The organism is Rhodoferax sp. GW822-FHT04A08 (genome assembly GCF_058801025.1).
The window spans coordinates 1-57671 of the sequence record NZ_JBXAMW010000021.1; the positions used below are offsets into that span (position 1 = coordinate 1).

Annotated in this window: 48 protein-coding genes (1 of these 48 running past the window's edge); 15 read left to right on the forward strand and 33 right to left on the reverse strand. The window is 55.6% G+C overall.

Translation table 11 applies throughout. The features are described 5' to 3' along the window. Positions 1-276: 276 nt before the first annotated feature. Together AC1RMF_RS24010 and AC1RMF_RS24015 are read right to left on the reverse strand one after the other, a co-directional pair. Positions 277-1161 (reverse strand): SDR family oxidoreductase, encoded by an 885-nt coding sequence (locus AC1RMF_RS24010; RefSeq protein ID WP_493144848.1) that lies wholly within the window; start codon positions 1159-1161, stop codon positions 277-279. Between the two features lie 96 nt (positions 1162-1257). After that, the gene (locus tag AC1RMF_RS24015; RefSeq protein WP_493144849.1) at positions 1258-1629 is read right to left on the reverse strand and encodes a VOC family protein; all 372 of its coding nucleotides are present in this window, start codon (positions 1627-1629) and stop codon (positions 1258-1260) included. A gap of 67 nt (positions 1630-1696) precedes the next feature. On the opposite strand from AC1RMF_RS24015, the gene AC1RMF_RS24020 reads away from it, so the two are divergent. Next, positions 1697-2146, forward strand: a complete 450-nt coding sequence (locus AC1RMF_RS24020) for a MarR family winged helix-turn-helix transcriptional regulator (RefSeq protein WP_493144850.1) — start codon at positions 1697-1699, stop codon at positions 2144-2146. A gap of 134 nt (positions 2147-2280) precedes the next feature. On the opposite strand, the gene AC1RMF_RS24025 is transcribed toward AC1RMF_RS24020, so the two are convergent. Next, a complete protein-coding gene (locus tag AC1RMF_RS24025; protein WP_493144852.1) occupies positions 2281-3606 on the reverse strand; it encodes a GDSL-type esterase/lipase family protein in 1326 nt (441 codons plus the stop codon). Between the two features lie 582 nt (positions 3607-4188). On the opposite strand from AC1RMF_RS24025, the gene AC1RMF_RS24030 reads away from it, so the two are divergent. The 3 genes from AC1RMF_RS24030 to AC1RMF_RS24040 are packed head-to-tail and all read left to right on the forward strand — an operon-like array spanning position 4189 to position 9982. Next, complete coding sequence (locus tag AC1RMF_RS24030) at positions 4189-4602, forward strand: response regulator (RefSeq protein WP_493144854.1); 414 nt, start codon at positions 4189-4191, stop codon at positions 4600-4602. Beyond that, on the forward strand, positions 4599-6146 hold the full coding sequence (locus AC1RMF_RS24035) for a methyl-accepting chemotaxis protein (protein ID WP_493144856.1): 1548 nt from the start codon (positions 4599-4601) through the stop codon (positions 6144-6146). The genes AC1RMF_RS24030 and AC1RMF_RS24035 overlap by 4 nt, the downstream gene beginning before the upstream one ends. A gap of 8 nt (positions 6147-6154) precedes the next feature. Then, on the forward strand, positions 6155-9982 hold the full coding sequence (locus tag AC1RMF_RS24040; protein WP_493144858.1) for a PAS domain S-box protein: 3828 nt from the start codon (positions 6155-6157) through the stop codon (positions 9980-9982). A 34-nt stretch (positions 9983-10016) separates the two neighbouring features. Here the strand turns inward: AC1RMF_RS24040 and AC1RMF_RS24045 are convergent, their stop codons facing one another. The 26 genes from AC1RMF_RS24045 to iolD form a co-directional block, all read right to left on the reverse strand. After that, positions 10017-10649 (reverse strand): response regulator, encoded by a 633-nt coding sequence (locus tag AC1RMF_RS24045; protein ID WP_493144859.1) that lies wholly within the window; start codon positions 10647-10649, stop codon positions 10017-10019. Further along, positions 10646-13645, reverse strand: a complete 3000-nt coding sequence (locus tag AC1RMF_RS24050) for a PAS domain-containing sensor histidine kinase (RefSeq protein ID WP_493144861.1) — start codon at positions 13643-13645, stop codon at positions 10646-10648. The genes AC1RMF_RS24045 and AC1RMF_RS24050 overlap by 4 nt, the downstream gene beginning before the upstream one ends. Before the next feature lie 933 nt (positions 13646-14578). Next, entirely contained in the window at positions 14579-15175 is a 597-nt protein-coding gene (locus tag AC1RMF_RS24055) for a hemerythrin domain-containing protein (RefSeq protein ID WP_493144862.1), read from the reverse strand. 12 nt (positions 15176-15187) lie between these two features. Further along, on the reverse strand, positions 15188-15559 hold the full coding sequence (locus AC1RMF_RS24060) for a Rieske (2Fe-2S) protein (RefSeq protein WP_493144863.1): 372 nt from the start codon (positions 15557-15559) through the stop codon (positions 15188-15190). 81 nt (positions 15560-15640) lie between these two features. Beyond that, a complete protein-coding gene (locus tag AC1RMF_RS24065; RefSeq protein WP_493144864.1) occupies positions 15641-16630 on the reverse strand; it encodes a hydroxyquinol 1,2-dioxygenase in 990 nt (329 codons plus the stop codon). A gap of 39 nt (positions 16631-16669) precedes the next feature. Then, positions 16670-17170 carry a cupin domain-containing protein gene (locus AC1RMF_RS24070; protein WP_493144866.1) on the reverse strand — a complete coding sequence of 167 codons (501 nt, stop codon included), beginning with the start codon at positions 17168-17170 and terminating at the stop codon, positions 16670-16672. 162 nt (positions 17171-17332) lie between these two features. Then, positions 17333-18535, reverse strand: coding sequence for a 3-oxoadipyl-CoA thiolase (gene pcaF, locus AC1RMF_RS24075; protein ID WP_493144925.1), 1203 nt, complete (start codon positions 18533-18535; stop codon positions 17333-17335). A 14-nt stretch (positions 18536-18549) separates the two neighbouring features. After that, entirely contained in the window at positions 18550-19212 is a 663-nt protein-coding gene (locus AC1RMF_RS24080; RefSeq protein ID WP_493144868.1) for a 3-oxoacid CoA-transferase subunit B, read from the reverse strand. 15 nt (positions 19213-19227) lie between these two features. Next, on the reverse strand, positions 19228-19944 hold the full coding sequence (locus AC1RMF_RS24085) for a 3-oxoacid CoA-transferase subunit A (protein WP_493144869.1): 717 nt from the start codon (positions 19942-19944) through the stop codon (positions 19228-19230). Next, positions 19941-20255 carry a YciI family protein gene (locus tag AC1RMF_RS24090; RefSeq protein ID WP_493144871.1) on the reverse strand — a complete coding sequence of 105 codons (315 nt, stop codon included), beginning with the start codon at positions 20253-20255 and terminating at the stop codon, positions 19941-19943. The genes AC1RMF_RS24085 and AC1RMF_RS24090 overlap by 4 nt, the downstream gene beginning before the upstream one ends. A gap of 30 nt (positions 20256-20285) precedes the next feature. After that, a complete protein-coding gene (locus AC1RMF_RS24095) occupies positions 20286-21146 on the reverse strand; it encodes an intradiol ring-cleavage dioxygenase (protein WP_493144872.1) in 861 nt (286 codons plus the stop codon). A gap of 53 nt (positions 21147-21199) precedes the next feature. Beyond that, a complete protein-coding gene (locus AC1RMF_RS24100) occupies positions 21200-22447 on the reverse strand; it encodes a methyl-accepting chemotaxis protein (protein ID WP_493144874.1) in 1248 nt (415 codons plus the stop codon). 3 nt (positions 22448-22450) lie between these two features. After that, positions 22451-23452 carry a branched-chain amino acid ABC transporter permease gene (locus AC1RMF_RS24105; protein ID WP_493144875.1) on the reverse strand — a complete coding sequence of 334 codons (1002 nt, stop codon included), beginning with the start codon at positions 23450-23452 and terminating at the stop codon, positions 22451-22453. A 7-nt stretch (positions 23453-23459) separates the two neighbouring features. Next, positions 23460-24320, reverse strand: coding sequence for a branched-chain amino acid ABC transporter permease (locus AC1RMF_RS24110; protein WP_493144876.1), 861 nt, complete (start codon positions 24318-24320; stop codon positions 23460-23462). A gap of 8 nt (positions 24321-24328) precedes the next feature. Next, positions 24329-25030 (reverse strand): ABC transporter ATP-binding protein, encoded by a 702-nt coding sequence (locus AC1RMF_RS24115; protein WP_493144878.1) that lies wholly within the window; start codon positions 25028-25030, stop codon positions 24329-24331. Beyond that, entirely contained in the window at positions 25027-25746 is a 720-nt protein-coding gene (locus AC1RMF_RS24120; RefSeq protein WP_493144880.1) for an ABC transporter ATP-binding protein, read from the reverse strand. The genes AC1RMF_RS24115 and AC1RMF_RS24120 overlap by 4 nt, the downstream gene beginning before the upstream one ends. A gap of 20 nt (positions 25747-25766) precedes the next feature. Beyond that, positions 25767-26657 (reverse strand): SphA family protein, encoded by an 891-nt coding sequence (locus AC1RMF_RS24125; RefSeq protein ID WP_493144882.1) that lies wholly within the window; start codon positions 26655-26657, stop codon positions 25767-25769. A 74-nt stretch (positions 26658-26731) separates the two neighbouring features. Next, entirely contained in the window at positions 26732-27985 is a 1254-nt protein-coding gene (locus AC1RMF_RS24130) for an ABC transporter substrate-binding protein (protein ID WP_493144884.1), read from the reverse strand. A gap of 27 nt (positions 27986-28012) precedes the next feature. Continuing rightward, positions 28013-29080, reverse strand: coding sequence for a maleylacetate reductase (locus tag AC1RMF_RS24135; protein WP_493144885.1), 1068 nt, complete (start codon positions 29078-29080; stop codon positions 28013-28015). Positions 29081-29090: 10 nt separating this feature from the next. Beyond that, positions 29091-30554, reverse strand: a complete 1464-nt coding sequence (locus tag AC1RMF_RS24140; protein WP_493144927.1) for an aldehyde dehydrogenase family protein — start codon at positions 30552-30554, stop codon at positions 29091-29093. A gap of 208 nt (positions 30555-30762) precedes the next feature. Beyond that, positions 30763-31713: a LysR family transcriptional regulator gene (locus AC1RMF_RS24145; protein ID WP_493144887.1), complete on the reverse strand. Its 951-nt coding sequence runs from the start codon at positions 31711-31713 to the stop codon at positions 30763-30765. Positions 31714-32124: 411 nt separating this feature from the next. Next, the gene (locus AC1RMF_RS24150; RefSeq protein ID WP_493144889.1) at positions 32125-35577 is read right to left on the reverse strand and encodes a pyruvate carboxylase; all 3453 of its coding nucleotides are present in this window, start codon (positions 35575-35577) and stop codon (positions 32125-32127) included. Between the two features lie 219 nt (positions 35578-35796). After that, positions 35797-36972, reverse strand: coding sequence for a Gfo/Idh/MocA family protein (locus AC1RMF_RS24155; RefSeq protein WP_493144891.1), 1176 nt, complete (start codon positions 36970-36972; stop codon positions 35797-35799). Between the two features lie 9 nt (positions 36973-36981). Next, on the reverse strand, positions 36982-38034 hold the full coding sequence (locus AC1RMF_RS24160; protein WP_493144893.1) for a sugar phosphate isomerase/epimerase family protein: 1053 nt from the start codon (positions 38032-38034) through the stop codon (positions 36982-36984). A gap of 18 nt (positions 38035-38052) precedes the next feature. After that, the gene (locus AC1RMF_RS24165; protein WP_493144895.1) at positions 38053-38871 is read right to left on the reverse strand and encodes an SDR family oxidoreductase; all 819 of its coding nucleotides are present in this window, start codon (positions 38869-38871) and stop codon (positions 38053-38055) included. A 22-nt stretch (positions 38872-38893) separates the two neighbouring features. After that, complete coding sequence (iolD, locus tag AC1RMF_RS24170; protein ID WP_493144897.1) at positions 38894-40744, reverse strand: 3D-(3,5/4)-trihydroxycyclohexane-1,2-dione acylhydrolase (decyclizing); 1851 nt, start codon at positions 40742-40744, stop codon at positions 38894-38896. A 475-nt stretch (positions 40745-41219) separates the two neighbouring features. Here iolD and AC1RMF_RS24175 point away from each other — a divergent pair, with 475 nt between their 5' ends. The 11 genes from AC1RMF_RS24175 to AC1RMF_RS24225 all read left to right on the forward strand — a co-directional run bounded on the left by AC1RMF_RS24175 (position 41220) and on the right by AC1RMF_RS24225 (position 52483). Beyond that, a complete protein-coding gene (locus AC1RMF_RS24175; protein WP_342616713.1) occupies positions 41220-42245 on the forward strand; it encodes a sugar ABC transporter substrate-binding protein in 1026 nt (341 codons plus the stop codon). Positions 42246-42351: 106 nt separating this feature from the next. Then, positions 42352-43323, forward strand: coding sequence for an ABC transporter permease (locus tag AC1RMF_RS24180; RefSeq protein WP_493144899.1), 972 nt, complete (start codon positions 42352-42354; stop codon positions 43321-43323). A gap of 14 nt (positions 43324-43337) precedes the next feature. Continuing rightward, positions 43338-44108 (forward strand): ATP-binding cassette domain-containing protein, encoded by a 771-nt coding sequence (locus AC1RMF_RS24185; RefSeq protein ID WP_342616711.1) that lies wholly within the window; start codon positions 43338-43340, stop codon positions 44106-44108. After that, positions 44108-45082: an ABC transporter permease gene (locus AC1RMF_RS24190; protein WP_493144902.1), complete on the forward strand. Its 975-nt coding sequence runs from the start codon at positions 44108-44110 to the stop codon at positions 45080-45082. Before AC1RMF_RS24185 ends, AC1RMF_RS24190 begins: the two co-directional genes overlap by 1 nt. Before the next feature lie 54 nt (positions 45083-45136). Next, the gene (iolG, locus tag AC1RMF_RS24195) at positions 45137-46147 is read left to right on the forward strand and encodes an inositol 2-dehydrogenase (RefSeq protein ID WP_493144903.1); all 1011 of its coding nucleotides are present in this window, start codon (positions 45137-45139) and stop codon (positions 46145-46147) included. Positions 46148-46165: 18 nt separating this feature from the next. Next, positions 46166-47116 carry a sugar phosphate isomerase/epimerase family protein gene (locus AC1RMF_RS24200; protein ID WP_493144905.1) on the forward strand — a complete coding sequence of 317 codons (951 nt, stop codon included), beginning with the start codon at positions 46166-46168 and terminating at the stop codon, positions 47114-47116. A 10-nt stretch (positions 47117-47126) separates the two neighbouring features. Next, positions 47127-48167, forward strand: a complete 1041-nt coding sequence (locus tag AC1RMF_RS24205) for a Gfo/Idh/MocA family protein (RefSeq protein ID WP_493144907.1) — start codon at positions 47127-47129, stop codon at positions 48165-48167. A gap of 75 nt (positions 48168-48242) precedes the next feature. Then, the gene (iolG, locus tag AC1RMF_RS24210) at positions 48243-49250 is read left to right on the forward strand and encodes an inositol 2-dehydrogenase (protein ID WP_493144909.1); all 1008 of its coding nucleotides are present in this window, start codon (positions 48243-48245) and stop codon (positions 49248-49250) included. 3 nt (positions 49251-49253) lie between these two features. Then, on the forward strand, positions 49254-50690 hold the full coding sequence (locus AC1RMF_RS24215; protein WP_493144911.1) for an NAD-dependent succinate-semialdehyde dehydrogenase: 1437 nt from the start codon (positions 49254-49256) through the stop codon (positions 50688-50690). Between the two features lie 9 nt (positions 50691-50699). Continuing rightward, complete coding sequence (locus tag AC1RMF_RS24220) at positions 50700-51515, forward strand: HpcH/HpaI aldolase family protein (protein ID WP_493144913.1); 816 nt, start codon at positions 50700-50702, stop codon at positions 51513-51515. After that, positions 51515-52483: a hydroxyacid dehydrogenase gene (locus tag AC1RMF_RS24225; protein ID WP_493144914.1), complete on the forward strand. Its 969-nt coding sequence runs from the start codon at positions 51515-51517 to the stop codon at positions 52481-52483. Before AC1RMF_RS24220 ends, AC1RMF_RS24225 begins: the two co-directional genes overlap by 1 nt. Before the next feature lie 326 nt (positions 52484-52809). Here AC1RMF_RS24225 and iolB read toward each other — a convergent pair whose 3' ends face one another. The 4 genes from iolB to mmsA all read right to left on the reverse strand — a co-directional run. Beyond that, a complete protein-coding gene (gene iolB, locus AC1RMF_RS24230; protein ID WP_493144916.1) occupies positions 52810-53628 on the reverse strand; it encodes a 5-deoxy-glucuronate isomerase in 819 nt (272 codons plus the stop codon). After that, positions 53622-55589 carry a bifunctional 5-dehydro-2-deoxygluconokinase/5-dehydro-2-deoxyphosphogluconate aldolase gene (locus AC1RMF_RS24235; protein ID WP_493144919.1) on the reverse strand — a complete coding sequence of 656 codons (1968 nt, stop codon included), beginning with the start codon at positions 55587-55589 and terminating at the stop codon, positions 53622-53624. Before AC1RMF_RS24235 ends, iolB begins: the two co-directional genes overlap by 7 nt. A 69-nt stretch (positions 55590-55658) precedes the next feature. Then, positions 55659-56558 (reverse strand): myo-inosose-2 dehydratase, encoded by a 900-nt coding sequence (gene iolE / locus AC1RMF_RS24240; protein ID WP_493144922.1) that lies wholly within the window; start codon positions 56556-56558, stop codon positions 55659-55661. 316 nt (positions 56559-56874) lie between these two features. Continuing rightward, on the reverse strand, positions 56875-57671 hold part of the coding region annotated (gene mmsA / locus AC1RMF_RS24245; protein ID WP_493144923.1) for a CoA-acylating methylmalonate-semialdehyde dehydrogenase (this coding region is incomplete at its 5' end). 287 nt of the annotated region lie beyond the right edge of the window; 797 of 1084 annotated nt are visible.

Sequence of the window (57671 nt, forward strand, 5' to 3'; positions counted from 1 at the left end):
CAAAAAGTACATTAAAGAATGGGTGGCGATGGCGGGTCGGGAATTCGGCATGACATCAAAGACCTGAATGCACATTGCGATCTCGCTGCAATTGGCGACCAGGACGCTTTTGCTTTTTTCCAGGTTTCAAATAATTGAATTTCGAGTAGGCCTCTTTCGGCTTCCTATTTGTAGAAGATTGCGATCCGTTGGCAGGTTATGCTCACAAAACCGTATGTCGTATCGTGAATCCTCAGTCGGGGAGCGCACGGCACGCTCCCCTATATCACGCCATCTTCATGCGGCGGGAACCCCCAGTTCGATGGTCTGGCGCCAAGGGGTCGTTGGGCGGCCGATCAACGCGCTCAGTTGGCGGCCATTGTCTTCCAGTCCCCCCTTCGCGGCACCGATGTCCGAGTCCGCGATGAGTTCTGCCAGGACTTCGGGAAGCCCCATCCCGATGAGTGCCCCCTTGAAGACAGCTTTGGGCATGTCCTTGTAAACAACGGGCTTGCCGGCGGCGGCGGCGATTGCGGCGGCCAAATCTGCAAGGGTGTAGCTCTCGTCGCCAGCCAGTTCATAGACACGTCCCGCATGTCCAGTGGTCGTCATTACGACGGCTGCCGCTTCTGCGAAGTCTTCACGTGTCGCAGTCGAGAAACGGCCGTCGCCTGCGCTACCGAGAACCACTCCGTGCTGGAGGGCGGGCGCAATAGACTGTGCATGGTTCTCCGTGTACCACCCGTGCCGAAGAAGCGCGAAAGGGAGGCCGGAAGCCTTCAAAAGCGCTTCGGTCTGCCGGTGCTCTTCTCCCATGGCGAGGGGTGACGTGTCAGCATGAAGCATGCTCGTATAGGCGATTAGGCCGACACCCGCAGCCTTCGCCGCGTCAATGACATTATTGTGCTGGACACGGCGTGCGCCCAGCGCGCTCGACGAGATCAACAGAAGTTGATCAATACCTTCGAAGGCTTCAAGCAGGGTGTCGATCTTTGTGTAATCAGCAACGCGGACCTCGACGCCTTGCAAGGCGAATTGTTTGGCAACTTCGTGATCGGTCGATCTGACACCTGCCACGAGATTGCTCGCCGGAACCCGTTTCAAGAGTTCATGGATCACTAGGCGTCCGAGCTGGCCGGTCGCGCCGGTTACGAATAGCCGGAGTGGGCTGGAACTCTCCATCTGTATATCCTTTCAGTTTTTTAGAAGGCCACTACGAGAGACGGCAGCGGCCTTGGGGTAAGCGTTTGCACACCCACTTCCGCCGATCTCCCTCACTCAGGGATGCGCGATCGTATGCGGCGTAATCGTGTAGCCAAACGGGTCGCGAAACGCGAAGTAACGGCCAAACGGCCCGTCTTTCGGCGCGAAGACAATTTCTGTTCCGTGCTTGACAAGATGATCATGTAGCGCATCGGCGTCATCGCAGCCAAACCAGATAGCTATGCCCTCTCCTAGCCGATCCGTCCCCTTTAGTTCGACCACGGGAGTGCGAACGGCGAACGGAACCGGCTTGGTATCGAACACTACGGCGCCGGGAGGACTTTTAGCGGCGACCTTCAGCCCGAGAACTTCGGTGTAGAAGGTCCGTGCAGCATTGATATCTTCAGTTTGAATGCCGATGAAATCGGGGCCGATCAGATGTGGCATGACTTGGTTTCCTTTCATTGAATGAGATATAGTATCAATGCCCTGATATTAATATAAGGACCCTTACATGTCAAGCCCCAAGGCCAACCTGGTGATGAATGATCCATACGCGACGATCGGCTTTTCATTGAAGCTGGCTCAGCAGGCTCTGCGCGCACACTTGGACTCTGCACTGCGGGAGATTGGTTTAACCACACCCCAATATGCAGCCCTCACCTTTCTAAAGAAGGAGGCAGGTGCTTCAAATGCCGAACTCGCGCGCAGTTCTTTTGTGACGCCACAAACGATGCAGGCAATCCTGGTCGCCCTTGAGCGTGCGGGCTTCATCTTGCGGACCGCCCATCCCGAACATGGGCGTATCCAAAAAACCGAGCTGACGGCAAAAGGGCATGATGTACTTGAGGCCGCCTCAGTGATCGTGGCCGATGCCGAAGCGCGCCTACGGGCCGCTTCAGCCCCTATCGATTCGCAAGTAGTCACTGCGATGCTTCTGCGACTCGCAGAGGCGCTGCGTTGAGCGACAGACGATTGCCCGCAGCATCGTGTTTAACAAGCTAACGCTCTAGCGCCGTGGACGGCTGAGGCACTCGCGGACAACGCAACTGTGCTGCCCGCTTACGATACGGGCAGGCCTGCGTCAATCCAATGTGCTCAATTCTTGAACAGATCCATGTTGATCGCATTGCCCATTGCGGCATAGCCCGCCGCATTGGGGTGGGTGTTGTCGCAGTTGAACTCGGGTTTTATGATCTCAGCGCCCGTTGCAGACTTGCCACCTCCGACCATAAGCGCGTCAAAATCAATAACGCCGTCGAAGCGCCCGGACGTGCGAATCCAGGTATTCACCTCTTGCCGCACCTGCTCCTGCGACGCCGTAAATCCGCCAGTCGCAGCACCGCGCGGGATGATTGTGCCCGCAATCACCTTCAGACCACGTGCGTGAAGCCGATCTAACACTTGTTGCGAACCAGCAATCAGCGATGCCGTCGAGGCCCCACCCGCAATGTCGTTGGTTCCCTCGAAAAAGATTACATGGCTTACGCCTGAAAGCGCCAAGACATCGCGGTCCAGGCGGTCCATCGCCGACGGCCCGAAGCCGCCAGCCAATACAACACGATTGCCAATGATGCCCGCGTCGGCTACGGCCATTCGCTGGTCCGCAGGAAGCGCCGCGAGGCGGTTGGCCAGGATGTCAGTCCAGCGTTGATACTGGTCCATCACCACGACGCCGCCAGCTAACGTTCCACCATTGGTCGTGGTGCTGCAATAGCCGTCGGTGATGGAGTCGCCTAGTGCGACGATCGTGCCGCGTGTGCTGGTCATCACGTCCACCGCGCCGACCCAGTACACCGGGTACGCCGAGACGGAGGCGCCCGCCAATATGGGATTTACGGGGCTGAAGCCAGTACCCCCCACTGCTCCGGCCAGGTTGCCTTGTGCAATGTAATTAGTGGTCAGGCCCAGCGTGTGTGCGCTCGCGTCGGTTGCCGAACTCGCATGCAGGCTGACGGCCAAGCGCTGGAAAGCCTGCACGGACATATTCACGGTATCGCTCCATGCCTGCGCCCCAGGTGCCAACGTGAGTGTGTTGTTGCCGCTGAAGGTCATTCGCACGTTCGGCCCGTCAACCGTTGCGCCGGCACCAGCCACTCCGATATAGGCGTCCGAGAACGTGACCGGCGCGGTGCCCACAGTGTTCTCAATGCGCACGCGCACAGCACTGCCCACTGCCGTCGGTCGCACAATCATTCGAACTGTGCTGTCGGACAGGTTGGCTGGTGCTTCAGGACGGTTGTGAGACGCGGCCCAGGAGGTGAGCCAACTTCTGTCGCTACCTCCACCACCGCAGGCAGAGAGCAGCGTAGTGCCTACCAACGCCAAGGTGGCTATCCACCATACAGGGCGGTAGATTGCAGTTCGCCGGTCGCGCCGCACCACATCTCTTGTCGTTTCAGAATTGCTTTCAGTTCGGGTCATACATGTCTCCTATGCTTATAGAGTTGGGTAAGGTTAGCGTGTCAGCCCGCTGATATTAATATAAGCCCACTGATACATGTACCCCGAGGTAACCCGTAGATGAACGTTCCGCACGCGACTGCTACACAGCGCCACCACAAGAGTGGCATTGGTGAGCGCATTAAGGCTGACCGCCGCGCACTCATGCGATACCGTCACCTCAACGCAGTACACGTACATGAAGGCGTTGTGGGTGGTGGAAAGGCCTTGTTCAAACCGGGTGCATGAGGGCATATGCACATTCAGATACAGCGGCTGGGTGATTTCGCGACTGCCCGCTGGACTTCGCAAAGCCTAGGGCGGTCAGTTTGCTGGCAGCATCTGGACTTGGCGATGAGCGGTTTGGCGCCAGTACCCCTCAATAGCCCCGCCAACCTTTGAAGGTTCGTTCAAACGCCTTTGCAAGGCAAAGAAAGCTGCACGCTGAGGTATCGACCGTAGAGGGGTAGGAAAATCCCTACCCCGTCGGACTCATCCTACAAAGAAATGAGATTTTTCTGACTGGCGTCAAAGTAGGTAGACGTGCACCATCAATCTATGGCAATGAACCTTCTGATAGTGGAGCCCTCAGACGTAGTCTGCATGAGTCTATATCGGCTGCTGCATGGTGTCGGGGCAACAGTGAAGGTTCGAACTTGCAGCACGCTGAGTCAGGCGTATGAGAGTCTACACAGCGGATGGCCTCACTTCCTCGTCGTTGAGCTGGCGCTACTCTGCGGAAATGCGAGCAATAGCGTTCAGGCGATGAAACAACATGCGACCGGGGTCAAGATTGCAATTCTTACAAACGAGTCAGTGGAATTTCTCCGCAGTAAGTGTGTAGCACTTGGTGCAGATTGGATCCTAGACAAGTCTCTGGAGTACGAGAACCTCTTCGAAATCGTACGTAGGTTATCCATACATGCCGGGCGCGCACGCCAATCCTCAAGGCTAAAAATTAGCGGGACCTCCTCATGAGAAACAATCTTCCAGTGACGCAGCGGGAGTACGTCTTCCCCAATGGGGAAACCTTACTCTCGACTACAGATCTCTCTAGCCGAATCTCCTATGCCAACGCGGCCTTCATAAGGGCCTGCGGATACAACGAGGAGGAGCTCATCGGAAGCCCTCACAACATGGTGCGCCACCCAGACATGCCCCAAGAAGCGTTCGCAGATATGTGGAGCAGTCTAAAACAGGGGCAGTCTTGGACAGCACTCGTCAAGAACAGGCGCAAGAATGGCGACCACTATTGGGTGCGCGCCAATGCGGCTCCAATGCGAAGGAACGCAGAGGTGACCGGTTATCTATCGGTGCGAACAAAGCCGACGCGTCCGGAGATCGAGGCGGCAGAAGTTCTGTACCGCCGCTTCAAGGAAGGGCGTGCTTCGGGCTTGGAATTTCACCGCGGACTTGTCGTGCGGAAGGGGTTCATGCGATGGAGAAGCGCCTTCCAGTTATTGCCTACTGCCTGGCGGGTGCGATTGCCCCTTCTGCTCGTTGGCGTGGGAGCGCTTGCATTCCAATTCTTAGGCTCAAAGGACCTGAGTGTGGCACTGACGCAATGCATGCCTCTAGCTTTGGCATTTCTGCTCGCCGATTTCTTTATAGAGTCACAGGTAACTGTACCTTTGAAGAAGATTCTGGGTGTAGCTCAACAAGTCGCCAGTGGAGAGGCTGCTAAAGACCTTGACCTCAATCGCTGCGATGACGTAGGACTTCTCGCTCGGGCCATCAATCAAGCCGGACTGAATCTGCATTCACTGGTTGCTGACGTGTATGAACAGGCATCAGGCGTTCAAGAGTCCAGCTCGGAAATATCGACGGCAACACACGATCTCTCCAGTCGTACAGAACAGACCGCTTCAAATCTAGAACAAACTGCTGCTGCCATGGAGCAGCAAACAACCACAGTACAGCAAAACTCGGACACCTCCCATCAAGCCAGCCAACTGGCAAACACGGCAACAGTGATTGCAAGGAAGGGTGGGGATTCAGTTTCTGATGTGGTATCCACTATGGCGGCCATTTCGGCATCAAGTAGCAAGATTTCAGACATCATAGGAGTGATTGAAGGAATTGCCTTTCAAACCAATATTCTGGCCCTTAACGCCGCGGTGGAAGCGGCCCGCGCAGGTGATCAGGGTCGGGGTTTTGCTGTAGTTGCAAGTGAGGTACGCAGCTTGGCTGGCCGATCTGCGGGAGCAGCGAAGGAAATCAAGAACCTCATTGAAGAGTCTGCCGCGCAGGTCGCAAATGGCAGTCGATTGGTTGCACTGGCCGGTGCGACGATGACGGATATTGTCAGCCAGGTCAAGGAGGTCGGTGACCTCATGATCGAGATCAATGCAGCTTCGAAGGAGCAGGCCCTGGGCATTGGGCAAGTGGGGCAGGCAATCGCCCAACTCGATGAAATGACGCAGCAGAATGCAGCCATGGTGGAGCAAAGTAGTGCTGCGGCCGCCAGCATGGGCGACAAATCTCAACGCCTAGTGCAAGCGGTGAAGGTCTTTTCAGTTTGAGAAGGCCCATGTATCACTCGGGCATTGGTGCGAGCAATAGAAAGCTAATTGCCAGACGGCGCAGGCGCGTCTTTGAGTGGTTCTTTCTGATTCTTACGCTGCTTGCAATGGGAAGTCTCATTGCGTATTCACTGCAACACGACTATGTCGATACGGAAAGGCAAGAATTTCAGCGGCTTTCCAACCAAACTAACGTTATCGAACGCAACTTGAATGCTCAAGTTGCTACTACAAAGCGTGTTCTCGACAAAATCCTTGAGAGCGTACCTGCCTGGACTCGTACAAAGGATGGATTCAAGCAAGCCAATCGTGAACTACAGTTCGTTGCCGCAACCACCGTTGGCATCCGCAGATTGCTTGTGATCGACGCGCAGGGGCGCGTACTGGCATCAGACAAGGATGACTTCCTCAGAAAGGATGTAGCGGATAAGGCGTACTTCGCCAACCGGGAGGTGGATGCATCACCAAAGACCCTACATGTTATGGCGCCCTTTGAGACTTCCGCACACACTCTTGCGATGGGGATGTACTTAGTCATTCCAGGGCAACGAGGTGAGTTTGCGGGAATGGTTGTCGCAATACTAAACCCAGAGTACTTCGCTACGCTACTCGAATCTGTCCGCTACGCTTCGGACGCCAGATCCTTCGTATTGCACGGTGACGGATTGATGTTTGCGTCAGCGCCTCCGTTTGCAGCAATAATGGCTCGGGCTCTTTCGACTACCAGCGAACCTTTCCGCCTCCATCGTAGCAGTGGTCGAAAGGAAAGCCTTTCATATGGATCTGATCCGCTAACTGGTGAGGCTCGCATGCTCTCCTTTCGCACAGTACAGACAGCGGAAGTACAAATGGACAAGCCATTGGTCGTGAGTGTGTCACGCGACACCCAACTGGTATTTTCTCCGTGGTGGAGGGACTTGTACGAACGGCTGACTTTCCTCTTCGTATTAGTCCTATCTTTCTGTTTGGGACTCTATCTCTACCAAAAGCGGCAGCAAATGTTCGAGCATTTGGCACATATTCAGGACCAGGCATTGCGCGCTAGTGAAGCTCGCCTGCACTCATTCTTCGACTCTACGCCTGATGCCTTGCTGATAAGTACCGCCGAGGGTGAAATAACCATGGCCAACCAGCAGGTCGAAAAGTTGCTTGGATATACAGCCGAAGAGCTGACTGGCATGTCCATAGAGAGCCTCGTTCCAATGCAGGCCCGTGATCATCATCCCACACAGCGCATGGCATTCACTTCTAATCCAAGTGCACGGAGAATGGGACAAGGTCTGCCGGTCCAGGCAAGACGAAAGGATGGAACAATTTGCGATGTTGAAATCAGTCTGAGCCGCATTCATACCGATGAAGGACTCTTCTTTGCCAGTGCCTTGCGTGACATCACACAGCGAAAGCAAGCGGAGGAGCAGCTTCGTATTGCAGCCGTCTCATTTGAATCGCATCACGGGGTAGTTGTAACAGATGCAAGAGATGTAATTCTTCGCGTGAACACTGCTTTCACCAAGATAACAGGTTACGCAGCGGACGAGTCGGTAGGACGCAAGATGAGCTTTCTGAATTCCGGAAAGCACGACAGGGAATTTTGGGATTCCACTTGGGCCACCATTCAAGAGAGAGGAACCTGGGAAGGTGAGGTCTGGAACTTGCACAAAAGCGGAGAAATTCGTCCCCATTGGTTGACGATTGCCACGGTCAGAGATGCAAAGGGCAGCGTGTCACACTATATCGGGACCTACACCGATATCACTGAACGCAAGCAGATTGAAGCAGATCTGGTGAGAAGTGAGGCCAGGCTGCGCACTATTATTGAGAGCGAGCCACAGTGCATCAAGATCGTCGATAGAAATGGAGATCTGAGGCATATCAATCCGGCTGGGCTTGCCATGATTGAAGCCGACTCGCTGCAGCAGGTCCTAGGCATGCGCGTGGCGGACATTGTTGCGCCTGAATTCAGGAAGTCCTACCTTGAAATGCACGCGCACGTGATGGAGGGTGCGTCAGATCAATTGAGATTTGAAATCATCGGACTCAAGGGGACGCGGCGCTACCTGCAGACACACGTGGTTCCCATGCAGGACCAGGGATCAACGGTTTGCCTGGCTGTTACCCGTGACATCACCGCCGAGCAGGTTGCAGAAGAGGAGTTGCGCATTGCGGCAGCAGCGTTTGAGTCACAGGAGGGTATGGTCGTAACGGATGCGCACAACGTGATACTGCGTGTAAATCGTGAATTTACCAGACTTACCGGCTACACGTCGAACGAAGTGGTTGGACAGACACCCAGGCTCTTTAAGTCTGGCCGACATGATGAGGGCTTCTATAGGGATATGTGGCGCAGCATCGTCGATACAGGAAGCTGGCAAGGGGAGATATGGGATCGCCGAAAGAACGGAGAGATCTACCCAAAGTGGCTCACCATTTCTGCGGTCAAAGGTAGCGACGGCGTGGTATCACACTATATTGGAACCTCTCATGACATTACCGAACGCAAGCGTTCTGAGGAGAAAATCAACGAGCTTGCCTTCTTCGACCAGCTTACTGGACTGCCCAATCGAACTTTGCTTCTGGACAGGCTTAGGCAGGTTGTAGCGGACAATAGCCGCGCAAAGAGTACAAGTGCTTTGCTCTTCATAGATCTGGACAATTTCAAGACTCTCAACGACACCCTGGGTCACGACATGGGCGATCAGCTGTTAAAGCAAGTGGCTCAGCGGCTTAAACTATGTGTACGCGAAGGGGATACAGTGGCCCGTTTGGGGGGGGACGAATTCGTGGTTGTTCTGAAGGGTGTAGGGAGCGATTACATAGAAGCGGCTAATAGAACTGAAGTGGTAGCGGAGAAGATTCTTACTTCTCTCAATCAGACCTACCAACTCAATGATCTATCCCACCGCAGTACCTCGAGCATTGGTGCCACAGTTTTCAATGGAAATATTCCATCTATTGACGAATTGATGAAGCAAGCTGATCTGGCAATGTATAAGTCCAAGAGTGCTGGACGCAATGCTTTTCGTTTCTTTGATCCATCCATGGAGGCTGCCGTCAAGGAGCGCGCCGAGTTGGAGGAGGACTTGTTGGCAGCGATGGCTTCGCAACAGTTCACCTTGCACTATCAGGCCCAAATCGAGGGCGATGGACAGATTACCGGTGCCGAAGTCTTGTTGCGCTGGGCCCATCCCGATCGCGGAATGGTTTCACCTGGCGAGTTCATACCACTCGCTGAAGAAACGGGCTTGATTCTGAAGCTCGGGTCATGGGTATTGAACACAGCCTGCAGCCAGTTGGCCGAGTGGGCAACTCAACCGAACATGGCGCACTTGACGATTGCAGTCAATGTCAGCGCTCACCAGTTCCGCGAGGCAGACTTCGTAGAAAAGACGTTAGCAGTGCTTCGTGTGACCGGCGCCAATCCGAACAAACTCAAACTGGAGTTGACGGAAAGTCTTCTAATTGACAATGTGGAAGACATCATAGTCAAGATGCGCGCGTTGAAAGCATCTGGAGTTGGATTCGCGCTGGATGACTTCGGCACAGGATACTCTTCGCTTTCCTATCTCAAGCGTTTGCCGCTGGATCAGTTGAAAATTGATCAATCGTTTGTTCACGATGTCCTTACGGACCCTAATGACGCGGCCATTGCGAAAACAATCGTCGCTCTGGCCGGCAGCCTGGGATTGAATGTGATTGCAGAAGGAGTTGAGTCGCCTGCGCAAAGAGACTTCCTGGCCCGTGTTGGATGCCATGCCTATCAAGGCTATCTGTACAGCCGTCCGTTGCCAGTCACCGAATTCGAGAGCTATGTGCAGACACTGGAAATGGTGTTGTAGAGGGCTGGATGAGTGTCTCAACGAAATTACATAATCATCCCAGCAAGTCGTATTGCATTGCGTAGCGCATCAGATCAGCCACATTGGCGCAGTTCATCTTCTCCATGAGCCGAGTTTTGTGCGTGCTCACGGTCTTATTGCTGATGCTGAGCTTTGCCGCAATCTCATTGACACCTTGCCCCTCTATCAGCAAGTGCAGGATTTCAAGTTCACGATCAGAGAGCCGGTGGTGCGCAGGACCCATTGTGGTCGTTGCCTTGTCAAACAGGATCTTCTCCGCAATTTCTGGCATGATGAATCTGCCATCCAGCATAACTTTGCGAATAGCTGCTAGTAGATCATCCGACTCACAGTCCTTCGTTATGTAGCCTGAGGCACCCGCCTTGAGCATGCGCGATGCAACACTTGCATCGTTGTGCATACTGAGAACAAGAATTGGCAAGTTTGCCCTGTGCAGCTTGACCCGTGAAATGAGGTCACCGCCACTGATTCCTGGCATGTTGATGTCCAAAAGCAGCAAGTCAAAGCTGTACTTATTCAATGCCGCGAGCACCTCAGCGCCATTGACGGCTTCAGCAACCAACTGAATGTCTGACTCCAGCGCAAAGATCTGGCGCAGTCCGTCGCGCATGATGGCATGGTCGTCAGCAATCACTATTCTGATCATGAATTCACCATTAGATTCTTGTCGTCGTCCAAGGGTATGGACACACCAATTACGGTTCCCTGTCCGGGCACGCTTATGAAGTCTATCTTTCCGCCCAGTGCCAGTGCTCGCTCACGCATTCCGATCAGACCATACGACTTACTATTGGAGATGGAGACATTGAAGCCGCAACCGTCGTCTCGGATTTCAACGCCCAGCCATTGACCATTGAGTCCTATGTCGATATCGACGCGATTAGCCTTTGCGTACCGGGAAATATTAGTCAATGCCTCTTGCACAATCCTGAAAATGGCAACCGACTTGGTGTCATCCAGTTCAATGCTTTCCTCGGAAACCATCAATTCACAGGGAATTGAATTACTCTCCGAGAACTCCCGACACAACCATTGAATGGCGGGAATCAGCCCCATATCCAAAGCTGCAGGTCGCAGGTTTGATGCAACATTTCTAACACCTTGGATGGCGCGGTCTACCAATGCCTTCATGCTCTGAATGTCTTCAAGAATTTCTGGTGAATCCTTGCAATAGCGCTTCCCGAGTAACGTCATATTGATGCGTAGTGCGGTCAAGGCTTGCCCCAATTCATCGTGCACCTCACGGGCTATATGCTTTCGCTTTTCCTCAAGCTTGACTTCATTCTGTGCTGCAAGCAATCGGAGTTCTCGCTTGGATTGCTGCAGCTCGTAGTTGCTTTGCATCAAGGCTTCCTCAGTCTGCTTTCTTTGGGAGAGCTCGTTGTGGCATCCAATGTAATGGGTGACTTTGCCTTCGCTATTCTTGACAACGGAAATTCGGAGCCACTTTGGATAGATCTCGCCGTTCTTGCGCTTGTCCCAAATCTCACCTTGCCAAGCACCAGTGGAGCCTATTTCACGCCACATGGCTCTATAGAAAGCCCAGTCATGGCGCCCGGACTTTAGCAACCGCGGAGTCCGACCTACCACTTCCTCTTGCGTGTAGCCAGTCATTTTTGTGAATGCTGAGTTCACACGCAGTATTTCGTTGTTGGCGTTTGTAATCATCATCCCCTCCTGCGATTCAAACGCAACTGCAGCAATAAGTAGCGCGGTTTCCGCCCGCTTTCGCTCTGTGATGTCATGGGTCACAGCCAGTTGCACCACCTCCCCTTTGAAGCAAAGCGGAACGGCATGCGTCTCCAAGCAAAGTCGGCGACCTTTAAGACCAACTATTTCAAATTCCATACGCGCGTTCTCGCCCGCAAGGACCCGACTATGTAGATCAAGAAACCTGTCTTTGTGCTCCGGAACGACCAGTGAGGCCACGAAAGTGTTGACGACCTGATCCAGTGACTCCGCTTGAATCATTCGCAACCCTGCTGTATTCATCTGCACTAGACGTCCGTGCGCATTGACAATCTTGATGCATGCGGGTTCCGCTTCAATGATGGCCCGTAGCTGGCCTTCACTTTCTGCAATTCGCAATTCATCGAGTTTTCGTAGAGTGATGTCTCTGGATAGAGCAATGAAGCGGGCGTCTTCTCCGTCTACCTTTCCTTTTCTGGAGATTGAAATCTCAAACCATTTGATGCCACTGAAGAGTTCAAGCTTGTATTGCCGTCCGAAAGAGCTTCCCTCCTGAAAAGCCTCATCCATCGCAGCATGTATTACTGAAGATGCTTCCGGGGGCAGTATTTCTGAGCACGTGCGACCTATGTGATCCTCACAGGATATGACCAGAAGTTCCGCATTTCCTGAATGAAAGGAGTGGTATGTTCCTCGTAGATCCATTTCAAACATTAAGTCCGGAACGGCATCTATTGTGGCGCTCAGTGTGGCTTCACTTGCCTCGAGCTTCTTTTGCGCGGTCTTCCTATCGTCGATATTTCGCAGGAAAGCAAAGAATCGAGGACGTACCACCGTTCTATAGGTCGCACTGATTTCGACATTCCATATCGTTCCATCCTTGCGTCGATGTTGTGTTTCAAATTGATCGTGGCCATTGCTGAATAGCCGATGTTTTCGCGTTGCTATGTCATCGGGAGTTTCGAAGCAATCTATTTCAGAAACATGCATTCCGACGAGTTCCTCTTTTGTATAGCCCGACAATCGACAATACGCAGGATTGACATCGACTAGAAAGCCGTTGGCATTCACTTTCCAATACCCATCGGATGTCGTCTCTAGTATGCTTGCGACATCGTCATAGCTCTCTCTAAGTGCTATCTCGGCAAGCTTTTGTACCGATATATCCGTGTGGGTCCCGATCATGCGCATTGGTTCGCCATTGGGGGCACGCTCGACCACTATTCCTCGACTTAATACCCACTTGTAACTTTGATCTGCGCACAGAAATCGAAACTCCTTGGTGAATGTCCTTCTTGTACCCTTCAGATACTCGCTATTCGCTTGAATTACTGACGGCCGATCTTCCGGATGAATAAAGTTGATCCATTGGTCGCCTTGAGATGGCAATCTGGTGTCGTCATAGCCAAAGATGGACTTCCAATCCTCAGAGTGACGTGTGATGCCTGTTTGCATATCCCAATCCCACACTCCTGCACCTGAACCGGCCACGGCAAACTTCCACAGCCTTTCTTGGTCCCGGAGCGACTCCTGTGACTCCTTCGTCTTCGTGATGTCTTCATGGATCACCACAACTCCGTCGTCGGGAGATTTCAAGGCGATCACGTTCATGCTGTACCATCGCTGGACGGCCTGCATGTCAACTTGGTACTCGACTTTGTACGCGCTAAGTTGTTTTAAAATTACGTTCCTAATTCCCTCTACACGTGAGGCCACACACTCAGGATCCTCGGAGCTATCTCCTGCCGCTGCCGTTAAGAGGTCTTCTTCCTTGCTGCCATTTTTGTGTTGGTGTTGGAATGAAAATTTTTTCCAAGCATCATTGGTTGCGGTGATTGTGCAGCTTGCGCTCAGAGCAACTATCCTTGACGGAATGGAATCGAGAATTGCCTGTTGCAATGATTCACCTCGCGGTGACGTCTGCATTTCTACTTCTGTTTTGCTCTCTTGCATGGCGAATTCAAATGTCTTTGTTAATCATGGCTAACGCATCAGACTCAATCCTTGAACTGATACCAACGGAAATGCTTGTCTCTGTCCAATCACGTTTTAAAATTGACCAATGTCAATTTGCTTTGGCGTTGAATTCTGCAAGTCGTTAGTATGTAATATTTAGGACGATGATTCACTGTGGATGCTCTTTAGTTTGACGGGTGCAGCGATCTGATCTTCACAACTAATCGTCACTCCCGGCGTTGCCCAATGAAGGGGTGTTGATAGGCAAGGCTAGGCGATCCCCGTATTCTGTGCTCCCTGTTTGCTCGAGATTTCGCATTTGCCAATTGTGGCAATGGCCGCCTTGCTCAGATCAATAGGTCGCTGTTGGTGTTGCAGCTCTAACTAAGCGTCTGAACTCTAATTTAAGACATGAAGCTGTTGCCGTCGGGGTCTGGGTGACAGGTTTTCAGCACTTGTGCCGAGCCACCAGTAATACCCCGTTGCGTTAAGCAAGTCGCATAAAACCTGATTACCCCAGGAATATTACCCTGTCATTAAAGTATCGGCAAACACTGTCATGAGGCAATTGGCGCCAACAACCTTGGACACTCGGCGGTCACGAACTTCAACAACGTCTCTCATTGGGATGGAGCAAAGGCATGGAGTCCTTGTTGCCTTGACCCAGCCATAGGTAGGCACCCGGCCACTGCGGCAACACGTAAGCAAAGTCTTCCGAAGCAAACGCAGGGTGGGCATCCGTCTGCCTTTCCTCACAGCACTTGTCGCATCGAATCGATGCCACTGGCAACCGGGAACTGTCGTCTATGAACTTCATGAGGTCAGCGTACCCAGCGCAGATGCAAAGGCTTATTGAATGCAGTTTCCACTTGCGTTATTACGAGCTGGGGCCCCTGCACCAGAAATCCAATGGAACATCGGTCCAGTGCATTAGCTTCCACCTAATCCAATGGGTGCAGGCGTCAAATGCACGATGCGCTTAAACAGCGCATCAAATTCGTTTGCTGTATCCGGCCCATACATGGGGTCGTGGTTCGTGGCGAATCCATCAGCAGCAGCAGCCCAATCGGCCTCTTCAAGAATGCGTTCAGCGAGTGGCAGAACAATCGTTTCCTCGGTCATCATGTGCGCCCAGTAAAAACGAGCGTATTCATCAACTGCCTGAGAAAACCGTTCCACGGCTCCAGATGTATGCGCCGCAAGTTGGTTCAGAGCATCCGACATTGCCGCTGCGCGAATATCACCAGCCGCGTGCTCAGCCTCCAATGCATCCAAGACGTCTTTAGATTCTGATGTCTTCACGCGCAAAGGGGCAAAGATGAATCTGTCTTCTGCCGGGTGATGCAGCTTTTCAGGAAATTGCAAAATGTAGTGTGCAATCGCACCCAATAGCACTTGATTGGGCTCTTTACCCTGGATCGATTGCTTCGTCAGGTACTGCAATGCATGAACCACAGCCGCCAACGATCGATGCTCATCTTTGATCAGGGCTAAAGCCCGGTGTTTTGCGCTTTCTTTCGTGCCCATTTTGTCTAGCTTTCAGATTTTGGACTGGCCGAAGTAGATTTCACCGCTCGAAAACGTAGTGGGTAACGGAGTCAAGCCCGTTCCAGCACAGGGTCCGTCTACGCAGGCGCCGTCGTCAAAATTAAAAAACGCGGTGTGGTGGGCGCAAATAACCATTGCATCCATCACCACAAAGGTTTGGGGGTGATAGTTCAATGGCAAGGAAAAGTGAGGACAGTTGTTCAGGTAAGTCCAATACTGATCGCCTTGCCGCAATAAAAGAATTCGGAAGTTTTCGTCTCCCTCACCGAATGCGACCTCAAAACCGCCTTGGTCAGGTATATCGCCCAAAGCGCATAGTCTTGTTCCAGGCTTGGGACAGTCGCGGTGTTCAATCCAACTCATAGTTCGCTTCCCAAAAAAAGTTCGAGTGATTTCGGCATGCACCGGAATCACCCGACATTTTCTCTACCTTCTTACAAGGATTTAGAACTCCACGGGATAGGGAGGAAGTTCGCCAGATTCATGCATCTTCACGATGTTGGGATTGCTGTTCTCCCACACCAGCAGCATGGAACGCTTCTTGGAAAATCCCTGATGGCCGCAGTCTGCAGGCATAGCGGCAATGTCACCTGCCTTCATTAGAACGCGTGCGCGGGGACGACCCGTTGCGTTGTCAGTGATATTCCACATGATTTCATCCGACATCTGGAAGAACCACTCCACTCGGTCATTGCCATGAATGATAGGCAGAATGTATTCCTCTGTGGTTGGGCAAAACAGGCTGTTCTTACAAACTGAAGTAACAGACGGGTTCCATGTGACATCCGACCGCGAGAGATAGGCAAACAGATTGAAGGCATGCATCTCATCTTCAAAGCCTGGCTCTGCCTTGATTTCAGGCTGGTCCTGAGCCACGTCTGCAAATGCACGGTTGATTTTGTAGCCATTGCTCTGCTCGCGCAGAGGGGAGTCACCCTTCATGCCAGGCATACGTTTAGTAGCCACGCGGAAGCGGTCGATGGCGCTGAGGTTGTCGCCGTTCTTCTCGCCAAATGCGGCGTCACCGGTTTCCATGGGAGCTGCAAATGGGTCGAATCCTGCATTAACCCAATTGGCCAGCATTTCTTTGATCAACTTCATCGCAACCGGAGAATCGAAGACTTCTACATAGGACAAGCCCGCTCCGTGGTAATACTCATTGAGTCGGCCACCAAAGAATTCCACCTTGCCGTACAAATTGCGGGTTCCAAACACGTTATCGAAGTTAACCACACCGTAAAAGAAGCCCCAGGCAATATCGCGCATCAAGGCGCGAAGGAACGCATCAGCGCTCATGGTGTGGGATTGACGGCCCGATTTCACGGGCCAAGTGATCGTGACAAAATACTCGTCACGGCTGAAAGTGAATGCACCCAGTTCAAAGGTGCGATAACCGGCCACCGTAAGGGGCAACTTTTCTGCGACTGCGTTCATGGTGTTCTCCTGAATTGCTCAATTGGTAAATGGGATGGATTAGCGGTAGCAGATTTCTGCCCACTTTTGCACGGTCAGATCACCCACAATGGTCTGTTGGACGAGAACAGAAGGCTTGGCGCAGTTGAAGCGGTACGCGGCACCCTTTGGCAGAAGTGCCTGATGGCCGCGACCCAAACGAATGCTGCCCATCTTGCGACCTTTGGGTTCACCTTTAACGGCTACCGTGCCTTCTTTGCTGGAAGGAGCAACCGATTCCGCATCGTCGAGTTTGACCAGCTCAACCGTCACCTCTCCGTCCATCACAATGCAGAATTCATCGTGACCAGCAGCCATCCAGCCAGAGGTGCCCTCGGCGCGAATCGCCTCGATCACGTATTCCAGATTTTTCGCCACGGCAACCTTCTCATAAGGCTTGGAGCCGTTTGCGACTTCAAACACGTTCGAAAACGCGTAATTGCGTGGAAGGTCATTGATGATCTCAATGTGGCCTTTTTCATAGCTCTTCAGGGACCCAAAGTGGGTTACAAATTCAGTCATGCATGTCTCCTAGATGTGGTTAAGTAAGGGAAATTGGACCTTTGTCTATTGTTCTTTGCAGAACTCTAAACAAGGGATGGCTAACGTGGTAGGTCACATCACCCGATCGATGTGTTTGCGCTTTCAGAACAATGGTTCGTCGGTCAATGTGTGAGGCGTGTTTCATACGCGCTCCAGGACAAGTGCAATGCCCTGACCTACACCAATACACATGGTGCACAAGGCATAACGTCCGCCGGTTACGTGAAGGCGATTGATCGCAGTCGTGGCCAACCTGGCGCCGCTTGCGCCGAGTGGGTGCCCCAGTGCAATGGCCCCGCCCCAGGCGTTGACGCGCTCATCGTCATCTGAGAGACTCAATTGGCGCAGAACAGCAAGGCCTTGCGCAGCAAATGCCTCGTTCAGTTCAATTACATCCAGTTGGGCCAAAGTGAGACCTGTTAAGGCCAATACCTTTTGCGTCGCCGGCGCAGGGCCAATGCCCATGATCCTGGGAGGCACCCCTGCAACAGCCATGCCGACAACGCGGGCGCGGGGAGTCAATCCTTGACTTTGTGCGGTCGCCTCGTTGGCCAAAAGCAAGGCGCAAGCGCCATCGTTAACCCCACTCGCATTTCCGGCGGTCACCGTACCATCAGGGCGGACCACCCCTTTCAGCTTGGCCAATGACTCCATGCTGGTGGCGCGGGGGTGCTCGTCAACTTCAACGACCAGCGCATCGCCCTTCTTCTGGGCAACATGGACCGGCGTTATCTCTCGCCCCAGATGGCCAGCCTGCTGCGCAGCGACTGCCCGCAGCTGGCTAGAAAATGCCATGCGGTCTTGAGCATCGCGTTCAATCTTGAATTCCGTCGCAACGTTTTCGGCGGTCTCTGGCATGGAATCCACACCGTATTTTTCCTTCATAAGCCGATTCACAAATCGCCAGCCAATGGTGGTGTCGTACACCGCGTTTGCACGGCTGAAGGCCGTCTCAGCCTTGGGCATGACGAAAGGCGCACGACTCATGCTTTCGACGCCGCCTGCGATCATGAACGTCGCCTCGCCTGATTTGATGGCTCGTGCCGCACTGCCCAAGGCGTCCAGACCTGATCCGCACAGACGATTGACTGTTGAACCGGCGATTTCGAATGGCATTCCAGCCAATAGGGCGCTCATCCGGGCAACGTTGCGGTTGTCTTCGCCCGCCTGGTTTGCGCAGCCGTAAATAATGTCATCAATACGCGCCCAGTCGACACTTGGATTGCGAGACATCAACGCGCGGATTGGCACTGCCCCCAGATCATCAGCGCGCACACTGCTCAATGCAGCGCCATATCGTCCGAACGGCGTTCGGATCGCGTCACAAATATATGCTTCTGTCATTATTAATTCGTCCTTCAAGGGAGCTCTTGCGGGGTAGTGGCCACTGGGAGTCCGAGTAGTCGTTCCAACTCTGCAAGTTCCAGTCCGTCCACCTTGTCGATCAATACCAAGCCCTTGGCTGTGCATTCCAGTGTGGCGAGGTCGGAGTAAATGCGTTTGACGCAAGCAATCCCGGTAAGCGGATAGCTGCACTTCAGAACCACCTTGCTTTCGCCCTTTTTGGTCAGCAAATCCATCATGACCCAGGTCTGCTTGGCTCCGATGGCCAGGTCCATCGCACCACCCACAGCAGGAATTGAGCCTTCCTCACCCGTACTCCAGTTGGCCAGGTCACCGGTTGCAGAGACTTGAAAGGCGCCAAGTACGCAGATGTCCAGGTGACCGCCGCGCATCATGGCAAAGCTGTCCGCATGGTGGAAGTAGCAACCGCCATCCAGCAGCGTGACCGGTTGCTTGCCCGCATTGATCAGGTCGTAGTCCTCATCACCGACGGCAGGTGCAGGCCCCATCCCCAAAATGCCGTTCTCGCTGTGGAGACTGACCTCCAGTCCCGGTGGGATGTGATTGGCCACAAGTGTCGGCATGCCAATCCCCAGGTTGACGTAAGCCCCGTCATGGATGTCCTGCGCAACCCTTTGGGCCAGCGCGTCTTTGCTGCGTTTTGTATAGGTGCTCATCTCAATCGTTTCCGTTCATGCGGCTGCTTTGAATCCGCCGGCCTGTGTGGCGATACGCGCAATCTGAACTACATGGCTCACATGGATACCCGGCGTGACGATGGTCTCTGGATCAAGTGAGCCCAGCTCAGCGATCTCATGCACGCTGGCGACCGTCCTTGCTGCAGCCGTTGCCATTACTGGTCCGAAATTGCGGGCCGCCTTGCGGAACACCAGGTTGCCCCAGCGGTCACCCCGCTCGGCCTTGATGAGTGCGAGGTCGCCCCTGATCGGGTATTCAAGAACATAAGATTTACCGTCAATCACTCGGGTTTCTTTTTCAGTGCCGTCTGCATGGCGTGCCAGTTCGGTTCCAAAACCGGTGGGCGTAAAGAATGCACCGATTCCCGCTCCTGCTGCACGCAGACGCTCAGCCAGGTTGCCTTGCGGCACCAGTTCGAGCTCCAGCTTTCCTGATCGATACAGTGCATCAAACACTTGGGAGTCCGCTTGGCGGGGAAAGCTGCAAATCACTTTGCGCACGCGCCCGGTTTTTAGCAATGCGGCCAATCCAGTGTCGCCGTTGCCTGCGTTGTTGTTCACGATGGTCAGGCCCCGTGCGCCTTGTGCTATCAGCCCGTCGATAAGTTCATTGGGGATGCCCGCGGTGCCAAATCCCCCTATGAGTACAGTGGCCCCATCAGAGGTTCCGGCCAGCGCCTTCTCAATACTCTCAGCGATCTTGTTGATCATTTGCTCTCCACCATTTCATTTACGGGTTGGCCCAGGCTCCACTGCCACTGGCGCACCTCCAACTGTTCAAACATCTGACTTCGGCAATAAGGATCATCAGCAAGAAAAGCATGTACTGCTTCCTCGCTCGGTGCCTCAACGACCAACAGTGTTCCGTCCATTTCTCCATCTACACCCAGCAGCGGGCCACCGAGGCGCACCACAATTTGGTGGTCGCCGGGCATTCTGAGCCAGGCTCTGTGATCTGGGCGCAGACGCTTGCGCAGCTCAGCCTGGCCTGGTTTGTCACGGGCAATAACAGCAAAGTACATATCGGTTCTTGATTGGTAAATGCGCGAAGTTCAAACAGGCTGCAGAACGAAATCAAAGTTCAATGTGTGGAAGGGAACGCTTTGCGCACTGCCATCGGGTGCGACGCCCGCTGGGTGTTCTACGAATTGACCAATCAGCGAAGATCTAACACCAAAGACAACATCGGAATCTAGATAAGGATCTCCTTCACGAAACACATGTGTAATCAGCCGCTCATATCCGGTGGCCACCACCATGAAGTGAATATGCGCAGGGCGCCATGGGTGCCGCCCGGTCGCCACCAACATCTTGCCAACCGGACCATCGGTTGGAACAGGGTAGGCCACCGGAAGTACCGTGCGAAAACGAAGATATCCCTCTGCATCCGTTCGCAATACGGCACGCGCCTGGTGGTGCAAAAGGCCCGGGCGTTGTACGTCGTACAAACCATCTTCATCGGCTTGCCATACATCCACATCCGCCCCGCTCACTGGCCTACCGTCCGGTGCTGTGACTCTTGCGGTGACAAAAAGCGGCTCACCGCTGGCGCCCGCGCTGATATCCGCGCCTTGCGTCACATGTGGAGCGCCTGCTACATGGAACGGCCCGAATACGGTTGATTCCGTAACCCCGGGAGGGCTGGCATGGTTCATAGCAACCGTCAGCATAGAGAAGCCAAGGGTGTCAGACAACAATATGAACTCTTGACGCTTGTCGTTGCACATATGGCCGGTGGCAGTCAAGAAATCGATGCCGGCCATCCATTCCGCCTCGCTCAGATGGACTTCGCGCACGAATTCGTGCAGGTGACGTATTAGGCTGCCAAGGATCTCCTTGAGTCGAGGATTTTCGCACGCCTCCATGCGTTTCAGGACGGCGTTGGTAATGTTGGTTTCATCTATATTTCTCATCAACCGCTCCTAATTTCGGGTGCTATCTGATTTGGTGTTCACGCTACTTCGCTTTAACTTTCGCTCAGAAACTTGCGCAGCTCTTGGTATTTGGGACGGTTCTTCTTGGCCGTGAATTCAATAGCCTCCGCGTTAAGCCCCCGCAATGCTAGGTCCAATGCATCTAACCGAAGTGATGAATATTCGCGCCACAGAGTCCAAAACTCATCGGCGATGTCGCTGGACTTACTATCAGCCAGCACATTGCTTAATTCCTCCTCTAGCACACGAATCTTTTTGATTGCCTTTTCAACCTGAAGAGGCTGTGCATTCAATGCGAGCATAGTTTCACCGCGCGTAATTTCCGTTAAGTTCAACAAGCGCACCTTTAAGGGTGTTTCTTCATGATTCAAAGATATTTGGTCTTGCCTTTTAAGGAAAATGGCAGACTCCAGCACGGAGCGCGCCGACTCGCGCGCTTGCGACGCAGTTGTGGTTATTTGCTGCGCACCGGCAGCCAAACCACGAACACGCTCGTCTAAACTGCTAGTCGATAAAGTAAATGTGTCTAGCTGTTCCACGATCACTGTGACCTGAGAATCCACCGTTGAAGCTTGTGCTTTTGCGTCGACAGAGCGTGCAGCCACTTGGTTAGCCAGCCTTGCACTGACAGTGACTTCTTGCATGGCAATATTAATCAGCTCGCCGGCATGTCGTACATCGCTCACAGTCGACCCAAGCAGCCTTTGGATGGTTAACGTTGCCTCATTAGTTTGCACGGCAAGGTGCTTCACTGAGTCTGCAATTACCGCAAACCCTCGTCCGCTTTCGCCAGCGCGAGCCGCTTCAATTTTTGCATTGATAGCCAGCAAAGTGGTTTCACGCGCTATTTTTTCGATAAACTGCACAATCTGCTCTATTTTGGTGGATTTGGAAGACAATTCATTGAGCAAAGTCTGTGCGTCTAAAATCGATTTGCTTACGCTGCGAATGTGGTGTTGTGTTCGTTGCGCGTCCACCTCAACTTCTAAACTCGCTTCCTTAGCCAAGTTGGCGGCGGTGCGCGTTTCCTGAGTGGCCCAAAGAACCTGCGCCATCGCTGCACGCAAATTGCCCATTTGCAGTGCGGCATCCGCAGAGTTACTGGCTTGCGCCAGAGCGATTCGCTCAAAATCAGCCTGAATAAAAGTAAGGCGAGAAGAACCATCCAGGCAAGCACCTACCGCTACACTGAATTTGCCTGCACCCGATTCCAAATCTCTCGGTCTTTGATGCCGAGATAGGTGAGGCAATTTGCGCTTGGCGCCAAGAATGTTCCACATGGCTTACTTTGCAGACTCCGTAAGCACGCGCTGGGTGGAAAACAGTGTCCATCCCCACCGCGCTTGCGCGTAGCCCCACAAACCTTGTTTGAAGTAAATGGTTACCAGAATTGCCATGCAGCCCAAACCCAACAAGTACCAGGTGCCATAGTCACTGAAGAATTTATTCAGTGCCCAAAACAGTACGGCCCCCGCAATCGGCCCTTCTATGCTCCCCAGTCCGCCAATGACCACCATGAAGATGGCAAATGCGGTCCAGTTCACACTGAACGCAGCATCCGGACTGATTCGCAGATTGCCTACAAAGTAAAGTGCGCCGGCCAGCCCTGCACCAAAGGCAGCCACAGCGTAGACTGCCAACTTCATGCGGCGTACTGGAATGCCTTGCGACTCGGAAGCAATCTCGTTATCACGAATCGCCAATAGCGCTAGGCCACGCTTACTGCGCAGAAATAGGTAGACTAGTGCTACGGCGGCAACAACACAGACCAATGCCATCCAATACGTTACGCTTTCGCGTGTGGCCTTTTCAATGCCGCGCAAAGCGGTAAGCGTTGTGCCGGACCCCCCACCCACGGTAGAGATATTGGAAATGCTCAGGCGAAAGACCTCAGAGATGACCCAGGTGCCAATCGCAAAATAGCCACCTTGCAAGCGGAAGGCCACATAGGACACCGGCAAGGCGACCAACCCTGCCGCCAACGCCCCGATAGGGATGGCGACAAACGGGTTCATTCCGGCAAAGTTGCCCAGGGCCAGCATGACGTAGCCCCCAATCCCAAAGTATGCCTGCTGTCCGATGCTGACCATGCCGCCATAGCCGGCCATCAGGTTCCACATCATGGCGAAAATGAAGTAGCAGGCGATTTGAACGAATTCGCGCATCCAGCTCGACTCACCCCAAAAGGGAAGGCTTGCAGCAAGTGCAATCAAGGCGACCCCAGCGGCTATGGCAGCACCACCATGGCGGCCTCCGCGTTCTACGATAACTTGTGTGTGTTGCATGACTGGCTCAACCCCGAGTTTTTGGAAACAAGCCTTGTGGTCGCACCACCAGAACCATTAGAAAGACCAGATGGCCAAACCAGATGCCCCAGCCAGGGTCAACTCTGAACCCGATTTGCTGGGCTACACCCAAAATCATGGCCCCGAACAGGGTTCCCCAAAACGAACCCATACCACCGATGATTACGGCCTCAAAAGCAAACAGCAAAAGCAAAGGGCCATCGGCGGGTGACACCGTGGTGCGCATACCTTGCAAGATGCCTGCAATACTGATCAACACGAATGCGATGGCTGTTGCCAATGCGTACACCTTGGCAGACTGAAGTCCCATAAGCTCTGCAATCTCGCGATCGTCAGAGACGGCACGGAATGATCGCCCAATGGCTGTTCGAGTGAAGAGCCACTGCAATGAAGCCGTTGACGCTATTGCGACGACCAGGATCATCAAGGGCAAGACACCCAGTGAAAAGCTGTCAGTCACTGCGAACCCTTCAGAGGAGAGCCCGCCCGTCTCGATTGAGCGGGGGTCTGCCGAGAAAAGCTCCAGTAACAGGTTTTGGATCACGATGGAAAGTCCAAATGTCACCACCAATGAAGGCAGGGGATCACGGCCCAACGTTCCATTGAGGACGTATCGCTGCAGCAAGAATCCAAAGCCAAATGCGACAGGCAACACCGCAGCCAATGCCAGTCCAACAGGTAGCCCCAATACGGAGATCCCTGCGATAGCTGCGAAAGCACCGAGCACAATGAAGTCACCCTGCGCAGTGTTGGTGAGGCGCATCACCCCAAACATCAGTGACTGACCCAGGGCGAAGAGCGTATAAAGCCCTCCCAGCAACAATCCTTGAACAATGGTTTCAATCATGGTCTTCCTCAGATTCCAAAATAGGCTTGTGAAATCTGCTCTCGTGTGAGGTCTTCTGAGCGTCCCTGCAAGGACACTTTGCCTTCCTGGAAGCAATACACGCGCTGCGATACCTGCTGTGCCATGGAGACATCTTGCTCCACAATCACCACCGTCATGCCCTCTGCCGTGATGCTTGGCATTACCTTGTAGATTTCGCGAATCACAATGGGTGCAAGACCCAAAGACAATTCATCACACAGCAAGATTTTCGGATTGCTCATCAAGGCCCGACCCAGCGCCACCATTTGCTGTTGACCACCGGACAGGGCGGTTCCTGGACTCAAGCGCTTTTCTTCAAGAATGGGGAAAAGACTGAACAACCGCTTCAGATTCCAAGGACCGGGCCGACCCGCAGTGGCCCCCATCAACAAATTCTCTTCCACTGTCAGGCTTGGAAAAAGGCGCCGCCCCTCCGGCACCAATGCCAGTCCATTACGAACAATATGTCCTGGTGGAAGACCACCAATGGGCTCACCATTGAGATGGATAGAGTCTCTGCTTGCCTTCACCAGCCCAGTGAGTGACTTGAGGAAGGTACTCTTGCCCGCACCATTGGCACCAATGATGGCGACCATTTCACCTTGTGCCAGTTCGAAGTCGATCCCAAACAATGCCTGCGCATCGCCATAGAAGGCTTGCAGACCATGGGTAGAAAGTATCGTGCTCATGCTTCCATCCCCATGTACACGCGGCGCACGTCCGGGTCATTCATCACAGCCTGCGGCTCACCTTCGGCCAGCTTCTGGCCGAAGTTGATAACAAACAGCCTGTCGGCAATAGACAGCAGTGCATGAACCACGTGTTCAATCCAGATCATGGTGATGCCGCGCGCTTTGATGCGTTGCAGTTCCTCCACCAGTTCGTGTGCTTCATGCTCTGTCAGGCCACCGGCAATCTCATCCAGCAGCAGAAGCTCTGGTTGGGTAGCCAGCGCACGCGCCAATTCCAGACGCTTGCGATTGAGCAATGTCAGACCACCGGCAGGCTTGTTGGCATAGGAAAGCAAGCCCGTTTGATCCAGCACATCACGCGCGGTTTTCCAGGCTTGCATCTCGGTTTGTTGTCCCCCAAAGCAGGCTGCAGTCACCAGATTCTCAAAGACGGTCATATTGCCGAAAGGCTGAGGGACCTGGTAACTGCGCCCGATTCCTGCATGGCAACGCTGATTTGGCATCAGGCGTGAGACATCCTTCCCCGCATAGATGACCTGGCCCTGATCGCAACGCACATCACCCGAAATGAGGTTGAACAGCGTTGTCTTGCCCGCGCCATTAGGCCCAAGAATGCCCAGGGTTTCGCCCTTGTTAACGGACAACGTAATATTGTCCGTGACCTTGAGCGCCCCGTAGGACTTACTAACTGACTGAAGTGCGAGGAGTGCCATACACGCGAATGGTCAAAGACTTAGAACGGCACCACTGCCTTGAGCCAGAAGGCCTGACCTTCGGCACGGTTGGCAACGTTGGATTCCTGTTGGAATTTGGCAGTCACAAACCAGCCCTTGCCGCTGTCGTATCGGATGGATGGGCCCAAGGCAAAGGCGAGCCCCTTGTTGTTAGCCACGGTGTTGCCGTTGAGCGTATCGTCGGTGGTCTGTTGGTAGATGTAGCCCCCCACGCCAACAACCCAGCCGTTGCCCAGGCCCCATCCAAGGGAGTAATCGGTAATGAATTCCTGGCCGTCACGATAACCTGTGGCATCGTTCTGACCATTGAACGTGTACATGATTTTGGCGTCGGCGTTCAAGCCATTAGGATCGATGTAGCTCACGCCATAGACCGGCTGGATTGCCCAATGGTTCTTGCCAAGATTTGCCAAGTCGTTCTTGTTGTAGGAACCTGTTGGTGTAATCACGTCAATCGCCGCCACAGTATGCAGCTGAGGGCTGTGGTGATAGCCCAATACCGCGCCCAGAACGACGTCACCGTTGCCGCTCTTGGTCTGGCTCAGTCCGGGAACGGTGACCTCCAGGTTAACCATCGGCAGGATTGCGTGAAAGCCCAGCGATCCGCCCAGAACGGTTTCCTTGGTGACATAGACCAGTCGCGGCACAACTGCATTCGCAGTGACCTTGAAGCCGGGCGGCGTGGCATCATTTCCGTTGTTGTCACGTAGTTTTGTTGCGGTGTAGTTCTCCACGAAAGCCTGACCATACAGTCCGGGGGGAGGCAATGCACAGCAGGTGTAGTTCTCGGTTCCCACGGGATAAACAGAAGTTCCACCTTCCGTTGCGTTTGCAACAGCAGAGAATCCAGCCAAGAGCGCGAAAGAAGCGCGTACGAGTTTATTTTGCATAGTGTTCAGATGTAAAAAGGGACGTGGCTACCCATGTCCCGGCAATATTGCAGGGACAAAATGGTTCGGTTTGTTTAGAGCGGCTTGAGCGTTCCGCCGGTCGGGATGTTCTTGGCGGTTTCGTTGTTGACAATCACCAGATCGACTTTGTTCTTTGTGCCTTTAACCCACTGCCCCAGCACCAGTGGTGTTTTGCTGACGTTCTTGAACGGTCCCTGGCCACCCCATTTCACCGGTCCGACAACGGAATCAATGCTGGTTGCCGCAATGGCATCACGCACGTCACTGGCGTTAAGCGACTTGGAGCGAGACAGTGCGTTAGAAGCCACTTCAAACAGCGCATGTGCAAAACCAATTGGCTGAGTCCATTGCTTTTTGGTGCCTGTTTCGTAGGATTCGGCCAGCGCCTTGGCACTTTGCTTTGTCAAGGAGGAAGAGAATGGATGCGAAGGAGACCACCACACTTCCGTACTGAGCCCGTAGCCCAGATCACCCAGGGCTTCAATCGCGCTGGGGAACAGCAATGCCTTACCCAAGGTAATAACCTTGGGTTTGAACCCTTGTTGCTTTGCCTGCGTCAGGAATGTCTTGGCATCCGGTGGGATCACCACGCCCGTTACAATTTCAACGCCATCTTTCTTGAAGGCAGCGATTTGGGCAGAGAAGTCTTGCGTCCCATTTTGGAAACGACCAGGATCAGTCAGAGAGAAGCCCATGCTGGTCAGTGGTTTAGGGAATCCCAATTCCTTATCGCCCCACGCGTTGCCATCTCCGTCGTTGGGAAACAGTCCGCCCACCTTCTTGTTCGATGCAACAGTCTTCCAGCCATTGGTGTAGTTGCCAATCACGTCTTCCAGTCCCCAGAAAATGTGATACGTGTAATTGAATCCTTTGGCCGGATCACCCTTGCGACCGAAAAACCATGGCTGCCAAGGCACAACGCTGGACACACAGGGTACTTCGTTCAGCTCGGCCGCATCGCTGACCGGGTTGGCTGTCTCAGGTGTGCCGGCAGTCAGAATCAATGCCACCTTGTCCTTGAGGATGAGGTCGCTGGCCACTTCACCAGCCCGGTTGGGGTTGGACTGGCTGTCTTTCAGAATAATCTGCACTTCGTGCTTTTTGCCGGCGATGGTAATGCCATCCTTGAAGGCAGTCTTCATCTGATCAATCACCCACTTGTCCGCTTCTCCGAAAGGTGCGAGTGGACCAGTTTGGGGCGACACATAGCCAATCTTGACGACATCGGCGGCCCATGCAAATGACGCGACACTAGAAGCAGCAATAACAGCTGCCACTTGCGTGAACTTTCTGCGATTAAATTTCATGTTTGTCTCCTTTGTGGTTGTGAATAATCAAGTTGGCCGTGTGCCATCGAAAGCACGTTGCAGCAGTTCACGAATCAAGTTTCGCTGCTCCTTGCCAAAGGGGCTGGGGTTCCAGTACGGATTGGAGACCGCTATATCTGCAGCTTTGTCCAAGTCTTCTTCGCGCATGCCGATATCTTTTAGTGCCACGGGTGCACCGTTGTCTGCAGCAAGATCAAATAGTCCGGCAGCAGCAATGGGTCGATTCAGTGCCCTTGCGATTTTTTGCATGGCAGCCGGTGCAGCTTCTGCGTTGAATGCCATCGCATGGGGAAGCACGACGGTATGCACTTCTGCATGGGGCAGATTGAAGCTGCCGCCCAAGGTGTGACACAGCTTGTGATGCAGGGCCATGCCCACGTTACCTAAGACCGATCCACACAACCAGGCGCCGTAAAGCGCATCGCTGCGCGCCTCGACATTACCGGGCTCTTTGCAAATGCCTGGTAGGGCGCGCGCGATGGCAGCAATGCCTTCTTCGGCCATCAAATCCATAATCGGATTGCGATCCTGAGCGTATAGCCCCTCTGCAGCATGCGCAATGGCGTTGATGCCACTGGTCACACTCAGTCCCACTGGAAGCGTCAGGCACAACATGGGATCGTAGATAACCGTGCGGGGCAATACACGCGGGTCACGTCCGGTCTTTTTCAGGCCGCCTGCCGTAATGCCATAAATTGGCGTCATTTCGCTGCCAGCATAGGTTGTGGGTATAGCCAAGATTGGAAGTCCCGAATCCATGGCAATTGCTTTTCCAAGGCCGGTCGTGGAGCCACCACCTACTGCAACGGCGCAATCTGCACCCAGTCTAGTGGCAACCTCACGTGCCTCGCGAGCGGTTTCAATTGGCACATGCATCACTGCCTTGGGAAATATTCCTGCGGCCCGCGATCCAAGGAGATCCGCAATGTGCTGAGCCTGTTCGGCCTGTTCGGGTGTGGAAAGCACAAGAGCACGCTTAGCACCCATGGCGTCTATTTCTCGCTCCAAGTGCTTTAGCGAACCTGCGCCAAAGACCACCCGAGAGGGTTGACCGTTGTAGACAAAGTCTTGCATGGCTTGTATCTCAGCGCTTGTAGTGCGGGGAAATTTGTGCATCCACATTGATCCACACGCTCTTGACCTGCGTGTACTCACGCATTGCGTCAAATCCCATTTCGCGGCCGTATCCACTTTGTCCAACACCACCGAATGGTGAGCCGGGATTCACGCGTTTGTAGCAATTCACCCAGACCATGCCTGCATACAAATCACGAGCAAACTTGTGGGCACGTTGGACGTTGTTGGTCCAAAGGCCGCTACCGAGTCCGTAGTCCGTGCCGTTGGCAATTTGCATCGCTTCGGCGTCATCTTTGAAGGTCAACACGGTAACAAACGGACCGAATACCTCTTCTTGGGCAACCCTGTCCTTGTAACTTGCCGCTCGAACAATAGTCGGCTCGACATAGCAGCCTTGTGCCAGGCTTCCATTGGGCGTTTTGCCGCCTGTCAACACTTCACCGCCTTGGCTTCTGGCTACTTCCACGTAGCTCAGCACGCGGTCGCGATGCTGTTGGCTGGTGAGAGGGCCCATTTCGGTCATCTCGTCCATGGGATTACCCAAACGGATGGACTGTGCGAGCGGTACGAATTTTTCGAGAAAGGCATCTGCAATCTTTTCGTGCAGCACCAAACGTGAGCCCGCTATACAGGCTTGACCCTGGTTGTGGAATATGGCCCAAGCGCTGCCGTTGACTGCCGCAAGCAAGTTGGCGTCTTCGAAAACAATATTGGGACCCTTGCCACCGAGTTCGAGTTGCACTTTTTTCAGGTTGCCTGCGCTGGCTTCGACAATGCGCTTGCCGGTAGTAGTGCTACCAGTGAAGGCAACCTTTGCAATTCCTGGGTGCTCGGCGATGTATTGGCCAGCTACGTTGCCCAAGCCAGGCAGTATGTTCACCACGCCCGGAGGCATTCCGGCTTCTGCCATCAACTCCGCAATTTTTAGGGATGACAGCGGCGTAATTTCAGCTGGTTTCATCACCACGCAGTTACCTGCAGCCAGCGCTGGCGCCATTTTCCAGCTCGTAAACATCAAGGGGAAATTCCAGGGCACCACTTGCCCGACCACGCCAACCGGTTCGCGCAGGGTGTAATTCAGGAAGCCCGCTTCCACAGGAATCGTTTCACCTTGGAACTTGTCCGCCATGCCCCCGAAGTAGCGATAGCAACCTGCAGTGCGAGGAACGTCCAGGAATCTTGAATCTTTGAGGGGATGGCCGGTATCCAGGGATTCGAGGCGCGCCAATTCTTCAGCGTTGGCCTCGATAAGGTCTGCAAGCCTTAGCAGAATGCGACCACGATCGGCGGCTGCCATGCGGCTCCATGCAGGAAAGGCGTTCTGTGCAGCCGCCACTGCCACGTCCACATCGGTGCGACCCGCCATGGCCACGTTCGTAATTACCGAATTGTCGTGCGGATTCAAAGTCGGCAATGTCTCGCCGTTCAATGCATCAACGAACTTTCCGTTTATGAAAAGCTGGTTGCGAATGGGGGACTTAAGTCCGGCGGCTTTCTGAACTTCCGAGAGGTCCATGCTATCTCCTGCGTTTTATCGCGGGTATGTTTTTGCGATGGAGTGGACTTTAGAAGCTGCACCACATTTCGAGTAGTCAGCGAAGAGAAACCGAATTGTTCGGCATTACAGAACAATAGTGCGGGTTTACCCCTACGGCAGGCAATGGCCAGCCAGCATGGGCTCAGGCATCAATCAACTTGCTGAAAATATGGCCCTGTTGAATCAGCGCTTGGTCCCAAGGGGGCTCTCCCCCAGCAAAGCTCGCACTCAAGGCTTCAATGAACAGCCTGAGTTTGTAGGCACCGCGTAGGGTGCGCGGGTATACGGCACTCAACCAAAACGTGGACAGCTGGTAGTCACAAAGCACCAGCTTGAGGCGCCCATTCAGCACACTGCTGGAGGCAACCAGCGTTGGCACACAAACAATCCCTGCATTCTCCAGTGCGTATTCATTCAGCAAATGAACACTGTTTGTCAGCATTACCGCTTTCAGTTCCAGGGTCAACTTCTCCTCATCACGGTAGAAGGTCCACTTGTCCCTTGATGGGTACTTGGAATACAGCCCCAGGCGGTGACCGAACAGGTCGTTGGGATGCCTGGGCGTTCCATATTTCTTCAAGTATTCCGGCGTCGCACAAAAGACTCTGCGCACGGGAAACAACCTACGTGATACCAGATCCTCCGAGACAGATGGGAATATTTGCAGAGCACAATCCATGCCTTCCTTCACAGGATCGATCATTGCGTCACTCACAGAGAGGTCGAGATTGATTTCTGGATACTTTTCTTGAAAATCGCGCAGTATCTGAGCCAAGTGACCCAGCACGAATCCCGGTAAAGCGTGAAGCCTCAAAGTGCCGGCCGGGGCACTTCGGACATCTCGCATCTGATCAACGATGTCGTTTGCGCGCCCAACAAGATCAGTGCAATCACGTAGGAAAGCCTGTCCTGTCTCGCTCAAACGAACGACCCGTGTACTTCGATGAAAAAGTGGAGCCCCAAGGTAGTCTTCAAGCTGCTTTATCCGGGTGGTTACGACCGAACGCGCAACACGCAGTTGCCGAGCCGCCTCTGCAAAACTTTGCGTTTGCGCGACTCGTACAAAGGTCTCAATATTTTGCAGGCGATCCATTGCACGAATATATCAGTCATATCAGTCTACGATTTAACGGGGGTGCAATCGCTCGAACATGTCACTTGATACTTCAGGCCCACGCAGCATAGCAATGACCAATCAATAGACTTTTGCTGAGTAAAGCCTCGAAGCTAAGGTTTGCTTGTTGGCCGTGATTTCAATTGGCTTACTGACCGATAAGGACACACTGGAGGTGCTCGGCAGTGTCAGCAGTCCGGCGCTCTGATTTTGAGAAACATGTCAGGTAACGGGCATAGCCATCAAGCCCAGGCAGTGCTCCTGACGATCAGTTGCAGCCCTAGAGTTTTGACTGTAACTGCTTGCTTCAGCAGTGCTGACTTCTGCAGCGGATTCAGCATAGATGAGCAGTTGGGGCTCCGGTGCACAGCGCATTCCGAGAGCTTCAATTCACCGCAACTCGATCAACAAGTCCTTTGCATTAATCACATCACCCGAGCGAACGTGTACCCCATGCACCGTGGCATCCCGGTCGACCGTGAGCATGGTCTCCATCTTCATGGCTTCCATGGACACCAGCGGATCACCTTTTTTGACCGTTTGCCCCACCTTCACCGCCACTGTGACTACCATGCCCGGCATGGGCGCACCTACGTGGTTGGCATTGCCTTCTTCGGCCTTGGCCTTGGCGTGACCCGTGCCCGCAATACCCGCCTTGGGCACCCGCACCGTGCGCGGCTGGCCGTTGAGCTCGAAGAACACCTTGACCTTGCCCTCTTCGTCCACACCTTCGGAACGCCCGGTCTGGCGCACCACCAGCGTCTTGCCCTTGTCGATATCAATGGACACCTCTTCTCGGTCACTCAGGCCGTAAAAGAAAGGCGATGTGGGGAGCAGCGACACATTACTGAAGTAGCTGCGGTGCTCGGCGTAGTCCTTGAACACCTTGGGGTACATCAGGTAGGAAGCCAGATCGGTATCGCTGATCTTGCGCCCGGTGGCCGCTTCGGCCTCCTTGCGCTTGGCTTCCAGATCCACGTCTATCAGGTGGTCACCTGCGCGGCCCTGCATGGGGGCTTCGCCCTTGAGCACCTTCTTCTCCAGCTCCTTGGGGAAGCCGTCTGGCGGGAAGCCCAGCTCACCCTTGAAGAGCGAGACCACCGAATCAGGAAACGCTACGTCCTTAGCCGGGTTGCGCACGTCCTCGGGCTGCAGGTCATTGGCCACCATGAAGAGCGCCATGTCGCCCACCACCTTGGAGGTGGGCGTGACTTTCACAATGTCACCAAACAGCACGTTTACTTCCGCATAGGCCTTGGACACTTCAGGCCAGCGGTGCGCCAGGCCCATCGCTCGCGCCTGCTCGCGCAGATTGGTGTACTGACCACCGGGCATTTCGTGGTTGTACACGTCCGAAGTACCAGCACGCATATCGGCCTCAAATGGAGCATAGGCCCGGCGCACTCCTTCCCAGTAGTGCGAGAGGGCCTGCATGGCATCCAGGTCCATGCCGGGGTCGCGCGCGGAGCCTTTGAGGGCAACGGCTATGGAGCCCAGGTTGGGTTGTGACGTAAGCCCACTCATAGAATCCAGCGCACCGTCCACCGCATCGCAACCGGCTTCAATGGCGGCCAGCACGCTGGCGGCCGAGATGCCGCTGGTGTCGTGGGTGTGGAAGTGGATGGGCAGACCCACCTCTTGCTTCAAGACTCGCACCAGTTCTGCTGCCGCACGGGGCTTGCATACACCGGCCATGTCCTTGATACCCAGGATATGCGCGCCCGCCTTTTCCAACTTCTTGGCCAGGCCGACGTAATACTTCAGGTCGTACTTGCTACGCCTGGCATCGAACAGGTCGCCGGTGTAGCACAGCGCGCCTTCGCACAGCGCGCCGGACTCGATTACCGCGTCCATGGCCACACGCATGTTGTCCACCCAGTTGAGCGAGTCAAAGACGCGAAACACATCCACACCATTCTTGGCCGCCTGCTGCACAAAGTAGCGCACAACGTTGTCGGAGTAGTTGGTGTACCCAACGGCATTCGATGCACGCAGCAGCATCTGGAAGAGGATGTTGGGCGTGGCCTCGCGCAACCTGGCCAGGCGCTCCCAGGGGTCTTCTTTCAAAAAGCGCAGGGCCACATCGAAGGTGGCTCCGCCCCAGCATTCCATGCTGAAGAGTTGGGGCAACATGCGCGCGTAGTACGGCGCTATCTGCGTCATGTCGTGGCTGCGCATACGAGTGGCAAACAGCGACTGGTGGGCGTCACGCATGGTGGTGTCGGTCAAGAGCACCTGAGGCTGGTCTTTCATCCACTGGGCAAAGCCCAGGGCACCCAGTTCCTTGAAGCGGTCTCGGCTTCCCTTCGGAATGGACGTGGTGATGTCACACAGGGGCTTAATGGGCGCAGGCAGCGGGAGCGCAGGTAAGGTACGACCTTTCATCTCTGGGTTGCCATTTACTGCGACCTCGCCCAGGAACTTCAGGAGCCGCGTGGCGCGGTCACGACGCTTGACGAAGTTGAACAGCTCAGGCGTGGTGTCAATGAAGCGCGTGGTGCATTCGCCCGAGCGGAACAGCGGGTGGGCGATAACGTTTTCCAGAAACTGCAGGTTGGTGGACAGGCCCCGCACGCGGAATTCGCGCAAGGCCCGGTCCATGCGCGACGCAGCTTCATCCGGTGTGTGGCCCCAGGCGGTGACCTTGACCAAGAGGGAGTCGTAGTACGGCGTAATCACTGCACCGGCATAGGCCGTGCCTGCATCCAGGCGGATGCCAAAGCCTGCGGCGCTGCGGTAGACGGCGATCTTGCCGTAGTCGGGGGTGAAGTGGTTTTCCGGATCCTCGGTGGTCACACGGCATTGCAGGGCATGGCCGCGCAGGCTGATGTCCTTTTGCAGAGGGATAAAGGAATCTTCGCCTCCGACCCGCGCACCTTCGGTCACGCGGATCTGGGCCTTGACGATGTCCACACCAGTCACCACTTCGGTGACGGTGTGCTCCACCTGGATGCGTGGGTTGACCTCAATGAAGTAATACTTGCCTGTGTCCACGTCATACAGGTACTCCACGGTGCCTGCGTGGCTGTAGTGTGCGGCGCGCGCCAGACGCAGGGCCGATTCGCACAGCTCGGTGCGGGTAGCTTCATCCATGTAGGGGGCGGGTGCGCGCTCCACCACTTTCTGGTTGCGCCGTTGCACCGAACAATCGCGCTCGAACAAATGCACCAGGTTGCCGTGCTTGTCGCCCAGTACTTGCACTTCCACATGGCGGGCGCGGCGCACCAGCTTTTCCAGGTACACCTCGTCATTGCCAAAGGCGGCCAGCGCTTCGCGTTGGGCCAGCTCCTTCATGGGGGCCAGGTCGGCTTCAGTCTCAATGACGCGCATACCGCGTCCACCACCGCCCCAGCTCGCCTTGAGCATGAGCGGGTAGCCCACTTGCAGGGCCATCTGCTTGCAGACTTCGATGTCATCAGGCAATGCGGTGGTGGCAGGCACAACCGGCACATTGGCAGCCACGGCCACAGCACGGGCCACCACCTTATTGCCCAAGGTACGCATGACATCGCCGTTCGGCCCGATAAAGGCAATGCCTGCTGCCGCGCATGCATCGGCAAAATCGGGGTTCTCCGAGAGAAAGCCATAGCCGGGGTGGATGGCGTCCACTTCAGCCTCTCTGGCAATTCGCACTATGTCTGCGATGTCCAAATAGGCGGCAATCGGCTTCTTGCCCGCACCCACGAGATACGACTCGTCGGCCTTGAAGCGGTGCAGCGCAAAGCGGTCTTCGTTAGAGTAAATGGCAACCGTACGGATGCCCATTTCAGAGGCCGCGCGCAGTACGCGGATGGCTATCTCGCTGCGGTTGGCGACTAAGATGCTGCGAATGGGTTTTGTCATTTTTGGGGACTGCAAAGGCGGACCGAAGCCAAGCGCCCCTGGCGGAGGGTGGAACGGAAATAACAGGCAGCACGCAAATTCTGTGCCCTGCCTGAGACCAGGCAGACCACAAAGCTGCCAAAAAACGCATTAAATGCGCCAACGGCCACGGTAACCTAGTGCACCGACCTGGCGCCCCCCCCGGCATACAGGTTTCCTGCCGCCGGAGCGTGGAGATGCTTACACGGCTACCGGTCTAATCCAAGGCTGGTCTGTCGCGTGCGCGCTGTCCACCACGGCGTCCACAAAGGCTACACCTTTAAGACCATCGTAGGCCAGAGGAATGTTTTGACCGATGGCGGTAGGCTCACGCTTTTCAAGACGTGCTTGAATGGCTTCAGCAAATCCGCTGTACAGATTGGCAAAGGCTTCCAGATAGCCCTCGGGGTGCCCCGGTGGCGTACGGGTGCGGGCTTTGGCCGCTTCTGACAAATCACCTGCACCACGCTTGATGCGTTCCGTGCGACCCAAGAGACCCGTGAATTGCAGGTCATTAGGCTCTTCCTGGAACCATGTCAAAGAACCCTTGTCACCGAAGACGCGCAGACGCACGCCATTGGAGCAACCGATGGCTACTTGCGACGACCATAACAGGCCGCGAGCACCACCCTGGTAGCGAATCATCACGTGGGCGTTATCGTCCAGTTGGCGGCCGGGCACAAAGGTGGCTAGGTCAGCAGTGATAGTGTCGGCCTTCAGGCCGGTTACAAATCCTGCCAGGTGGTAGGCGTGGGTGCCGATGTCACCAATGGAGCCGCCACGACCTGACTTTTTGGGGTCGGTACGCCAGGCCGCTTGCGCATTGCCTTCGGACTCTATGGCAGTGGCCATCCACTCCAGCGGGTACTCCACTTGCACTACGCGGATATTGCCTAGCTTGCCTGCAGCTACCATTTCACGCGCTTCGTGGATCATGGGGTAGCCCGAGTAGGTGTAGGTCACGCCCATGAAGCGGCCGGTCTTTTTCACCAGCGCTTCCAGAGCTACCGCATCTTCCAGGGTGGTGGTCAGCGGCTTTTCACAAATCACATCAAAGCCTGCTTCCAGAAATGCCTTGGCAATCGGAAAGTGAGTGTGGTTGGGTGTGCAAATCGCCACCACATCGATGCGGTCCTCACGCTTGAGTTCGGCTTCCAGCATCTGCTTGTAGTCGCCATAGGAGCGGTCCGCTGGAATGCCCTGGCTGGCCGCAAAGCGGTGGCCGCGCTCGGCATCCACATCGAAGGCACCGGCCACCAGTAGCAGCATGCCGTCCTGGCGCGCAGCGATGCGGTGGATGTTGCCGATGTAGGCGCCTTCACCGCCGCCCACCATCCCAAGGCGCAACGTACGCCGCGTTGTTGTTTTGTTACTCATGTTTACTCCTTAAATTCCCAGAATGCTGCGGTTGATTTCCTTGTTGGCACCAGACTTCACGAAGTCATCGAACGCGCGCTCGGACACCTTGATGATGTGTTTCTTGATGAACTCGGCACCTTCGCGGGCACCGTCATCCTGGTTCTTCAGGAAGCATTCCCACTCCAGCACGGCCCAGCCGTCGAAGTCATAGGTAGCGAACTTGGAGAAAATGGCACCAAAGTCCACCTGGCCATCGCCTAGCGAACGGAAACGCCCGGCCCGGTTTTTCCAGGGCTGGAAGCCACCATACGCACCGGTCTTGCCATTGGGGCGGAACTCGGCATCCTTGACGTGAAACATCTTGATGCGCTCATGGTAGTGGTCGATGAAGGCCAGGTAGTCGAGCTGCTGCAGCACAAAGTGGCTGGGGTCGTAGAGGATGTTGCATCGGGGGTGGTTGTTCACACGCTCTAGAAACATTTCGAAGGTCAAACCGTCGTGTACATCTTCGCATGGGTGCACTTCAAAACACAGGTCTACACCGTTCTCGTCGAACTGGTTGAGGATGGGCTTCCAGCGCTTTGCGAGCTCATCAAAAGCCTCTTCCACTAGGCCTTCGGGCCACTGCGGATACGGATACAGATAAGGCCACAGCAGCGAACCAGTAAACGAAACATGCCGGTCCAAGCCTAGGTTCTTGGACGCGCGAGCACAGTAGCCCATTTGCTCCACGGCCCATTGCTGACGTAGCGCCGGATTGCCACGTACAGCTCCAGGGGCAAAGCTGTCCATGATCTGGTCGTGCGCGGGATGCACAGCCACCAGTTGCCCGGTGATGTGCGATGCCAGCTCGGTTATTTCCAGGCCCTTGGATGCCAATGTTCCCCTGATCTCGTCGCAGTAGGTCTGGCTCTCCGCAGCCAGCTTCAAATTGATAAGGCGGGTATCCCATGTGGGAATCTGCACGCCCTTGAAGCCTCGATCTGCAACCCATTGCGCCAACGTATCCAACCGGTTGAAGGGCGCGTCGTCGGCCGCGAACTGTGCCAAGTAAATGCCGGGTCCTTTAATCGTCTTCATTTGTGTCCCGCCTTTTCGTTATGCTTCCAAAGGACCGGCAGGCACTGGAGGTGCGGCGTCGTAGCCACCCCAGACCGACTGGTCAAAGTGTATGACCGAGCCGGTCATCATGCCGCTGTCGTCGGATGCCAAAAAAGCTACGGCTTTGGCCACTTCAGCGGGGTCCAGCAGTCGACCAAAGGGCTGTGCGGCAGCGGCCTTCTCTAGCCAGTTTTCATCGGCACCGTGGTATTCGCGCTGTGTGCGGTCCTCACCGTCAGAAGCCATCCAGCCAATGTCGAGTTGGTTGACGCGAATGCGGTTGCGCATTAGCGCATAGCCCGAGTTGCGGGTGAGTGTCGCCAGCGCTCCCTTGGAGGCGCAGTAGGGTGCAATAAAGGGCTGTCCGGCACGCTCGGAGGTGGAGCCGATATTGACCATATTGCCTTCGATACCGTCACGGATCATGCGTTTGACAGCTTCTTGCATCAGAAAGAAAGGAGCGCGGACGTTGACTGCAAACATGCGGTCAAACAACTCTTGCGAAGTGTTGAGCAGGTTGCCGCGATCGGTGAGACCAGCGGCGTTCACCAGTACGTCAAGGCGCCCGAAAACCTTGTCAGCCTGGGCAATCACATTGCGGCAATCGTCTACGCTATTGAGGTCGGCAGCAACAAACACGGTTTTCACCCCGGTGTCTTTTTCAATACGTTGCGCAACCGCTTCGCCTTTGGCTGCCGAGCGACCGCAAATGGTCAAGCCGGCGGCACCTGCCCTGGCAAATTGCTGCGCAATGGCTGCGCCAAGGCCTTGGGTTCCGCCGGTGATAACGGCTACTTTTCCATCGAGACGATTCATGCTATTTCCTTAAGTTCAATTTTTAAATGCCAACACGTTGTTTGCTGCGAATTTCCATCTGGTGCGCACGCGCTGCCTGCACAGTGGCACGGGTGCTCACCTCGGGCACGCCTACGTCCCAGTCGGCATCGCCCGGTACCCAGGCGAAGGCATCCGTCACGATGGTGATGAGCGTTGTACGGTCGTTGTTCTGCGCCCACTCCATGGCTGCGGCCAGTTCGTCCAGAGTCTTGCAGCTGCGAGCGAGCGCGCCCATGGATTCGGCATGCTTTACAAAGTCCACCGGGAAGGGTTGCTTGACGCGGCAGTCTTTGAGCAGGTTGTTGAAGCCGGGCACTCCCTTGAATTCCTGCAAACGGTTGATCACGGCATAGCCGCCGTTGTCGCAGACCACCACAATCATCTTGTGACCCGACAGTACGGTGGAATAGATGTCTGAATTCATCATCATGTAGGTGCCATCACCCAACATGACGATTGGCGTTCCCTTGCCGCCCTTGGCCATGGCGTGGCCCCATCCCGCGGCAATTTCGTAGCCCATGCAGGAGAAGCCGAATTCGCAATCAAAGGTGTGAGGTTCCTTGACTCGCCAGCCCTTGGTTACCTCGCCCGGCATGCCGCCGGCAGCAGCAATCAGTGTGTCGTTGTCGCGCGCACCCTTGTTGACCACATCCACGACTTGCGCGTAGGTTGGGATGGGTGCGTTGGTCGGCTTCTTGTGGCTTTCCAGCAGCAACTCCCAATCGGCGAACAATGCGCGCGATTGGTTAAACCACTCCGGAGATGCCTCCCAGGCGCCAATGGCGTCTTCCAGTTCCAAAATGGTTTCGCGTGCATCGCCCACTACCGACAACGCGCGGTGCTTGGTGGCGTCCCATCGCGCGGCATTGACCGAAATGAACTTGGCCTCGCGATTGAACAATGTCCAGGAGCCAGTGGTGAAGTCTTGCAGGCGAGTGCCAATGGCCAAAATCACGTCAGCGTCTGAGGCCAATGCATTGGCCGAGGTGGAGCCGACAATGCCGATGGGGCCTGCGTGGGCCGGGTGATAGTGGGTCAGGCCACCCTTGCCTGCAATGGTTTCCACCACGGGGATGTTGTGGCGCAGAGCAAAATCGGCCACCTGCGTTTCGGCCAAGGAGTAGCGCACACCGCCACCGGAGATGATGAGAGGCTTCTTGGCTGACTTGAGCAGTGCAACGGCTTGTGCGATCTTTTCCTTGTCAGCGCGAGGGCGCGGCACCGTCCAAGTGGTGGGTTCGAAAAATTCCGCAGGATAGTCAAATGCAATTTCCTGTGTGTCTTGGCACAGACCAATAAAGGCTGGTCCACAGTCCGCCGGGTCCAACATCGTCGCAATGGCTTGGGGCAATGACGTGATGATTTGCTCGGGCAGCGTGACGCGATCCCAGTAGCGCACCACCGCCTTGAAACTGTCGTTGACGGTGATGGTCGGATTATTGAAGTGCTCGACTTGTTGCAACACCGGGTCTGGCAAACGGTTGGCAAAAGTGTCACCAGCCAACAGTAGCACCGGCAAACGGTTCGCGTGAGCAGTGCCAGCAGCGGTCACCATATTGGCGGCACCCGGGCCGATGGAGGTGGCGGCCACCATCAACTGGCGGCGCTTCTTGGCCTTGGCAAAGGCCACGGCAGATAGCGCCATGGACTGTTCATTCTGTCCGCGCCAAGTGGGCAAGGTGTCTTTCACAGCTTCCAAGGCCTCGGACAGGCAGGTCACATTGCCATGACCAAAGATGGCAAAGACACCGGCAAAGAGCGGTACTTTTTCGCCCTCGATTTCAGTGAATTGGTTGCATAGGTACTTGACCAGCGCTTGCGCCATGGTCAGCCTGACGGTCTTCTCGGGCATGGAATCTCCTGGTTTTGAGTGGTGTATTGACGATTGCAATTAACAGCAATAATTATTGCACAATGACTCACTGCAGTGTCGATATTGCACGAGGCTTAGGGAAAACACGGATGTCCATCAGTGAGACATGTCGACCACCACCGAATTCAATTCAAAAACGTTCCGGAGATCGAGAAAACCTAGGGACTTTCCCTAGGTTTTGCAATATTAATTGCTAGTTTCGTTGACTTGCAATTTGCGCAAACATACCATCGACAGGCGCTCAAGATCACGGTCTCAGGACCGAATCCTGCATCGCTGAGGATTGGCTCTTTGGAGCGGTTCAAGTGGATCCGGTTACCTCAAAAGTGTCATGAATATCTATACAAATTTAAAGGAGAGCAGCAAGACAACGCAAACATGCATGCATGCAATCAGTTACTTGCTCTAACAGAGCAATTTAGTCAACACAGATTATTCAAATGAAGGATGGCAAATGAAACTCGCTAAGCTAATTAAAACCACCGTGATTGCCGCTGGCATCGCACTCGCAGCAGGCGCTGCTTTGGCAAAAGACTATCGCTTTGTGATGGTCTCTCACATTGGCTCGAACGACGCCAACATGGGCTGGCTCACCGAGTCGCTCAAGGAGTTCGAAAAGAAGTACCCGAACGTCAAAACCGAGTACATATCCACCAACAACTACTCGGTGCAAGAGCATGTGCGTCTACTCGAACAAGCTATTGCAACCCATCCGGACGGCATTGCAGTGCCCATCGTCGACGCCAATGCCTTTGAAGGCCCGCTGCGCAAGGCGATTGCTTCCGGCATCCCCGTTGTGGCATTCAACATTCCTGACAGCCGCCCCGAAGGCAAGCGCATCCCTTACCTGACCTATGTCGGCGGTGACGAATACTTGACCGGCAAAAATCTCGGTCAATACGCCCTGGCCCAAGCCAAGGCTGGCAAAGTGCCCATGCCCACCCGCGTAATGTGCGCTGTGCACGATGCGGCCCACCAAGGTCTGAAGGCACGATGCAAGGGCATGCGTGAAGTGATGGAAGCCGCAGGTGCCAAGTTCGACGAACTGTTCATCAGTGCTGAGCCAACTCAGGCCCGCAATGCAATGCAGGCCTACCTGCAATCGCACAAGGATGCCAACTACATCTTTACCGTGGCCGGCTGGTCGTCGCCCTGGGCTTGGGACGTGGCCAACAAGATGGGGCTGAACCCTGACATCGGCAAAAAGGGCATGACCATCATCACTGTGGACGAAGGTCCAGTCTCTATCGAAGGTGTGCGCCAAGGTCACATTTTGGCAGCCAACAGCCAAGGCTTTTGGCTGCAGGGCTACGCTCCCATGGAGTGGCTGTACTGGTACCACGAACTGGGCTATGAGCCCAAGTCCGACATCTTGACCGGTCCGGTCATCATCAACAAGGACAACGCCGACAAGTGGGCCAAGCTGGTACGCGGCGTGTTCGGTGATGCCGAGTACAAGAAACAGACTGGCTGGCAATAAGCTGAGCCCTTGGGCCGGACTTGAATCCGGGCCATGGTCCCCTGCGGCCACCGGGTCTATCCCGTTGGTCGCAGGGGCTCACATCTCTTGACTTCAATTGCAATCCATGACGAATATTTACCTTCGCAGGCTTCTGACCGGCCAGTCTCTGGGCTCGGTTATCGGCGTGAGTGCCATGCTGGTTCTGTTCACGTTAATCGACTTCAATGGCTGGTGGAACACCAACTCCTTGGCGAACGTGCTGCAGTTCTCCGCCATCCTGGGCCTACTGTCGATGGGCCTTGCGCTGGTCATCATCGCCCGCGAAATCGACCTGTCTGTGGGCTCGGTCTACGGCCTGGCAGGTGTTTCTTTTGTGACGCTGGAGCCGGTGCTTGGCGTCCCGATGTCTTTTATTGCGGCCATGGCGTTGGCCGCCCTGATCGGCCTACTACAAGGCCTGGCCGTCGTGCGCCTAAAGCTGCCCTCCATGATCGTCACCTTGGGTGGACTTTTCAGCGTGCGCGGCGTCATCTACGTGTGGACCGGTGGCACCGTCAGCACCTTCTCCGCCGATGCGCGCACCCACTGGCTAACACAAATGTTTGGCGGCCACCTTCTAGGCCTGCCAGCCGTGATCTGGTGGACAGTGCTTGTGGCCGTGCTGCTCAGCGTGATGCTCTTGCTCACCCGCTTTGGCAACCACCTGCTGGCCACTGGCGGACAGCAGGACAGTGCTGAATCTCGCGGCGTGCGCACCGACCACGTCAAGCTCGCAACCTTTGTGCTGTGCTCGATGCTGGCGGGCTTATCCGGAATCATCACACTATGCGACAACCCTCAAACCCACGTCACGCTGGGCGAACTGATGGAGCTCGAAGCCATTGCAGCAGCCGTAATCGGCGGCTGCTTGCTGACTGGTGGACGTGGCTCCCTGATTGGTGCACTGCTGGGTACCTTCATCATCGTATCTGTGCGTTATGAGCTGATTGCGCTGGGCGCCCCCTCTTCCTGGTACATGACCTTTGTCGGCGCAGTGCTGATCGCAGCTGTCATCTTCAACCAATACCTGGCCAACAAGGTCAACCGTTCCCTGTAAACCCGAGCACCACCATGTCGAATCATCCACTCATCCAAGTCAAAAACATCGACCTCCATTTCGGATCGTTCCATGCGCTGAAAAACGTATCAGTGGACTTCCATGCTGGCGAACTGGTCGGCCTGGTCGGCGACAACGGCGCCGGCAAGACTACACTGATCCGCGTGCTGTGTGGCATTCACACGCCGAACGCCGGCGAGGTGTATTTCGATGGCCAACGCGTCACGCAATTCCATCCCAGCCTGGCTATCAACCAGGGCATAGAGACGATCCAGCAGTCAGTTGGTCTGTGCGACAACCTATCGATTGCGCGCAATTTCTATCTCGGACGCGAGCCGGTCAAGCGCATCATGGGCATTCCATTTCTGGACTTCAAGACCATGCGCAAAACCTCTACCGAGGTCATCCGTGAATTCGGTCTGCGCGATAACGTCTCCACCGATGACGAAGTGGGTCGCCTCTCTGGTGGTGAGCGCCAGTCGGTCAAGATCGGTCGCGCTGTTGAGTTCAAGAACCGCGTCGTGATCATGGACGAGCCGACCAACCACTTGTCGGTGCGTGAGCGCGAACACGTCAACGAACTGGCGGTACAACTCAAACAGCAAGGTCTGCTGGTGATCTACATCACACACGACATTTTCCAGGTGCACAAACTCGCTGACCGCATCGTGATCATGGAAAACGGTGAAAAGGTCGAGGACGCCAAGACCAGTGAAATGACCGCAGATGCGCTGGAGGAAGTGATTCGCCAGGGCGGACGCCAAGTAGAGAAGCGAGCCGCGTAATGAGCCCCACCTCCTTAAAAAGACTGTTTGCACGCCACGGCGAGATCGGCATCTTCGCCATTGCTGTCGTTGCCATTACCTTCTTCTCGCTGTCTTCGGGCGGTCGCTGGGCCAACTCCTTCAACGTCGGAACCATTTTGCAGGTCACCGCAACACTGGGCCTGATGAGCCTGGGAGTCGCCCTGGTAATGGGTACCGGCGAGATCGACATCTCGGTCGGCTCGACCCTGGGGATGGGCGCGCTGGCCTACCTGTGGTTGTCGATACGCATTGATCCTTTGCTTGCTGCACTTGCGGCCACGGTGGTAGGTGCTTTGATTGGCTGGTTCAACGGCTACCTGGTAACTGTGACCAAAACACCTTCACTGATCATTACGCTGGGTACCTTGATGATCTTCCGTGGCATTGCCATTGCGCTGACCGACGGATTTTCGTTCTCCATGCCCTACGAGCAGCGTGACTCCGTCACTTACACGATCTTAGGTGGTGGTGATGTACTGGGCTTCAACACTGCCATTGTGTGGTTGATGCTGGGCATGGTCATTCTTTCGGTGGTGCTGTATGCGACTCCGTTTGGCAACAGGCTACTAGCTGTAGGCGGTTCCAGCGAGAGCGCTCACTCGCGCGGAGTGCATGTTGGCAAAACCAAAATCACTGCGTTTATCGTCTGCGGTGCCCTGTCTGCCTTTGCCGGCGCACTCGAAGCGGGCAAGCTAGGCTTTGCCGATGGCTCAATGGGGCGTCAAATGGAGCTGCAGGCCATCGCCTCCTGTGTGCTGGGTGGTTGCCTGTTGTCCGGTGGACGGGTTTCTCTAATCGGCACCATCCTGGGTACCTTTTTGCTGTCGTCCATCCAGTCGTACTTGGTGGTCATGGCGGTAAAGCCGCAATGGTTCATCTTGCTGCTAGGCCTGATCGTAGTGTTTGCCTCTTATGGCGACCAGCGCTTCCGTATCTGGGCTGCCAAGGTCTAAGCCAGCAATCAACTGATTTTTCACTTTCTTATCTCTTCTTTTTTGGGACTCTTCATGATCAAAGTCGGATTACTAGGTGCCGGACGTATCGGCAAAGTGCATGCCAAAAGCATTTCTGCCCACCCAGGCAGCAAGCTCGTTGCCATCGCTGACGTCAATCAAACTGCTGCCGACCAGCTGGCGCTTGAGTGCGGTGCCCGTGCAGATTCGGTCGAAGCCGTCATCAATGACCCGGCAATTGGCGCCATCTTGATCGCCACGTCCACTGACACGCACTCGGATCTCATCGAAGCCGCCACTGCGGCCGGCAAAGCCGTGTTGTGCGAGAAACCGGTAGATTTGAGCCTGGAGCGCGCTATGGCCTGCCAGGCTGCAGCGGCACGCAACGGCCGCCCGGTCATGATCGGCTTCAACCGCCGTTTCGACCCGAATTTCGCCATCCTGAAAAAGGCACTGGATGCAGGTGAGATCGGCAAAAGCGAGCTGCTGGCCATTACCTCTTTCGATCCAGCGCCTCCCCCCATCAGCTATGTCAAGGTTTCGGGTGGCATCTTCCGCGATAGCTCCATCCACGACTTTGATATGGCTTGCTGGATGTTTGGTGGCGTGCCAGCCGAAGTCTCAGCTTTTGGCAGCAGCCTGGTCGACCCCGCCATTGGTGAGGCTGACGACGTGGATACAGCGGTGACCACGCTACGTTACGCAGACGGCCGCCTGGTGGTCATCCGCAACTCCCGCCGCGCCGTTTATGGCCACGAACAGCGTCTGGAAATTCTCGGCTCCGAAGGCATGCTGCAAGTCGGCAACGTACTAGAGAACACCGTCGTCAAGAGCACAGTCGTCGGCTCACTGGCAGCACGCCCGGAACTTTTCTTTCTAGAGCGCTATATGAGAGCTTATGAGGCCGAGTGGCGTGATTTTGTGGATGCAGTTCAGCAAGGCAAACCTATGCCAGTCACGCTGCAAGACGGCGTAAACGCGCTGCTGGTAGCCGAAGCCGCAACACTGTCCAAACAACTGGGCCGTGTAGTAAAACTGATCGACGGCCACGCCGTCGCCTCCTGAGAATTGGGACTACCGCATATGATGAAAATGAGCCTGGTGACCGACGCCCTAGGTCACCTACCCTTTGAAGAAATGCTGGACACTGTCTCGGCCCTGGGTTTTGAAGCCATCGAATTGGGCTGCGGCGGCTGGTCCAAAGCACCTTTTGTCGCGCTGGATGAATTGCTGGCCAGCAAGACAGCGCGCGACAAGTTCATGGCGGCGATTTCCGGCCGCGGGCTGGACATATCCGCCCTGAATTGTTCGGGCGAACAACTAGCCCCCAACGCCAAAGGCGAGGCCCATAAAGTCGTGGTCGAGAAGACATTCCGCTTGGCCGAACTTCTGGGCGTTAAAACCATCGTCATGATGTCGGGTTGCCCCGGTGGCAACAAAACGGATACCACTGTCAACTGGGTGGTTAGCAGCTTCTGGCCCGAACACCGGGCGATGCTGGACTACCAGTGGAACGATGTGTTCTTCCCTTATTGGGAGAAAACGGCCCAATTTGCAAAAGACTGTGGCATTGAAAAGGTGGCACTTGAAAACCACCACTACAACCTGGTCTACAACCCGCAGACCATGAAAAAAATGCGCGAAGTGATTGACCCGGTGGTCGGCATGAACTTTGACCCCAGCCACCATATGTGGATGGGTGGCGACCCAATTGCAGCCCTGCGTGCATACGGCAAGGACCTGATTCACTACATGCATGCCAAGGACGTGCGCATTGAGCGCGGCATTGCAGATGCGCAGACGCTAATTGACACCAATTGGATGTTTGATCCGGCACCGCGCTCCTGGAACTACGTGGCTCTGGGACATGGCCACGATGTGCAGTGGTGGAAGGAGTTCTATTCCGTGGCCCGCTACATCGGTTACGAGGGCACGGTAAGTCTGGAAATGGAAGACCTGTCCATGGACCCGCTTACCGGCGTGAAGAAATCCTTGGCAACGCTGAAGGCTGCACTGCCTCGCTCGTTTGACTAGAGAAAGCACTATGACCTTGCGTATTGGAATTATTGGGTGTGGCGCTATTGGTCAGGACCATGCACGTCGCCTGCACTTCAAACTCAGTGGTGCCCAAGTGGTGGCGCTAAACGACATCAACCAGGAAGCCACGCAAGCCTTCTCATTGGCCTCGGGCATCAACGCGCGTGTCTATGCCAACTACCAGGATGTCATCCTGGCCGAGGACGTGGATGCGCTCCTGGTCACCAGTTGGGGGCTGGCCCATGAGGAGCAGGTGCTCGCATGTATCGCCGCCGGCAAACCGGTGTTCTGCGAGAAACCCTTGGCAACTACTGCGGCCGGTGGTCTTCGCATCGTCGAAGCCGAAGTCAGGCACGGCAAGAGCCTGGTGCAGGTGGGTTTTATGCGGCGCTTTGATGCAGGCTATCGCGCACTCAAGCAAACCATAGACGCGGGCACCATAGGCAATGTGCTGATGGCCCACTGTGCACACCGCAACCCTGCAGTGCCTGCCAACTACGGCGGCGATATGGCCATTACCGACTCGCATGTGCACGAACTCGACGTCTTGCGTTGGTTGCTCAATGACGATTACGTCACCGCACAAGTGGTGCAGGGTCGCAAGTGCCGCAATGCACAGGGTGATCTGCACGACCCCATCATGGTGCTGCTGGAAACCAGCCAGGGCATTCGCATCGACACAGAGATTTTTGTGACCTGCCGTTTTGGCTACGACATCCAGTGCCATGTGGTGGGCGAGACGGGTGTAGCCAGTCTGCCTGAGCCTGCATCCGTAGCGCTGCGCTCCGAGGGTCGCCATTCCACCGAGATCCTCATGGACTGGAAGCCGCGATTCATTGACAGCTACGACGTGGAACTGCAGGAGTGGCTGCGTGATACCCAGGCCGGCCGGGTCACCGGCCCCACAGCTTGGGACGGCTATTTCGCCTCGGCCACGGCCGAGGCCTGCGTGGAAGCCCGCCACAGCAAGCAAATCGTGCCTATCCGCATTGCTGAGCGCCCCGCTTTTTACGAGCGGGGCACCCCAGGTTCCAAGCACCAGGTCTGAGGCTAAGGCCCTAGACTGAATGATTTATTGACAGTTGTTTACAATCGCAATTAATATTGCAGAAAGAGGATTCGAATGGTCAAGATTGCAGTTTTAGGTTGCGGTCGCATCGGTGTGATGCATGCACGTAACATCGCCAACCACCCACGCGCCAGTCTGGCCACGGTGTTTGACATCCACCAGCCCTCGGCTGACAAAGTGGCAGCCGAGCTAGGGGTGAAGACTTCCAAGTCCGTGGAAGAAGTCCTCGCCGACCCTTCGGTGGATGCGATTCTTATTGCCACCTCCACCAACACCCATGCAGACATCTTGGAGCAGGCCGTTGCAGCTGGCAAACCCATTCTGTGCGAGAAGCCGATTGACCTGAGCCTGGAGCGCGTCAACGCCTGCTATGAAAAGATCCGCAACGGCAGCGTGCCCATCATGTTGGGCTTTGTTCGCCGCTTTGACCCGGGTCACCGTGCCACACGCGATGCAGTTCGCCGTGGTGACATTGGTGAGCTGCACCAGGTGGTCATCACCTCACGCGACCCGGCCATGGCACCCGATGCCTATATCCGCGTCTCGGGCGGCATCTTCCGCGACATGACGATCCATGATTTCGATATGGCCCGCTTTGTGTTGGGTGAAGAGCCTGTGGAAGTCTTTGCCACCGGCAGCCGTTTGGTCAACCCCGCACTGATGAACGAATTGCGGGATTACGACACCGTGCTGGTGACACTGACCACCGCCTCGGGCAAACAGTGCGTGATCACCAACTCCCGCCAGGCGGTCTACGGCTACGACCAGCGCGTCGAAGCGCTGGGCACGCTAGGGCTGGCCAGCTCGCAAAACCGCAAGAACCATGAGGCCACCTTGCACACCAAGACCTTTACTGAGCGCTCGGAGCCGTACCAGAACTTCTTTATCGAGCGTTATTCGGAAGCCTTTGCGGCAGAGATCGGCGAGTTTGTGGACGCTATTGAAAACAAGCGGGAACCTGAAGTCGGCTTTGCCGATGGCCGCCTGGCCCTGATGCTGGCCGAGGCAGCACTGAAGTCCGCGCAAACGGGCTGTGTGGTCCATATGAACGAAATGGGTTGAGCGATGTACAAGAAATTTGGACTGTTTCTGAATGGGCAGTGGCGCGAAGCCTCTGACAAGCAAAGCGCGCCCGTCTTCAGCCCGGTGACGCAGGAATCCCTGGGGAGCGTGCCCTATGCAACCCATGCGGATACACAGGAAGCGATTGCCTGCGCAGAACAAGGTTTTGAAGTCTGGAAGAGAAAGTCCTCGTTCGAGCGCGCCGATGCGCTGCACCTAGTCGCCGACATCATGACGCGTCGCCGCCAGGAAGGTGCCACCATGATTTCCATGGAAACCGGTAAGCCCCTGGTGCAGTCTGAGCGCGAATGGAATCTGTCTATCGACCAGTTCCGCTGGATGGCCGAGGAAGCACGCCGGGTTTATGGCCGCGTGGTGGAAAGTCGCGTGCCGGGTGGCCGCTTTGAAATCAGCCATGAGCCGGTGGGTGTGGCGGCGGCCTTTACCGCCTGGAACTTTCCGGCGGCCCTAATTGCCCGCAAAGTAGCGCCTGCACTGGCTGCCGGCTGCTCCATCATCGTGCGCCCCTCCAGCCAGACGCCAGGAGTTGCGATGGTGATGATTGATTGCATCCGGGAAGCCAATCTGCCTGCCGGTGTGGTGGGTCTGGTCGTGGGCCCCACCTCCACCACCTACGCACCCATCATGGCCTCTGCGGTCGTGCGCAAGGTCTCGCTAACAGGCTCAACGCGGGTGGGCCAGCAAATGCTGCGTGACGCCGCAGACACCGTGAAGAAGACCTCCATGGAGCTCGGTGGCAATGCGCCACTGATCGTTTACAACGATGCGGACCTGGAACTGGCGCTCAACCTATCGGTGCCCACCAAGTACGCCAATGCCGGCCAGGTGTGCGTCACGGCCGACCGCTTCTTTATCCACGAAAGTCTGCACGATGCTTTTGTCAAAGGCTTTGTGCAACGCGCCAAAGCACTGAAGCTAGGCGACGGCATGGATGCTGCCACACAAATGGGGCCACTGATCAATGCCGCACGTATGGATGAGATGGAATCCATTGTGGAAAGCGCGATTGCGGCCGGTGCCAAGGTGGCAACCGGTGGACGCCGCTCGCCAGCACACGCCAAAGGATTCTTCTTTGAACCCACGGTTCTGGTGAACGTCACAGACTCGATGAAGGTGTTTGATCAGGAAAATTTCGGCCCGATTGCAGCCATCACTACCTTCAAGGACGACGAGGAAGTGATCCGGCGCGCCAATGCATCGGAGATGGGCCTGTCGGCCTATGCGTTCACTACCAGCGCCAAGCGCATCCGCGCCACTGTGTCGGGACTGAAAGTCGGCATGGTGGGCATCAATAGCTTTGCCATGGCAGCCTCGGAGGCTCCGTTTGGCGGCACCAAGTATTCAGGCATGGGGCGTGAGGGCGGTATCGAGGGCATCTCGGATTACCTCGATATCAAGCTCGCACAGATCGTTCTTTAAGAGAAAAACATGATTAAAAACAAACTCAAGGAAATTTGGGGACAAGGCAAACCAAGCATCAATGGCTGGTTGTCCGTTGGCAATCCGTTTACTGCGGAAATCATGGCAGCCCAAGGCTACGACAGTATTTGCATCGACATCCAGCACGGCGCGCTGGATTACAGCGACGTGCTGCCCATGTTCCAGGCCATGCGTGCCTCCGGCATCACGCTGTTGGCGCGTGTGCCCTGGCTGGAACCCGGAATCATCATGAAGGCGCTGGACGCCGGCGCCTATGGCGTGGTCTGCCCCATGGTCAATACCGCAGAACAGGCCGCCGAGTTTGTAAGCTATATGCGCTACCCACCTTTGGGCCAGCGCTCTTTTGGCCCCACCCGTGCCAACTTCTCCGCTGGTGCCAACTACGCGCAAGAAGCCAATGGCGAGATGCTGGCGTTTGCAATGGTGGAGACGGCCGAAGCCATGGAAAACCTGGATGCGATTGCAGCGACTCCCGGACTGGACGGCATCTATGTCGGACCAGCCGACCTGACCTTTAGTTTGGCGCAAGGTCGTCTGGCCCCGGCTTTCGACCGTGAAGAGCCAGAAATGATTGAAGCACTCAAGAAGATAGTGGCAGCCTGCAAGAAGAACAACATTCGCTCTGCCCTGCATTGCGGCACGCCCGAATATGCGGTGCGCGCCATTGAATGGGGCTTCAACATGACCACCGTGTCGGGTGACTCGCGCCTGCTGGCTGCGGCCGCCGCCGATAGTGTGACCAAGTTTAAGAAGCTGGTGGGACATCTGTCTACCCAAGCGGCCGAGACAAAGGGAGCCTACTGATGCCACACCTATTGATCGCCGGCAAAATCCATCCCAGCGGTATGGCGCTGCTCAAGAATGCGCCCGGCATAACTTATGACTATGTGGAAGAAGTCAGCGAGGCCAGTTTCGCCCCGCTGATCCACAAGGCCGATGGCCTGGTGATTCGCACCCAGCCTTGCAGCGCTGCGACGATTGCTCTGGCCGACAAGCTCAAGATAGTGTCACGCCATGGCGTGGGCTATGACACGGTCGATCTGCAAGCCGTCAACGCCCGCGGCATTGCGCTGGCCGTCTGTGGCGATGTCAACTCCGTTTCGGTGGCCGAGCACAGCATGATGCTGATACTGGCTGCAACCAAGCAGACCGTCAAAGCGGACACCTCGGTTCGCAATGGCGAATGGGGCTGGCGCAATCTGCTGGCCGCACGCGAGGTCAGTGGCAAGAACTTGCTGATCATTGGCTATGGCCGCATTGGTAGGCACCTGGCCCGCATGGCGTCTGGCTTCAGCATGCACATCCGGGCTTATGACCCCTATCTGGAAAAAGCTGGCTGGCCTGCTGGTTCCGTGACGCCCGTCAGCACACTGGAAGAGGGCTTGCGCTGGGCAGATGCCGTTTCCGTCAACGTGCCGCACAGCGGCAAGGCTTTGATTGGCGCGGAAGAACTGGCTCTGATGCGGTCCAACGCAGTGCTAGTCAACACCGCACGCGGTGGTGTGATTGATGAAGCGGCATTGGTTGCGGCTCTGAAGAACGGCGTGATTGCCGGTGCCGGCGTGGATGTCTTTGAAACCGAGCCGCCGACCAAGCACAACGCCTTGTTTGGCTTGCACAACGCCATCCTAACCCCACATATCGCGGGCCTGACCACCGAATGTGCGGAGCGCATGGCCATCTCCTCCGTGCAAAACGCATTGGATTTCTTCAACGGTTGTATCGACCAGACATTGGTGGTCAACCGCGATGCCATAAAGGCAGTCGCTTAGACTTTTCTGAGGTGTCTCCTCTTTTGGGTGTCGTTTGAAAAGATGGCACCCTTTTTTATCTCTTGGTCCGTGGGATCAGAACACAAGCTTTGTAGCCTATAGCCGATTCGGTCCTACGAAATCGCCAACCTTCATTCAGCAAAACGTATGTTAAGCAAATTCACACTGATTATTTGGGGCTGGAAAGAAGAAACCCTCAGGTGCAGGGCCAAGAATTGGCATTTTGGTGAGGATGTACTGGCAGTGGTGACCTGGATCTAGCAGACCAATATCTAGCGCGTGTGACTAAGTCAAGCCGATCGGTAGCTGCAAGCGAGCGCGCTGGATTACGGATCGACCATCCACTCATGGACCGGGTCGTTCTTAAAAACCCAAAAGCGATTGGGTCCAGCCATGACGTTCAGGTAATACAGGTCATAACCATGGGGCGCGACTACCGGATGGTAACCACGCGGCACCATCACCACGTCGTGGTCCTCCACGGCACAAGTTTCGTCTAGGCTTCGGTCGTCGGTATAGACGCGTTGGAAAGCAAAACCCTGGGGCGGATTGAGGCGGTGGTAATAGATCTCCTCTAGCAGAGTTTCACTGGGTGGCGTCTCCTGGTCGTGCTTGTGGGGAGGGTAGCTAGAACTGTTGCCGGCGGGCGTGATCACTTCCACCACCAGTAAGTGGGCCGCGCGCGGGTCGTCGTGGGGCAGGATGTCACAGACATACCGTGTGTTGCTACCCTTGCCGCGCACGCTGCGGCGCATGGCCGTCGAATCGATCACGCTGACCGTGCCGGACCCACCCTTTCCAGGTGCAGTGCACAGGGCAACTTCCGCCACCGTGCTGGCACCCGGCACATTGCCCACGGTAACGGTTTTGCCGACCGGAACATAGACGGCTGCGGGCGACACCTCTTCAAACACGGATTTGCGCGAGCCCAGGTTCATGTAGCTAATGCCGTCAACCGTTACGTCCACCGTGCCGGTCAACACCACCAGACAGAGTTCGCGGGTCCCTGTGTCCACGGTCGCGCTCTCCATGGGTTTCAGGCGCAAGGCGCGAAAGCCCACATGTGTCCAGCCGGCGCGCTCGGGTGAGACGTTGACGATTTCGCGACCTGTCGGCGCAGGTTTGACCAGCAGAGAACTCAGCATGCTTTCTTCTTTCGGTTATGCGGAACAGCACTCTTGCGGCCCCTCCATGCTTGCACTAAGACTGCATAGTTGGCGGCTACTTCATCAATAAGGCCCTGGTCAGTCAGCTCGCTCTTGAGCCAACGCAAGGAGGCATCCGCCCACAGGCTACGCCCGACCATAAAGCCCTTCACCACAGGGTTGGTGGCATGCGCAAAACTGTCAGCAAGGTATTGCAAGGGTTGGTTCAATCCCAAGATCACCGCACCCCGACAGTAAGGGTCGTGCGTATGCAAAAGCTTTTGCAGTGCGTTCCAGCCGGATTCCTGCATCGGCGCGAGCTTCCACCATTCTGGTTTGATACCCAGGTCGTAGAAACGACCGATCGCACGCAATACCGCAGAGTCTTCGTCACTTTCCCGTGCCATGCCTTTGGGCAGAATGACTTCCAGCAGCAACTCGTTGCCTGACGCGCGTGTAGCCTCCCACAGCTCGCGCACTCTGGCTTCCTGTTCCAGACGCAGTTCTTCGACGTCATCCGGGTGGTAATGCACCAAGCACTTAGCCACATGCTCGGTGGGCCAATGAACCAATGCGCTGCCAATCGAATGAGTTTCGTCGAAGCGCAGCGGGCGCGAGCCAGGCAGCTCGACCGGGCGCCCCACCCACCAGCCGCGTCCCGTAGCAGATGCCAGCGCGTCAAGGCCCATGCTGCTGCCGTCGATTAGCACACCAGTGAGGCCTTGCAGTTGGCAGGCTTCCTCTACCTTTTCCGTAGCTAGGACCAACAGCTTTTTCAGATAAGGAATCCTGGATTCACTGGCGCCCACGTCCTTGGCCATGTCCCTGAACTGGCTGCGGTGGTCATAGGCCATCACGCACAACTCGTCCCATGCCTTGCGCTTGACGCTGACGCGGTGCAGATGGGCCAGTTGGGCATCGGCATCGACCTTGGGGTTGCGGCTACCACTGAACCAGTGTTCCAGCTCCGCCTGCGTACGCATAGCCGCGGAGCAGGCGTGACGGGACACCACGATGGCGCCACAGACGTTGGCAATCTCTGTGGCATCAACCCAGTCCTTGCCCTGCAACAGGCTGGCCAGCAGGCCCGACAAAAAGGCATCACCGGCACCCAACACGTTGAGCACCTCAACACGCTCACCTTTGAAGGTGGGGGCGCCATCGATATGGAAGGGAATGTCACCGGCAATCACACAGCAACCCAACGCACCACGTTTGACGACCAGCGTGGCCTTACTGGCCTTGCGTACGGCTCGCAGACTGGCAACAAGATCGCCCGCGACACCGCCGGCAATAAAGAACTCTTCCTCAGTTCCCACCAAAAGATCAAATTCACCCAGCATTTCCTGCAATTGCTGGGTAACCCGGTCATCGGCAACATAGCGGTTTTCGCCGGCACCCCGCGAAGTCAGATCCCACAACACTGGTCGGTAGTCAATGTCGAGCACGCGTATGACGTCATGCTTTTTCGCATAGGCCAAGGCGGTTGCGGATGCGGCACGGGTGCCAGGAGTAGACAAATGGGTGCCGGTGATGGCCAGGCAGCGGCATTGGGCGATGAAGTCTTCGCTGATGGCGGCGGCATCAAGGGCCATATCGGCACAGTTCTCGCGCACAAACAGCAAGGGGAAGGTGTCGCGGTCCTTGAGCCCCAGCAGCACCAGAGCCGTCAGCCGCGTGTCGTCAACTTGCACCTGGCTAGTGTCACAGCCTTCCTTCTCCAGGGTCTCAGTTAGAAAGCGGCCCATCTGCTCATTGCCCACGCGCGAGATCATGGCGCTTTTGAGGCCCAGCCGCGCCACACCAAATGCCTGGTTAGCCGAGCTTCCGCCCAGATACATGGCCATCGAGCGGGCATCTTCCAGCCGGCTGCCAAACTGCTGGGCGTACAAGTCCACGGCCAGGCGGCCGAGACAGACCAGGTCAACGGGACGACCGTGAGGGAAGTTGAAAGTGCGCATATGCTCTTGCTCAGGTGGCCGAGAGGGGAATGCACCGGGGGATGCCCAGGTGCACACCGTCAAGCGGTGTCAGGCGACTACCTCGTAGCCCGCGGCCCGCATGACGCGCAATAATTCCTTGTGACCGATTTGCGCCATCTTCAAGGGCGGATTGGGTTTGGGGTCTTGCTCGGCCTCAACTACAAACCAGCCTTCATAACCGTGCGACGCCAAGCGTTTGACAATCGCTTCGAAGTCCAGCGAGCCATCGCCCGGCACGGTGAAAGCGCCTTTCAAAACGGCATCCAGGAAGCTGTCCTTGCTGCGGTCCAGGCTGTCCACCACGTTGCGCCGGATGTTCTTGGCATGGACGTGGCTGATGCGTTTGGCATGTTTGTCGATAACGCGCAAGACATCGCCACCGGCAAAGGCCATGTGTCCGGCATCAAACAACAAAGGCAGCGTAGATCCCGAATGCTTCATCATCAAATCCAGATCCTGCTCGGTCTCTATGGGCGCGGCCATGTGGTGGTGGAAGGCGATGGGCATGCCCTGCTCTGCGCACCACTCCGCAAACGCGGTCATCTTGCGCGCATAGATCTTGATCTGGTCTTCGGAAAGTGTGCGCCGCGTATTCAGGGGAGCATGGCGGTCGCCCTGGATGGTTCCTGCCGTTTCGCCATAGACGATGCACGGTGCGCCCAGAGCCTTGAAGGTGGCGAGCTGCTGGGCGATTCGCTCCTTCTCGGCTGCCAGCTCTGAATCCAGCAGCAAGCCGGAGAACCAGCCGCCACACAGCCGGATGTCGTGGGCCTTGAGGATGGGGCCCAGAACAGCCGCATCCTGAGGAAATTTACCGCCGGTTTCAATGCCGGTAAAGCCGGCCATGCGCGCCTCGCTCAGGCACGTCTCCAAGCTGACATCGCCACCGAGTTCGGGTAGGTCATCGTTGGACCATGCTATCGGGGCGATTCCAAGTTTTGCCTTCATTTTGTCTCCTAAATGTATTTGTCTGACGGGGTGAAAAGTCGTAAAGCAAGGCTGCCAGCAGTGCCCCAAAGCCAACGATTTTCGAAGCATTTATTGCGTAAATGCATCAAACGGCAATTTTAATTGCGTCTCTGTATTTCCTGCAATAGCTTGGACAACAAATTTATGAGCTCAGATCCAACGCATCCGGACATCCATTTCAACCCCGTTGTTGGAGATGCTTGAACGGGCAATAAGGCGCGAAGAAGGAAGCCCTCCGCGACCGCTTTGCGCGTCCGCGGAGGGCTTCTCAAGCTTCCGGTATTGGTTTCTTGGCTTACTTGGCCGTAGGCATCACAAACTCGGCGCCCTTGCCAATGCTCTCGGGCCAGCGCTGCATGATGCTCTTTTGCTTGGTGTAGAAGCGCACGCCCTCTTCGCCGTAGGCATGCATGTCCCCAAACAGGCTCTTCTTCCAGCCGCCAAAGCCGTGCCAGGCCATGGGCACGGGAATGGGCACGTTGATGCCCACCATGCCCACCTGGATGCGGCGGCTGAATTCGCGTGCCACGTTGCCGTCGCGGGTGAAGCAGGAGACACCGTTGCCGAACTCATGCGCGTTGATCAGGTTCACCCCCTGGGCCAGGTCTTTCACATGCACGCAGGACAGCACCGGGCCGAAGATCTCCTCCTTGTAGATCTTCATCTCGGGCGTAACGTTGTCAAACAGCGTGCCCCCCATCCAGAAGCCGTTGTCACAACCGGCGCCGGCAGCCTTGCCACTGAAGGTGCGGCCATCGTGCAAAAGCGTAGCGCCTTCCTTCACACCTTGTTCGATGTAGCCGGTGATGCGCGCGTGCGCGGCCTGGGTCACGATGGGGCCCATCTCGGCAGAGAGGTTCATGCCGTCCAGCACCTTCAGGGACTTGGTGCGCTCCAGCAGTTTGGGGATCAGGCGATCACCCACATCCCCTACCAATACGGCCACGCTGATGGCCATGCAGCGTTCGCCAGCCGAGCCATAGCCCGCGCCCACCAGGGCGTCCACGGCTTGATCAATGTCGGCATCGGGCATCACCACCATATGGTTCTTGGCACCGCCCAGGGCCTGCACGCGTTTGCCATGGCGCGCGC

Bases quoted from the DNA above. Each gene is read 5' to 3' on its own strand.
- AC1RMF_RS24010 (WP_493144848.1), bottom strand. From the start codon at position 1,161: ATGGAGAGTTCCAGCCCACTCCGGCTATTCGTAACCGGCGCGACCGGC.
- AC1RMF_RS24015 (WP_493144849.1), bottom strand. From the start codon at position 1,629: ATGCCACATCTGATCGGCCCCGATTTCATCGGCATTCAAACTGAAGAT.
- AC1RMF_RS24020 (WP_493144850.1), top strand. From the start codon at position 1,697: ATGTCAAGCCCCAAGGCCAACCTGGTGATGAATGATCCATACGCGACG.
- AC1RMF_RS24025 (WP_493144852.1), bottom strand. From the start codon at position 3,606: ATGACCCGAACTGAAAGCAATTCTGAAACGACAAGAGATGTGGTGCGG.
- AC1RMF_RS24030 (WP_493144854.1), top strand. From the start codon at position 4,189: ATGAACCTTCTGATAGTGGAGCCCTCAGACGTAGTCTGCATGAGTCTA.
- AC1RMF_RS24035 (WP_493144856.1), top strand. From the start codon at position 4,599: ATGAGAAACAATCTTCCAGTGACGCAGCGGGAGTACGTCTTCCCCAAT.
- AC1RMF_RS24040 (WP_493144858.1), top strand. From the start codon at position 6,155: ATGTATCACTCGGGCATTGGTGCGAGCAATAGAAAGCTAATTGCCAGA.
- AC1RMF_RS24045 (WP_493144859.1), bottom strand. From the start codon at position 10,649: ATGATCAGAATAGTGATTGCTGACGACCATGCCATCATGCGCGACGGA.
- AC1RMF_RS24050 (WP_493144861.1), bottom strand. From the start codon at position 13,645: ATGCAAGAGAGCAAAACAGAAGTAGAAATGCAGACGTCACCGCGAGGT.
- AC1RMF_RS24055 (WP_493144862.1), bottom strand. From the start codon at position 15,175: ATGGGCACGAAAGAAAGCGCAAAACACCGGGCTTTAGCCCTGATCAAA.
- AC1RMF_RS24060 (WP_493144863.1), bottom strand. From the start codon at position 15,559: ATGAGTTGGATTGAACACCGCGACTGTCCCAAGCCTGGAACAAGACTA.
- AC1RMF_RS24065 (WP_493144864.1), bottom strand. From the start codon at position 16,630: ATGAACGCAGTCGCAGAAAAGTTGCCCCTTACGGTGGCCGGTTATCGC.
- AC1RMF_RS24070 (WP_493144866.1), bottom strand. From the start codon at position 17,170: ATGACTGAATTTGTAACCCACTTTGGGTCCCTGAAGAGCTATGAAAAA.
- pcaF (WP_493144925.1), bottom strand. From the start codon at position 18,535: ATGACAGAAGCATATATTTGTGACGCGATCCGAACGCCGTTCGGACGA.
- AC1RMF_RS24080 (WP_493144868.1), bottom strand. From the start codon at position 19,212: ATGAGCACCTATACAAAACGCAGCAAAGACGCGCTGGCCCAAAGGGTT.
- AC1RMF_RS24085 (WP_493144869.1), bottom strand. From the start codon at position 19,944: ATGATCAACAAGATCGCTGAGAGTATTGAGAAGGCGCTGGCCGGAACC.
- AC1RMF_RS24090 (WP_493144871.1), bottom strand. From the start codon at position 20,255: ATGTACTTTGCTGTTATTGCCCGTGACAAACCAGGCCAGGCTGAGCTG.
- AC1RMF_RS24095 (WP_493144872.1), bottom strand. From the start codon at position 21,146: ATGAGAAATATAGATGAAACCAACATTACCAACGCCGTCCTGAAACGC.
- AC1RMF_RS24100 (WP_493144874.1), bottom strand. From the start codon at position 22,447: ATGTGGAACATTCTTGGCGCCAAGCGCAAATTGCCTCACCTATCTCGG.
- AC1RMF_RS24105 (WP_493144875.1), bottom strand. From the start codon at position 23,452: ATGCAACACACACAAGTTATCGTAGAACGCGGAGGCCGCCATGGTGGT.
- AC1RMF_RS24110 (WP_493144876.1), bottom strand. From the start codon at position 24,320: ATGATTGAAACCATTGTTCAAGGATTGTTGCTGGGAGGGCTTTATACG.
- AC1RMF_RS24115 (WP_493144878.1), bottom strand. From the start codon at position 25,030: ATGAGCACGATACTTTCTACCCATGGTCTGCAAGCCTTCTATGGCGAT.
- AC1RMF_RS24120 (WP_493144880.1), bottom strand. From the start codon at position 25,746: ATGGCACTCCTCGCACTTCAGTCAGTTAGTAAGTCCTACGGGGCGCTC.
- AC1RMF_RS24125 (WP_493144882.1), bottom strand. From the start codon at position 26,657: ATGCAAAATAAACTCGTACGCGCTTCTTTCGCGCTCTTGGCTGGATTC.
- AC1RMF_RS24130 (WP_493144884.1), bottom strand. From the start codon at position 27,985: ATGAAATTTAATCGCAGAAAGTTCACGCAAGTGGCAGCTGTTATTGCT.
- AC1RMF_RS24135 (WP_493144885.1), bottom strand. From the start codon at position 29,080: ATGCAAGACTTTGTCTACAACGGTCAACCCTCTCGGGTGGTCTTTGGC.
- AC1RMF_RS24145 (WP_493144887.1), bottom strand. From the start codon at position 31,713: ATGGATCGCCTGCAAAATATTGAGACCTTTGTACGAGTCGCGCAAACG.
- AC1RMF_RS24150 (WP_493144889.1), bottom strand. From the start codon at position 35,577: ATGACAAAACCCATTCGCAGCATCTTAGTCGCCAACCGCAGCGAGATA.
- AC1RMF_RS24155 (WP_493144891.1), bottom strand. From the start codon at position 36,972: ATGAGTAACAAAACAACAACGCGGCGTACGTTGCGCCTTGGGATGGTG.
- AC1RMF_RS24160 (WP_493144893.1), bottom strand. From the start codon at position 38,034: ATGAAGACGATTAAAGGACCCGGCATTTACTTGGCACAGTTCGCGGCC.
- AC1RMF_RS24165 (WP_493144895.1), bottom strand. From the start codon at position 38,871: ATGAATCGTCTCGATGGAAAAGTAGCCGTTATCACCGGCGGAACCCAA.
- iolD (WP_493144897.1), bottom strand. From the start codon at position 40,744: ATGCCCGAGAAGACCGTCAGGCTGACCATGGCGCAAGCGCTGGTCAAG.
- AC1RMF_RS24175 (WP_342616713.1), top strand. From the start codon at position 41,220: ATGAAACTCGCTAAGCTAATTAAAACCACCGTGATTGCCGCTGGCATC.
- AC1RMF_RS24180 (WP_493144899.1), top strand. From the start codon at position 42,352: ATGACGAATATTTACCTTCGCAGGCTTCTGACCGGCCAGTCTCTGGGC.
- AC1RMF_RS24185 (WP_342616711.1), top strand. From the start codon at position 43,338: ATGTCGAATCATCCACTCATCCAAGTCAAAAACATCGACCTCCATTTC.
- AC1RMF_RS24190 (WP_493144902.1), top strand. From the start codon at position 44,108: ATGAGCCCCACCTCCTTAAAAAGACTGTTTGCACGCCACGGCGAGATC.
- iolG (WP_493144903.1), top strand. From the start codon at position 45,137: ATGATCAAAGTCGGATTACTAGGTGCCGGACGTATCGGCAAAGTGCAT.
- AC1RMF_RS24200 (WP_493144905.1), top strand. From the start codon at position 46,166: ATGATGAAAATGAGCCTGGTGACCGACGCCCTAGGTCACCTACCCTTT.
- AC1RMF_RS24205 (WP_493144907.1), top strand. From the start codon at position 47,127: ATGACCTTGCGTATTGGAATTATTGGGTGTGGCGCTATTGGTCAGGAC.
- iolG (WP_493144909.1), top strand. From the start codon at position 48,243: ATGGTCAAGATTGCAGTTTTAGGTTGCGGTCGCATCGGTGTGATGCAT.
- AC1RMF_RS24215 (WP_493144911.1), top strand. From the start codon at position 49,254: ATGTACAAGAAATTTGGACTGTTTCTGAATGGGCAGTGGCGCGAAGCC.
- AC1RMF_RS24220 (WP_493144913.1), top strand. From the start codon at position 50,700: ATGATTAAAAACAAACTCAAGGAAATTTGGGGACAAGGCAAACCAAGC.
- AC1RMF_RS24225 (WP_493144914.1), top strand. From the start codon at position 51,515: ATGCCACACCTATTGATCGCCGGCAAAATCCATCCCAGCGGTATGGCG.
- iolB (WP_493144916.1), bottom strand. From the start codon at position 53,628: ATGCTGAGTTCTCTGCTGGTCAAACCTGCGCCGACAGGTCGCGAAATC.
- AC1RMF_RS24235 (WP_493144919.1), bottom strand. From the start codon at position 55,589: ATGCGCACTTTCAACTTCCCTCACGGTCGTCCCGTTGACCTGGTCTGT.
- iolE (WP_493144922.1), bottom strand. From the start codon at position 56,558: ATGAAGGCAAAACTTGGAATCGCCCCGATAGCATGGTCCAACGATGAC.